The following is a 57,094-nucleotide window of genomic DNA, read 5'->3' on the forward strand; positions in this document are numbered from 1 at the left end:
CGAGCCCGATATCGCCGTCGAGCAAGCGCGCATCGAAGTGACGCCGACGGGGCCGGTGCGCCGCGAGGCCGATCTGCGCGGCGCCTTGCGCAACCCGCAAACGCCCGCCAACGGCCAAGCCCCCGCGGCACCAGCCGCCCCGCAAGCCGCCCCGGCGCCGCAAAGCGACGAACCGCCCGCCGAGGGCGCGCAAGACTACCAGCTCAGCCGTGCGCTCGATCTGCTGCGCGGCCTCGCGCTGTTCCAGCAGCGCGCGAACTGAGCGCGGGCGTTTAGGATCGGAATCAGGGCATGGCGGCGACAGACGAGTCCGATCCGCCGCCCTTGCCGCCCGCAAGCCCCAAGCCGGCCCCGGCGCGAACGCGCAAGCCGCCGCTGCTGGCACTCGCGTGGATTCTGCTGATCGGCGCCGTCGCCGGTTACGTGCTGTGGGCGCAAACGCAGACGCCGGAGAGCGAGCTCGATCTCGGCGATCCGGTCGTCGCGATGGTGCGCTTGCCGACACCGGCGGTGACCGCCCCCGTTCCGCCGCCGCCCGCTCCGGAGCCCGCACCGGCGCCGACACCCGAACCCGTTGCAGCACCCGAACCGCCGCCGGCACCGGTTCCTGCCCCGACGCCTGAGCCCGCCCCGCAAGCGACAGCGCCCGCTGCACCGGTCACACCCCCGGCCCCGCCGCCGGCGGCAACCCCGACGGCCCCGCGTCCGATCGCGCCCGCCCCGCCCGCACCAATTCAAACGGCACCGGCAGCACCGGTAGCGACACCTTCCCCTGCTCCGGCACCAACGCCTGCGCCAGCACCGCAGCAGCAAGCCGCGCGCCCGGCCGCCCCGCCGTCATTGGCGCCGTTGCCGCCGCGCGACGTGGAAGCACCGACTTGGGTGCGGTTCGCGCGTCCCTTCGATCCGGAAGAAAAGCGCCCGCGCATCGCGATCGTGCTGACGGATCTGGGCAAGAGCCAGGCGGCAAGCAACGCCGCGATCCAGAATCTTGGCGGCGCCATTACGCTCGCCTTCAGCCCTTACGCCGATAACCTGACGCAATGGGTGGCGCTGGCGCGCGCGGCCGGTCACGAAGTGCTGTTGAACGTGCCGATGGAGCCCGCCGATTTCCCCGCGACCGATCCCGGCCCGCAAACGCTGCTGACCACGTTGTCGGCGCGCCAGAATCTCGAACGGCTCGACGGCTTGCTCGGCCGCGCGCAAGGCTATGTCGGCATCGCGACGGCGGCGGGCTCGCGCTTCACCACGTCGGCCGACGCGATGCGCCCCGTCGTCGACCGGATGTTCCAGCGCGGTCTGCTGCTGCTCGATTCGCGCACCGCGCAGAACTCGCTCGCCGCGCGCGTGGCCGACGACGTGGGCGTACCGCGCGTCTATGCCGATCGCATCATCGATACCGAAGCCTCGCGCCCCGCGATCGACCGCGCGCTCAACGATCTGGAACGCATCGCGCGCCAGAACGGTGTCGCCGTGGGCATCGGCCAGCCTTTCCCGGTGACGTTCGAACGCCTGATCAATTGGCTGGCGCTGGTCGAGAATCGCGGCTTCGTACTCGCCCCCGTTTCGGCCGTGGTCAATCGGCAACCGGCCCCCGGGGCCGCCCCGGCGCCCGCGACCGCACCCGCCGCCCAGCAACGATGAAAACCGTCACATTGGCCGATTATCGTCCCGGCGTGGGACTGATGCTGTTCGACCGCAAAGGTCGCGTCTTCGTCGCGCGCCGCAACGACACGCCGGACGCCTGGCAAATGCCGCAAGGCGGCATCGACGACGGCGAGGACCCGCGCGCGGCGGCCTTGCGCGAGCTCGCCGAGGAGACGGGCGTGACCAACGCCGAAATCGTCGGCGAGAGCGAAGACTGGATCGCCTACGACCTGCCCGAAGAATTGCGCAAGAAAGTCTGGAAAGGCCGTTATCGCGGCCAGCGCCAGAAATGGTACGCGCTTCGCCACCTCGGCAAAGACTCCGACATCGACCTCAACGCGCATGAGGCGGAGTTCGACGCTTGGCGCTGGGCGGCCCTCGACGAACTCGAATCGCTGATCGTGCCGTTCAAGCGCGACCTCTATCGCCGCGTCGTCGCCGAACTCGGGCCCATCGTGCGCAAAGCCGTCGCGCCATGAGCGAACTGGTTTTGTCCGGTGTGGCGAAAAGCTTCGCCACCGCCCAAGGCGGAACTGTCCGTGCGTTGGAGCCGACCGACCTCAACATCGCGAACGGCGAGTTCGTCGCGTTGCTCGGCGCTTCGGGCTGCGGCAAATCCACGCTGCTGCGCCTCGTCGCCGGATTCGAAACGCCCGATCGCGGCACGATCGCGCTGGGGTCGCGCATCGTATCCGGCGGGGCATCGCATGTGCCGCCCGAAGAACGCCGCGTGGGCATCGTGTTTCAATCCTACGCGCTGTGGCCGCATATGAGCGTGGGCCGCAATGTCGGCTACGCGCTGGAAGTGGCGCATGTACCCGACGCGAAGCGCAAGGCGCGCATCGCCGAAGCGCTCGCCAGCGTCGACCTCGCCGGTTACGAGGACCGCAAACCCGCCGAATTGTCGGGCGGCCAGCGTCAACGCGTGGCGCTTGCGCGCTGCTTGGCGATGGACCCGGCGATCGTGCTGCTCGACGAGCCGCTCGCCAATCTCGACGTCCATCTGCGCGCCTCGATGCTCGAAACCTTCGCGGCGTTTCATGCCAAGACGAAGGCGACGATGCTCTACGTCACCCACGATCAGGCCGAAGCGATGGCGCTGGCCGATCGCATCGCCGTGATGGAAGCCGGCCGCATCGTTCAATTTGCGGACCCACGGACTCTCTATCGCGAGCCCGCGACCGCCACGATCGGCGCCTTCGTCGGGCGCGGCGCCATCGTCAAAACCGAAATGCTGGCGGCGGAAGGCGGCAAAGCGGGGATCGAACTTTACGGGCGGCGTTTCCGCGTGCGCTGTGCGGGCGATCGCGCCCCGGGCCCCGCGTCGCTCGTATTGCGGCCCGAAGACCTCGCCCTCGCTGCCGACGGTTTTCCCGCGACGATCAAACGCGCCGCGTATGTCGGCGGATCGTGGGATATCGACGCCGTGCCCGACGCCGATCCCGCCGCGTTGCTGCGTTTGTCGCTGCCCGACGACGGCCACCCGCATGCGGGCGACAAAATTGCGCTGGGCCTCGTCGACGGCTGGGTGACGGACTAGCCGTCCGTCAGGCGGCTTGTGGCGCGGCTGCCGCAAAAAGTATAGAATGCGCGCATGAATCCGATGTCCCGCATCACCATCCGCGCCGAACAATGCCACGGTCAGCCCTGCATCCGTGGCATGCGCATTCGCGTGACCGACATCCTTGAGATGCTGGCCGGCGGCATGACGCATGCCGAGATTTTGGCGGACTACCCCTATCTCGAAGCGGACGACATCACCGCCGCGCTGGCCTATGCCGCGCGCGAAATCGGGCACCCGGTCGTCACGTCGGCCGCCGAGTGATATTCCTCGTCGATGCCCAATTGCCGCCGCAGTTGGCCGTATGGTTGCGTAACGCCGGACACGACGCCCATCACGTTCAGGAAGTCGATCTACGCGATGCGGCGGATTCCGCCATCCGCGCCTACGCCGCCGGGATCGGCGCGATCGTCGTCACGAAGGATCGCGACTTCACACCGGCCGGCGAAACAGCGATCAAGGTGGTTTGGGTCCGCACCGGTAATCTTGGCACGCGCGCCTTGATCGACCGAATGGAATTGGCCTTGCCGCAAATCCTGGCGCACTTCGCCGAAGGCGCTAAGCTCGTCGAGCTTCGCTAGCGCTAATTCGCCCAGGGCAAGGTGCCCTTGGGCAAGCGATGCGCGATAAGGCCGAGGATCAGCATCAGCACGATCACGGCGGCGACGGCGAGCGTGGACACGGCGGCGGCCAGCGGCGAGTCGCCGCCTTCCTGCAACGAAAACACCATCACGCCCAGCGTTTCCGAGCCCGACGACCAGAGAAGCGCCGAAACGGTGAGTTCGTTGAGCGCGGTGAGGAACACCAGGATGGCGCCCGCCCCGGCGGCCGGCGCGACCATCGGCAAGGCGACGTCGCGCAAGCGCCGCCCGAACCCCGCCCCGGCGGCGGCGGCGGCTTCGTCCAACGCCGGATCGAGCTGCGCGAAGGCCGCACTCACGGGGCGCAACGCCAGCACCATGAAACGCGCGACATAGGCGAGACCGATGATCCACAGCGTGCCGTAGATCGACACGCCCAGAATCGGCAGCGGGCGAATGAAGGTGAGGATCGTCGCGATCGCCAGCACGATGCCGGGCAGCGCGTAGGGCAATTCGATCAACGTATCGAGCAGCTTGACCAGCCTTGTGCGCCGCCACGCGGCGAAGTAGGCGATCGGCATGGCGAGCATCACGCACAGCAGCGCCGCGATTCCCGCCAGCAGGAAGGAATTGCCGAAGGCGCGCGACACCGCGCTTTGGCGGAAGGCTTCGACATAGGCGCGCAACGTCATCGTGGTCGCGTCGAGCGTCACGCCGATCGCGGGTACGAGCGATTGCGCGATCAATGCGACGAACGGCACGATCGCGGCGAAGACCAGCGCCGTCCACAAAAATATCTCGACGCCCAAGCGCGCTTTGCCCAAATGCCACGGTTCCAACGGCATCGAAGCGCCGGACACGCGCGCGTCGAGCGCGCGGCGCGCATGGGCGTGCAGCCACAGCATGGCAAGCGCGAACACGCCGATCAGCGCCGACAACGTCGCGGCTTGCGCCAGCACCGACGGGCCGAATCCGGCCAGACGCTGATAGATGAGCGTGACGAGCGTCGTGTACGAGACCGGAATGCCGAGCAAAGCGGGCGTGCCGAAATTGCCGATGCTCGACACGAAGGCGAGCAAACCGCCCGCCATAATCGCCGGGAACATCAACGGCAGCACGACCGTGCGCGCCACCACGATTCTTGTGGCGCCACAACCGCGCGCGGCTTCGATCGCTTCGCGCGGCAAAGCGCGAAGCCCCGCGCGCACCGCCAAGAACACCAAGGGCGCATGTTCGAGGCCGAGCAGCCAGGAAATGCCGAAGCGGCCATAGAGCGGATTTTCCGAACCCGGCGGCGGCGCCAAGCCGAACGCGCCGAGCAACGCGCTTTGCGGACCCGCCATGTTGATCCAGGCCAGCGCCGCGATCTGCGAGGGCACGACCAGCGGCAACACGAACACGAAGATCAATGCCGCCTTGGCGCGAATATCGGTCAACGCCACGACCAGCGCGAAGCCCACGCCCAGGAACAGCGAGATCGCCGTCCCCATCACCGAGGTTTCGAGCGTATTCCACGCCGCGCGCCAGGTGGCGGTCGCAGTCAAGGCGCGCGTGGCGATGGAAAGATCGAAGCCGCCGCCCCGCGGGGCGACGGCTTCATAAAGCAATCTGGCGAGCGGCCAGAGCGAGACCAGCGCCACGATCCCGGCGAGGGCGAAGAGCCAGCGGCGCTCGTCCGCCCCCGTCCGGATCGCGGAAAAGCTCACTTGCCGAACAGATCGGCGAAGCGTTCCTTGTCGGCTTCGTCGCTGCGCAGAATGTCCGCGATCGGAATCGGCATCAGCTTGACGTTCGACAGGACCGGGAAACCTTCCGGCGCCTTCACTTCGTTGGAGACCGGCAGCATGCCCTGGCTCGCGGCCAAAGCCTGACCGTCGACCGACAGCACGAAATCGACGAAGGCGCGCGCGGCGGCCTGGTTCTTCGCCGTACGCAGGATCGCGACCGGCTCGGTCACGAAGGTCGATCCGTCGCGCGGGAACACGAACTCGACCGGCGAGCCCTTCTTGTTCGCGTTGATCGCCATGAAGTCGACGATCACGCCGTAGAGCTTCTGGCCGCCGGCGACGGCTTCGAGCACGGCGGGATTGCCGCGCGCGGCCTGGGCGCCGTTGGCCTTCAAGGTCTCGTACCATTTCCAGCCGAGATCGGGCTGGCGCACGACGGCCCCCATATGAATGGCGGCGGCACCCGAGAACAACGGCGAGGGCATCACGACCTGGCCGCGCGCTTCGGCCTTGGCGAGATCGGCCCAGCTCGTCGGCTTCATCGCCGCCGATTTGTTGTAGACGATGCCCGTGGTGATAAGCTTCGTGCCGAAATAGGTTTTGCCCGCGTCGAAGCTGCCGGCGGGCAAGCCATCCGTCTTCGCCTGGGTATAGGGCAGCAGCTTGTTTTCCGCCTTCAGCGATTCCATCGTCATCGCATCGGCGATCAGCAGCACGTCGGGCTGCGGATTGCCGGCGACGAATTCGGCTTGAAGCCGGTTCATCAACTGCGTGGTGCCGTCGCGGGTGAAGGTCACCTCGACGCCCGGATGCACCTTCCGGAACGCGTCGATCGTCGCTTGCGCGTCGGCCTGCGGCTGCGAAGTGTAGAGCACCAGCTTGCCCGAGGGCGCTTGCGCGGCGGCGGGAAGAATGGTCAGCGCCGCGAAGGCGGCAACGAGAACGGAACGACGGAACATGAGGGACGGGCTCCCGGTTTCGGGGTTAGGAACGTGCCCCGATTACCCGCCTTCGGTTACACGCTTGTGACAGATCGTTCAAGCGCCCGCGCGCGCCAAAGACGCCGCCCGGCGGGTCATGAAGGCCGTGGCCAGCGCCGCGATCGGGCGCTGCAACGCGCCGTTCGACGGCAGGCCCACCGCCTTCAGCACCATCGCGATGCCGCGATCGATATGCTTGCGGCGATAGACCGAATAGGCCCGGCGCGCATAGGCGCGCGCGGCGACCGCGCGGTCGTAAGGCTCGGGCCACATATTCGCGGCGTAATAGGCGTAGGACAATTCATCGTCTTCGGACTCCGCAATGCGTCCGAGACCGGTCCACACGCGCTTCATTCGGCCGATCTTGTCGCGTTCCAGGTAACGCTGCATGTGGTCGTAGAAAAGCTTGTAATGACGGAACTCGTCGGCCGCGATTTTGCGGCATATTTGCGCGAAGACCGGCTCGTCCGACGCCTCGGCGAGCGCGGTGTAATAGGAACTCGTGCCGGTTTCGACGATGCAGCGCGCGATCAACTCGCCCGCCCGGCTGCCGCGCACCGACGCCGTCGCATCCAAGGGCAGCTTGTAGCCGTCGGTGAATCGCTTGAACGACGCGTCGAAATCCCAGGCCGGGTCGGCCAGCGTCGCCCATTTGGCGAGCGCCTTGCCGTGCTGGATCTCCTCGACTGCCCAGGCATCGACCGCCGGGCGGATCGCCTCGTCGCCGGCGAACACGTTGTTGAGATAGACGGCGTAGTCGGCCCCGTTATGCTCGACCATCGCGGCGGCCTTGGCGACCGCGAGCAGATCGGGATCGACCCGATCCGCGCGGAATGCGGCCCAATCGATATCGTCGAGAGTCCAACCCGCCATGACCGTTCCTTTGCTAATGACGGTTATATGGCGCCGAATACCGCAGCGCGCAAGGCCCCGCGTTGTCGCTGAAGCCCTTGTGAAAATTGCGGTTTTCGGGCACGACTTAGCGAAATCCTTCGTTCCCCGGAGCCATATCCCATGAAATTCGTCCCGCTCGGCCGTTCGGGCCTGATGGTCAGCCGCGTATGCCTTGGCGGCAATTCCTGGGGGGCCGCCGGGCGGCGCGCCTGGGCGGCGTTCGGGCCGGAGGAGTCGGCGCCGTTCTTCAAACGCGCCCTCGATCGCGGGATCAATTTCTTCGACACGGCCGACGCCTATAACCTCGGCGTCTCCGAAACGATCATGGGCGAGAAGCTGATCGGCCTTGTGCCCCGCGACGAACTCGTGATCTCGACCAAGGTCGGTTTGAAAATGGGCCCCGCGCCGAACGCGGTGGGTTTGGGGCGCAAACATCTCGTCGCCTCGCTCGACGCGCAATTGAAGCGCCTGAAGACCGATCATATCGACGTTTATCAGGTCCATCGCTTGGATGGCGTGACGCCGCTCGAGGAAGTGATGGCCACGCTCGACGGTTTCGTGCGCGCGGGGAAAGTCCGCTATATCGGCGGCTCGACGATGCCCGCCTATAAATTCGCGCAGATGATCGCCATCGCCGACGCGAAGGGCTATGCGCGCCCGATCGCGATGCAGAATCTGCATAACGCGATCCAGCGCGAGGAAGAGCGCGAGATGAACGCGCTCTGCTTGGAGCAAGGCGTGGGCTTGATCCCCTATTCGCCGCTGGCGCGCGGCTTCCTGGCCGGCAACCGCGTCAAAGGCGGGGGCGGCGACACCGAGCGATCGAAGAACGACGCGGGTGCGAAGCCCGAAACCTATCGCGATTGCGATTGGGCGATCGCCGACGCGATCAAAGACATCGCCAAGATACGCGGCGCCAAGCCCACGCAAGTGGCGCTGCTGTGGCTATGGTCGAAACCCTATATGGCCGCCCCGATCATCGGATCGACCAAGCTCGAGCAGCTCGACGACGCGGCCGCCGCAGCCGATATGCCGCCGCTGACGGCCGACGAGGTTTCGCGCATCGAAACGCCGTATATTTGGCGGCCGCATCCGGGCTGGAACGGCTAGACAAGCTTCGTTAATCTCTCCCCCAACGATCCGATAATTCGGGGGGAGCCTATGTTGAAGAAAATCCTGGCCGGTGCGGCTTTGGCCGCCTTGGCGTTTCTGCCGATGGTGACATCTCAAGCTGGGGCGCAAGAGCAGCCCAAGCGCGGCGGCAATTTCATTTTCGCGGTCGGCGGCGAACCCGATACGACCGATTGCCACGCGGCGACGAATTTCGCGGTGATCCATCATCTGGCGCCGCATTACTCGACGCTGGTGAAGTTCGACGCCAAGAACTACCCCAAAATCATCGGCGACACGGCGCGCGATTGGACGATCTCGCCCGACGGCAAAACCTATACGTTCCGCCTGATCCAGCCGATCCGATTTCATGACGGCTCGGCGCTGACCTCGGCCGACGTGAAGGCGAGCTTCGATCGCATCAAGACGCCGGCACCGGGTGCGCGCTCCGCGCGCCGCGATCATTTCCAGGACGTCGCGTCGGTCGAAGCGCCGGCACCCGACACGGTCGTGTTCAAGCTGAACAATCCGAACCCGGCCTTCATGACCTATCTGGCGGCCCCGTTTAACTGCATCTATTCGGCCGCCAAGCTCGCGCAGGATCCGCGCTATCCCGAGAAGGAAGTGATGGGCTCGGGCGCGTTCCGCTTCGGCGAGCGCGTTCCCGGTTCGCATTGGACGGGCACGCGCTTCGACGGTTATTTCCGCCAGGGCCAGCCTTATCTCGACGGCTTCCGCGCGGTCGTGATGTCGGGCGCTTCGATGCTCAACGCCGTGCAAGGCGGCCAGGTGATGGCGGAGTTCCGCGGCATCAGCCCGGCCGAGAAGGCGCGCGTCGCCAACCCGAAGGTCACGTTCCAGGAAGCGAATTGGCTATCGGGCCTGATCTTGTCGTTCAACGTCGAACAGAAGCCCTTCGACGACGTGCGCGTGCGCCGCGCGTTGTCGATGGCGCTGGATCGCTTCGGCGCGGAAGCCGCCTTGTCGCGCGTCAGCCAAGTGAAGGCGACGGGCACGCTGCTGCGCCCGGGCTACGACTACGCGCCGCCGCGCGGCGAGCTGACGAAGTATCCGGGCATGACGCCGACCGCCGATATCGCGCGCGCGCGCGCCGAAGCGCGGCGCTTGCTGCAGGAAGCGGGCGTGCCCAACCTGAAATTCGAAATCATCTCGATGTCGCTGCCGCCCTTCCCCACCGTGGCGGTGTGGCTGATCGACCAATGGCGCCAGATCGGCGTCACGGTCGAACAGCGCCAGGCCGAACGCGCGACCTATTTCGCCGCGCGCACGTCCGGCGCCTTCCAGGTAATGTTGGATTTCACGACCGAGTTCGCGGACGAGCCGAATTTCCAGCTGCGCCGGTTTATCTCGTTCGATCGCGTGCCCGGTTTCAACGTGTCGCGCCATCTCGACCGCCGCCTGGACGAGATCTTCGACCAGCAGGAACGCGAAACCGACGTCGCCAAGCGCAAGGCGCTGGTCCGCGATTTCGAAATCCATCTGTTCGATATGGGCTACACGGTGCCGCTGTTCTGGTTCACCCGCATTGTGCCCCTCGCTTCCAACGTGCGCGGCTGGGACATCACGCCGTCGCATCTGCTGGGCCAGGATCTGGCGGGCGTGTGGCTCGCCAACTGATCCCGCCCGCCGATCGACAAGAGAAACGCCGGGGCGCAAGCCCCGGCGTTTTTTTGAGAGTCTGAGCCAGGGGAATTGTGCCGCCTGCGCCGCCGGGATTTTGTGACGCAGGCAGGAGAAGGGCGCCGCGCGTAGTGGTTCTACGCGCAAGCACTTCGACGAACCTGCGGCGCAAAAGAACGCGGCCCTACGGGTTGGGTTCCGGCGGGCGCCCGCTTTGTTGCGGCCCTCGCCGATAGGTACCGCTATCGGCTTCGGACCGCGCCGCGCGGTTCGCACACGCCGGAAGCCCAACGCAGGCGGCACAATTCCCCTGGATCAGACTCTAGCGCCAGCCGTTCTCGTGCAGGAACGCGGCGACCGCGTCGTTGAACGCGTCCGCGATTTCGAAATAGGCCGAGTGCCCGGCCTTGGCGAACAAAACGTCGCGCGCGTTCGGAATTTTGCGCGCCAAGGCGGGGGCGAGGAACGAGGGGAACACCACATCTTCCTCGCCCATCGCGAGCAGCACGGGGCATGCGATCCCCGCGGCGTCGGCCGGATCGCGCCAACGTTTGAGCTTCGCGCGCAACGCTTCCTTGTCGAGCCCGCCGGTGCCCGCCAGCGTATCGATCGATTTATAGAGATGATGCAAGGCGGGTTCGGCTTCGGCATAGCGCCGCCCGGTCGCCGGATGGATCGCGGCTTCACGCATGGCTTCGCGCGCGGCGCTGGCTTGCGCCGACCATGCGTCGAACGCGGCGGGGTCGAGTCGGCGCACATCCAACGTTCCCGATGTCGCGGCCAGCACCAAAGCGGCGACGCGGGCGGGCTTCGTCAGCGCCAACTCGACGGCCGCCCAGCCGCCCATCGATTGCGCGACCAGGGCGGTCTTCGCGATGCCGAGATGGTCAAGGACCGCTTCCACATCGCCCGCGAAATCGGCGGGATCGGGCGGCAGCGTCGCCGCAGTGGAAGGGGCGAAGCCGCGCGCGGCCAAGGTCACGACCTTGTGCCGCCGGGCGAATTCGGGAACCTGCTGCCACCACGACAGATGATTGCCGCCCAGCCCATGGAGGAACACGATCGGCGGGCCATCGCCCGCGACTTCGTAGTAAACGCGCGCACCGGGACGTTCGACATAGCCGGCGGTGATTTTCGGAGCCCAATCGGAATCGCTCATAAGCGCAGTCTGCCACCATTCGAAATCGAATACAGGGCATGAAACCGAAAACAGCGCGACAAAACGGCCCGGACCGTGCAAGGCTTTGTGCGGTTACGTTGCCGCCGCGTCCGTTCCCCTGCCGGAGTTGCGCCGATGTCGTCGAAGCGTCTCACCCGTCGTCATGCCCTTGCCACCGGCCTCGCCGCCGCGACGATTTGGCCCTCGCGCCGTGCCGCCGCGTCGGGCCCCGTCGATCTGCAGCTCGTCCTTGCCGCCGATATCTCCCGCTCGATCGACCCGGAGGAATTCGCGCTGCAACGCCAGGGCTACGCTTCGGCGATTGCCGATCCGCGCGTCGTGAAGGTGATGACCGGCGGACGTTTCCGCGCCGTCGCCGCCACCTATTACGAATGGTCGGGTATTCGCTCGCAACAGACGATCGTCGATTGGACGCGCATCGATTCCGCCGCGGCGGCCGAGGATTTCGGCGCCAAACTTTTGGCCGTGCCCCGCCCCTTCGGCGCGCAGACGGCTTTGGGCGAAGCGATCGCGTTTTCGCTGCGCGAGTTTCAGCGCTGCCCCTTCCCGGCCGAGCGGCGCACGCTCGACGTGTCGGGCGACGGCACCAATACGTCGGGCATGATGCCCGATGTCGCGCGCGATCAGGTTCTGGCGACCGGCGTCACGATCAACGCGCTGGTGATTTTGTCGACCGATCCGATGCCGTGGAATCCGTACCACACGCATCCGCCGGGCGGGCTGGACGAGTATTTCCGTACCAACGTGATCGGCGGCCAAGGCGCCTTCCTGATGGCGGTCCAAGGTTTCGAAACCTTCGGATTCGCAATGGTCAATAAATTGAGCCGCGAAACGGCCTGAGAAGAAGCGAGAGGAATTCCCCGATGAAATCGATCTCCCGCCGCACGGCGCTTTCCGTGGCCGGTGCCGCGCTGGCGTCGCCGGCGCTTGCGCAACATCCCCATCACGGCCAGATGTTCGAGCGGATGAACCAGCCCGGCCGCATCGATCTGCCGCCGCTGGCGCTGGAACACGCGGTCTATGACAGCCCGGCGCCGAAAGCGGCGCAGCAAGGCCGATGGGAAGCCAAGCCCCCGCTGCCGCTGCCGCGCACCGAAATGGCGTGGGCGGCGGCGTTGGACGGCAAGCTGCATCTGGTCGGCGGCTATGCCGAACAGCGTTTCGACATGCCCTATCACCATGTGTTCGATCCCGCGAAGAACGCGTGGAGCGAGGCGGCCAAGCTGCCGCGCGGCGCCAATCACGTGGGCATCACCACGCATGGCGGCAAGCTCTACGCCTTCGGCGGCTTCATCGAACAGAACCGCTTTCCGCACGAGGACGTGTTCGTGTGGACGCCGGGCGACGATCGCTGGGTGAAATTGCGTCCGCTGCCGACCGCGTCGGGCGCCATCGGCGCCGTCACCGTCGGCGACAATATCCATCTGGTCGGCGGTGCCGTCGGCAATACCCAAGAGACGCGCAAATCGATCGATTGGCATCTTGTCTACGACATCAAGGAAGACCGCTACCGCGAGGCGGCGCGATTCCCCACCGCGCGCGACCATGTCGGCATCGTGTTCAACAACGGGCTGATCCATCTGGTCGGCGGGCGTGTGGATACGTTCCACACGAATTCGAATTTGCACCACACCTACGATCCCAAGGAGGATCGCTGGCGCTTCCGCAACCCGATCCCCACCGCGCGATCGGGCCACGGCACGGTCGTCTATCGCGGCAAGATGTTCTGCATGGGCGGCGAAGGCACCAACAAGGTGTTCGGCCAGAACGAGGCCTATGATTTCCAGACCGACAAATGGGAGCAATACGCGCCGATGCTGACCCCGCGCCACGGCGTGGGCACGGCGTTGCTGGGCGACGCGATCCATATGGCCGGCGGCGGGCCGCAGATGGGCGGCGGCGTCAAATCCGCCGTCCACGAAGCCTTCACCTTGGGCTAGTTACAACCCAGGATTTGACCGCGCCCACAGGCCGGCGCACCCTTCTCCCCGGCGGCCGCACGCTCGAAGGCGGCCGGGGAGGAAATCATGAGCCTGTTGACCGACGCGGAATTGGCGGCGCTGAAACCCGCCGATACGGCCACGCCCGCCACGCCGATCCCCACGCAAGTCGTCGCCAGCGACGAATTTTTCCCGATCCCGCAGACCGAACGCCAAGCGAAGGTCGAAGCGCGGATGGGCGATCTCGCCGACGAGCTTGGCGCTAAGCACAAGCTCGATCGCCGGGGGTTTTTCAAGACGGCCGCCGGCATGGCCGCCGCCTTCGTGGCGATGAACGATATCTACGGGCCGCTTTACGAGGTGTCGCGCGCCGAAGCGGCGTCGATCGACAAGGCGGCGCAGCGCGCCCAGGCGCTGTCGGGCCAATTCGTGATGGACGTGCATACGCATTTCCTGCGCGACGATACGCGCCTGGAAGGTTTCGTGCGTGCGCGCGCCGCCGTGGGTCAGGCGGGCTGGAACCCCGGCCTTGCCGGCAAGGAACAGACGATCGCGGATTTGAAATATCCGAACTGGTTCAAGGAAATCTATCTCGACAGCGACACGAAGGTCGCTCTCGTCTCGGGCTCCGGCTCCGAAGACCCGCGCGACTGGTTCCTGACCAACAAAATGAAATTCGACGCGCGCGAACGCGTCAACACCGCGTCGGGTTCGCGCCGGTGTTTGAGCCACGCGATCTTCATGCCCGGCGTGCCCGGCTGGATGGATCAGGTGGACGAGGCGATCGCGCTCTACAAACCCGATAGCTGGAAGGGCTACACGGTCGGCGACAACACCAACAAGCAGTTGGCGCGCCATCCCTGGCGGCTCGACGACGAAAAGCTGCTTTATCCCTTCTACGAGAAAATCCTGAAGGCGGGGCAGAACATCGTCTGCGTGCATAAGGGCCTGTACCCGCCCTCGACCGAGCAGCAATTCCCGCACCTGGTGCAATACGCGAAGGTCGACGACGTCGGCAAAGCGGCGAAGGATTGGCCGCAAATCCGCTTCGTGATCTATCACTCGGCTTATCGTTGGGGTTCGGGCGGCAACGCGGCGGCGGGCATGGCGCAGTTCGAGCGCACGGGGCGCGTGGAATGGGTCAACGACCTTGCCGAAATTCCCGAGAAATTCGGCGTGTCGAACGTCTATGGCGATCTGGGTCAGATCTTCGCGCAAAGCACGGTGATCGAGCCGCGCCTGTGCGCCGCCATGATGGGCATTCTGGTGAAGGGCCTCGGCGCCGATCACGTCGTGTGGGGCACGGATGCGATCTGGACCGGCGCGCCGCAATGGCAGATCGAAGCCTTGCGCCGCCTGGAAATTCCCGAAGACATGCGCCGCCGTTACGGCTTCCCGGAGCTGGGGCCCGCCGATGGCGCGATCAAGCGCATGATCTTCGGAGAGACCTCGGCCAAGATGTACAATTACGACATCACCAAAGCCGGGCTCGACACCGACGGCGTCGCCGCCGTGAAGGCCGCCTATCTGCGCAACGGCGCCGACCCGTCGCATTTACGTTACGGTTATGTCCTAAACGGACAACAGCCCGGCTAAACGATTCGTGATGACGCCGTCGGGGGTGGCCACTTCATCGACGATGGTGAAGTGGTCGCGCCCGGCGATCACGTCGAGCGTGACGGGTGCGCCCGTTTTCGCGCGCGCGTCGGCATAGTCGCGCGATTGGCGGATCAGCTCGGGCAATTCATTGCCGCCGACCGCCAAGGCGATGGGTTTGCGCGAAGCACCGGGATCGGTCATCGGCGACAACGCGGCGGCTTCCGCTTCGCTCAAGCCCAGCTTGTCGTTGATGTAGTTGTGGCGCAGCGGCTCCAATTCGAAAATGCCGCTGATCGCCAGCGCCGATGTCAGTTTCGGATGGTCGAGGGCGCTGACCGCCAGATGCCCGCCCGCCGACCAGCCGGCCGCGCAAATCCGCGTGCGGTCGGATCCCGCTTTCGCGAGCAAGCCGTCGAACGTGTCGATCGATTTGCGGATCTGGCCGACGATGTCGCGCAACGTCGCTTCCGGCGCCAACACATAGCCCGCGAAGCCGACATCGATCCCGCGCGCCAGCGGGCCTTGCGCCAAAGCCGCGAAGGTCGCGCGGGTATGGACGGGGATCTGCCAATACCCGCCATGGATCAACAGCAAACCGGGCGCGCCCTTCTTGCCGCAAGGGTAGAAATCGACCGCTTGGCGTTCATGCGGGCCATAGGCGACGTCGAGCACGGCCCCCCGATGCCCGTCGCGGAACGCCGCACTGCGCGCGCGCCACTCGGCCAGCAATTCCTGCGAATTGGGGACGGCCGCGCCGTTGTTGTAGGCGGCGTCGAGCGCCGCGCGGGTCATTTCGCGCCAATTTTCCATACGGCCGAGTTTACTGGGGCGCTTTCAATTCCGCCACCGGGGGCAAATACGTGTCCACATAAAGGTCGCTCGCCGGCGGCGCGCTCGCATACTCGGCCGCTTCCGACAGAAAGGCGTTCAACTTCTCCAAGCGTTCCTTCGTCACCACGCTGAACCCGTTGGCGCGCACATAGGGCGTCATGATCGACGTGTCGATCATGAATTTGTAGCGCGCGGTTTCGATCTCCGGATTGATCGTCGCGTCGCGCCGCGCGACCGAGCGGATCGCCTCGGGAATATCCGTCAGCGAATCGCGCATCCCCGCCAGCGTCGCGCGGATGAATTTGCGGATCGTTTCGGGATTGCGGCGCGCATATTCCTGCGTGACCAGCAAACCATTGCCCATCAGTTCGAACCCGTGATCGCCCAGCGGGAACAGAACGACGTCCTCCGGCTTCACGTTCAGCGACAGAAGATTGAAATAGGTCGTCGCGGCGAAGGCCGTGACAGCATCCGCCCCGCCGCGCGCCAGCAGCGAATCGCGCAGATTGGGCTGCACGGTCAGCCATTCGATCTTCGACGAGTCGATGTTCTGCAACCGCGACAACACGCCCCAAAGCGGGCGGATGAAATCGCCCGGCGGGTGGGCGATTTTTTTTCCGGCGAGATCGGACATCGTTTTGATACCGGTCGATTTGAGCGTCACCAGCGCGTGCTGCCCCTTGTCCATGTAGAGGAACACGGTCGTCACCTTCGACGCGGGATTGGTGACGTTCCAGCGGACCAGCATATTCGGGTCGCCTAAACCGATGTCATAGGATCCGGCGGCGAGCTTGGCCATCGCATCGCCCGAGCCGAAGCCGCGATCGATTTGGACGTTCAAACCTTCGCGCGCGAAATAGCCGCGATCGGCGGCGATGAACCACGGGCTTTGATGGGGCTGCGGCGCCCAATCGAGGGTAAGGCGTATATTGACCGGCGCTTGCTGCGCCATCGCCGGCAGAAGCATGGCGAGAATCGCGGCGGTCGCGCACAAAGTTCGGGCAAGGAAACGCCTCAATTTCGGCATCGCTACCTCCATATCGCGGCGGACATCGCCGGCACGCAGATACGACGCAGAATGTATGCCAGCCGCGCGCGGCATAAGCGTTGCTTCTCTCTTTCGATTAAGGGAGGACCCGATGACCCGGCATAAAGACATACGGATACCCGAAGCCGGCGCCTATGTTCTGCGCCGCGCGCGCGTGCCCGCCGTGTTCTTCGACGCCACGATGCCGGGCTTGGCGGCGGATTCCGAAGGCTGCGCGCTGGTCGATCTAGCCATCGCCGACGGCAAGATCGCGCGCATCGCCACCGCCGGTTCGGCGGCGCAAGGCCCCGGCGATATCGACCTCGAGGGAAGGCTGGTCTGGGCGACGCTGATCGACATCCACACCCATCTCGACAAAGGCCAAGTGATCCCACGCGCGATGCCCGACGGCACGCTAGACGGCGGTGCGATCGGCACGTTCGAAGACCGCAAGCGCTGGACGCACGCGGATATGCGCGCGCGCATGTCGTTCGGCCTGCGCTGCGCCTATGCGCATGGCGTGGGCGCCATCCGCACCCATCTCGACAGCCAGGAAGAAAACGCGCCGACGAGCTGGGACGTGTTCCGGGAACTGCGCGACGAATGGGCCGGACGCGTCGATCTTCAGGCCGTCGGCCTCGTCCCCCTTACCTTCTTCCGTACACCTTGGGGCAAGGAATTGCCCGGCTTGGTCGCGCGATCGAAAGGCGTCTTGGGCGGCACGACCGACGCGATCGGCTATTACGATGGTGCCCGCAACGACGAGCTGGTGGCGTTGCTCGATTTGTTTTTCGAGGTCGCGGGCGCGCACGGCCTCGACGTCGACATGCATGTCGATCAATCGGACGATCCCGCCGCCTTCTCCCTGCCGCTGATCGCCGAAGCGGCGCTGCGCACCGGCTTCAAAGGCAAAGTGCTGGCCGGGCATTGCGTCAACCTCGCCTTGCAGGACGATGCGACGATCAAACGCACGGCCGAACTTTGCGCCAAGGCGGGCGTCGCGGTCTCGACCATGCCGACGCCGATGGTCTATTTGCAGGATCGCAAACCGGGCCGCACGCCGCGCTGGCGCGGGGTGACGGCGGTGAACGAATTATTGGCGGCGGGCGTGCCCATCGCGATCGGCGGCGACAATTGCCGCGACGCGTGGTTTCCCTATGGCGATCACGACATGATCGACACGTTCCAGCAATCGGTGCGCGTGCTGCAACTCGACCATCCGCTGACGCCGGCCATCGCCGGGGTCGGTCCGGTCGCGGCCAAGATCGCGGGCTTCGCCGGCACCGGACGCATCGTCGCAGGCGGACCCGCCGGCTTGATCCTGTTCGCCGCGCGCACGCTGAACGAATTCATGTGCCGGCCGCAAAGCGACCGTATCGTGATCAACGCGGGCGCGCGCGTGCGCGATCCTTTGCCGGATTACGCCGAACTCGACGCGACGCTCGCGGTCTGACTATTCCGCCTTCATCGGCAGATCGAGATCGAGGCGCTCGGCCAGCGCTTCGAAATCCGGCGTATGGCCGGTGGCGGCGGCGAATTGGCGCTTTTCTTCGGCATCGAGGCCGAGCCCGGTTTTGACCCAGGCGCGCAGTATCGCCAGCGCTTCGCTTTCGGTCGCGAGGTCGATCGTCTGCGCATGATGCGTGTGGACATAGGCGTTGCCCGACAACGCCACATCGCCCGCGCGCGTATTCAACACCAGCACCATCCGGCCGAGGCGCGATTCGAATTGCCGGAAGGCGGCGGGGAGCGTCACCAGAATGCGCCACCAAATCGCGCGCATGTCCGGATGCGCGTAGAACTGCTTCCAGGTGACGTCCGGATTGTCGATCTGCATCTGCTTCCAAGTCGCCTGTGCGGCCATCGACAGGGCGAATTCCTGTTCCTTGCCGATCAGCATGCGGATGAACGCGCGGATCCCGTGGACGAGTTCGCGGCTGACCGAGCCGTCTTCGAACAACGGCGCGATCGGTTTGCACACCAGCCGCCCGAACGCATCGCGGCGCAGTTTGCGCAACAGCGCCTGGCGGCGCTGATTTTCGAACGCGTTGGCGGCGAGCCCGGCGATTTTGGTGAGGTTCCCGCCGGTGACGATCTCGCGCGCTTCGCGGCGCAAGCCCAGCGTGTCTTGCCCGTCATGCTTGGCGATCACGCGCTCGACGAAAGACAGCAGAATTTCCGCGCCAAAGCCTTCGAGTTTGCGCCGTTCGCCATCGGGATCGGCAACATCCGACGGTGTCGGTTCGGGCGGGGGCTGGGTCATGGCGATCGCGACTCCAATTCGAAACATGATCGCATGAATTCCTGAAGTGAGCCTAAATTGTCCAATGTTGCGCCGCAAAATATCGCGAACAGGACTGGGAAAAACGAAGGATTAACGCTAGTTTAGCGCCACGATGAGCCAAGACACTTCCGTCCCCCGGGAAGACGCCGCTCCGGCCGGCGCGGCGGAAGCGACGCCGCCGGGCGAAATCGCTGCGCCCAAGGAAGGCGGCAAGTCGACCCATTTCATCTTCGACCATAAGATCTTCACCTTACCGAATTGCAAATTCGTGCGCGAGCCGGACAAGCTCGAGCAAGGGTTATCGATCGAGTTGGGCGAGCACCGCGCGTTCCTGTCGATCACGATTCTGCAGAAGATGTTCCCGGACATGTCCGAGGACGACAAGCGGCTGATCGCACTGGCCGCGCGCAGCCTCGCTTTCGTCAGCGAGATCGTGCCGGGCGATTCCATCCCCAACGAAATCCTGAACGGCACCGCGTCGTGGAAGGTCGATCCGATCCATAAGGACCGCGCGCGCGGGCGCATCGTCGCGGCGTTGCTGGCGCAGGATGGCGGCGATCTCGACCAAGCTTTGGTGCAAGGCGGCTTGAGCCCGCGTTTGAGCGAGCCCGGCTTCAAGGAGAAGCTCGATTCCGAACATGCGCGGCTTCTCGCCGCACTTGGCGTGTCGGCGGACCAGAAGGAACAATACAAAGCGCGGTTCGAGCGCGTGTCGCGCGAATTCGCCTATATCGAGGGCCTGCGCGACCGCTATGCGCAGGTCAGCTCGATCGTCGAGAAACTCGCCAAGGCCGCGAAGGCCTATCGCAACGCGGGCGCCCTGGGCGAGGAGATCTACCGGGTGCGCATCCTGATCCGCAAACCGGTCGAGGAATATCGCGGGCTGTTCTACAACGTCGACGGTCAAGCGGCGGAGATCAAATCCGTCGCGCGCAAGACCGACCAGATCGTCGATTTCATCCGCCAGACGCGCGACCAGCTGCATGTGCGCTTACTGCTCTGGGACCCGATCGTCGCCGCGTGGAAGAACGAGCACGGCGATATCCGCAGCCGGTCGCTCGAAGTCCTGCTGAAAAGCACCTATCGCTTCGTCGCGCATTACTTCCCGGCCGACGAGGAATGGTCGCTCAGCCGTTGAGCTTGGCGATCTGCCGGTCCTGCGCGCGATAGAGCAGCGTCGCGGCCAGCGCCCCCAGCAGCGCCATCGCCATATCCGATTGGGTGTCCCATTCGTCGCCTTGCGTGCCGAGGAATTCATGCGCGCCCTGACCCAAGGCGATTGCGGCCGCCCATTCGATCAATTCGTACGCCGCGCTGATCGCCAAACAGATCGACACGGTCAAAAACAGCACGAGCCTGGGCTGCACGATCCGGAACACGCGGATCAGCAATTCGCGCGCGATCAAGGCGGGCACGAAGCCTTGCGCGAAATGGCCGATCTTGTCGTAAGGATTGCGGCCGAGGTCGAAGACATCCTGCAACCAAAACCCGAACGGCACGCGCGCATAGGTATAGGCACCGCCGAGCATCAGGATCAGGCCGTGCGCCGCGATCAAGGCGAGCGTCAGCTCGGTGAAGCGGAAGCGGTCGCGCGCGGCGTAAAGGATCGGCCACGCGACGATCGCAGGCAGCACTTCCATCACCCATGTCGCGCGGTCGTAAGGTGCTAAACCGCTCGCGACGAGGCCCACGGCCCATAGCGCCGTCAGAATCCGGAACATATCCGAAGTGTAGGACGTCAGCGCCGTTCGAGAAAGCCGAGGATCGCGCGCTGGCTTTGATTGGCGATGCCCACGGAATTGATCGCGAGCTCCAGCTTCGCGCGCGCGGCCAAGGCCTGCGCTTGCGACTTGCCGATATCCGCGTCGACCAGCGCGCCAAGCCCGGTGATCGTCGCGTCCATCGTGGTGCGCGCGCGTTCGGCGACGCTGTCCAGCGTGCGCGTGCGTTCGGCGAAGTAGCCCAGATGCGCCGCGACGCGCTCGCGCGCCGTGCGCACCGCCAGCAGCGCGGTTTGCGCGGGCGTGATCGACCACGGGTCGAGGCCGATGCCGGTGCTGGTCGCATCGACCGTACGGATCGAGGTTTGACCGCCTTGGATATCGGCGATGACCTTGAAACTGCCTTCGGGCTGATCGGTCGGCGCGCTCGTCATCGTCGGCGTGACGAATTCCAGCGTGAAGGTCCAGGCCGTGCCGACCGAGCCGCCGTTCATTTCGACGTCGATACTGGCCGGCGCGCCGCCGGCGAAGTCGAAGGTCAGCACGCCTTGACCGGAAACGAGGCCGCCGGTCGTCGCCACCGTGCCGCCGTTATAGACCAGTGCCGCGCCGTCGGGTGCGCCGTACATGTCGTAGCGCAGCACGACCGTGCCCGGCGTGCCCAGGGGCAGGGCGAAGGTTTGCGTGCTGATCCCGAAGCCGCCCATCGAGCTTTGCGGCGCGCCGAGGGACACGCTGCTCGTGTTCGGATCGGAGGACGAGCCGATATCGGCCTGGGTTAGAAGATTGGCGCCGTCGAACGTAGCGCCGTTCGCCATGGCGTCGATCTGGCGCAGGATCGCGTCGGCGTCGTTGGCGTAGATCGCCTGCTGCTGGGGCCCCGCCCCGGCATGGGCGACGACCACCCCTTCAAGCCGGTTGAGCAGATCCGAGATATTGGTGAGGCCTTCGATCGCCGTGGTCACGGCGCCGCGCGCGCGGCCCTGGGCGCGCATCACCTCGTCCCAGGCTTTGACGTCGAATCGCGCTTGCTGGGCGACGGCGAAAACGGCCGCGTCGTCCGCCGCGTCGGAAACGCGGTAGCCGGTCTGCAGGCGTTTTTCGGCGCCGTCGATCTGCGCGCGGGCGGTGTTCATCGCGCCCAGCGCACCGAGGAGCGCCACGTTCGTATTGACCGAGTTGCCCATCGATCAACGAGTATATCACCAATTTGTTAACCATAAATTGATGATCGCAAATCGTAATTCACACTACTTTTTCGAGGAATTCGGCGACGGACCGCCGCAACGCCTCGGCATGGGCGTCGAGCTCGACCGCCTTGTCGAGCACCGATTTGGCCGCCCCGTGGACCGTTTCGGCCGACTGGGAGACCGTACCCATATTCTCGCGCACCACGGCCGTACCGGTCGACGCTTCGGCGACCGAGCGCGCGATTTCCTGCGTCGCGGCGTTTTGCTGCTCGACCGCACCCGCGATCGCCGTGGTGGCGCCGTTGACGCGTTCGACCGTCGCGGCGATGCCCTTTATCGCCGCCACCGCTTCGGCGGTCGCGCGTTGGATTTCGGCGACCTCGCCCGCGATCTCGCCCGTCGCGTGCGCGGTTTGGTTGGCGAGGTTCTTCACCTCCGACGCCACCACCGCGAAGCCCTTGCCCGCCTCGCCCGCGCGCGCGGCTTCGATCGTGGCGTTGAGGGCGAGAAGATTCGTCTGCCCCGCGATGCCGTTGATGAGGCCCGCGACCGCTTCGATCTTCTGCGCCGCCGCCGCCAGCGAGGCGACGGTCGCATCGACCGCGCGCGCTTGCGCCGCCGCTTCGGCCGCCACGCCGGCCGCTTCGCCCACGCGGGTCGAAATTTCGCGGATCGAGGCCGAAAGCTCCTCGGCCGCCGACGCGACGGTCTGCACGTTGCCCGACGCTTGTTCGGCCGCGGCGCTGACCGCCACCGCGCGGCTTTGCGTATCCTGCGCGGCGCCGACCATCCGGTCCGCGCCGTCGCGCAAATCGCGCGCCGCACCGCCGACCGTGTCGACGATGCCGCCGGTCGCGGCGCGGAACTGGGTCGCGATCTCGCGCGTGTTTTCAAGGCGCAGGCGCATCGCCGCATTGGCGGCATTGATCGTTTCCGCCCCGCGCGCGAAACCGCCCTTCATGCCGCGCACGATCACGCGGCGATAGAACTTGCCCTGACGCGCGTGATCCATCGCCGCCCCCGCTTCGCGCACGAAGGCGTCGGTCGAATCGAGCAACGCGTTCAACGAATGCGCGATATGGCCCAGCGAACCTTTTTCGTCGATCCGCACCAAGCGCGGTTCGAGATTGCCATCGGCGCCGGCGGTGGCGATCGCCGCCAGCCGATCGACGAAGCGCCAGCCTTTGGCGGCGAAGTGGATGCCGATCAAAGCGGTGACCGTCGCCACGCCGGTCAGGCCTGCGATCACGTTTTCGCCGTCCCAAAACGCGACGCCGGTCGCGGCGGCGCACAGCACCGCCGACACGCCCGAGGCGAGGCCCGCCTTAGACAGAGAAGATGAATTCGTCATAGCTCAGCCCCGCACCCTTCAAGATTTCGCCCAGACGCGCGGCCGCCTTGGCCATGCCGTCCTTGCTGCCGCCATTCGCCGCTTCGATCGCGAGCAATTCCTTGTAGATCGGCTCGACCTTCGCGACTTGTTCGGGATCCGGGCAGCGCCGATTGGAATGGTAGGACACGATTTTATTCGACGCGTCGTAGGTCGGCGTGACATGCGCGAAGACCCAATAATGGTCGCCGCCCTTCGCCATGTTCTTCACATAGGCGAAGACTTCGTCGCCCGCCGCGATGCGATCCCATAACAGCTTGAATACGCAGCGCGGCATGTCGGGATGGCGCAAAATCGAATGCGGCGCGCCGAGATATTCGGCCTCGCTATAGCCCGCCATCCGTTCGAAGACGTCGTTGCCGTAAGTGATCTTTCCCTTGGGATCGGTCTTGGAGACGATCACCTCGTCCTTGCCGAAATGCCGTTCCCGGCCGGTCGGCGTATAGGCGTATTTGGTCACCCGTCGGACTCCTTAAGGTGGAACACCGTTCGTTTGTAACCAGTAAACTAAGTGCAATTTACGAGACGATAATTGACATGCATCAATTCAACCTCGTTAAATTCTGGGCATAAGACACCTTCATTTCGATTAACGGGATCGAACCCCGGCATGCCTTCCGCCTTGCTCGATCGATCGCGCGTCCGACCCGATCACGCCACCATTCCAGGACTGGTGGTGGCGTTGTCGGCCGCGATGGATCTGATCGATCCGGGCCTCGCTTATCATCACAAGCGTGTCGGCATGATGGCGGGCAATCTGGCCGCCGCAATGGGATTGCCGCCGGCGGAAATCGCCCGCGCCACGCTGGCGGGAATGCTGCACGATATCGGTTATCTGGGCCGCGACGAGGGCGCTTGGACGCCGGAGGAGCGGCCGACCGACCGTTCCGCGCGGATTGGCGGGCGCATTCTGTCGATCGCCGGATTCACGCGCGATCTCGCGATTCCGGTGGCGCACCATCATTTGCCGTGGGATCGGGTGAAGGCGGTCGGGGGCCTGACCTGCGACGACGCGATCCTCGCCCAGATCCTCCACCTCGCCGATTTGACCGACCGGATGCTCGATCGCGTCAACCCGTTGCATCCGCAGGCGCGGGCGGCGCGCGCGCGGATCGACGCGCTCGACGCGAATGCGCTCGCACCGTCGGTGAAGGCCGCCTTCACCCGCGCCAGTGCTGCCGACGCGTTCTGGCTTGAAGCCGCGGCGATCGATCTCGATCGGCGCTTGGAGCGTTTGGCGGCACCCGCCGCGAGCGAAGCGTTGGTCGCCGACGATCTGACCGAATTCGGCCGGCTTTATTCGATCGTCGTCGATGCGCGTTCGGTCTTCACCGCTACGCATTCCTGGGGTGTGGCGGCCGTGTCCGAGGCGATGGGAAGGCAAGCGGGATTTTCGTCCGACACGGTGGTGGCGCTGGAACTCGCCGGGCAGTTGCACGATGTCGGCAAGCTCGCCATCGACGTCGCCATTCTGGAAAAGCCGGGGCCGTTGACGCCGGACGAATTCGCGGCGATGCGCGCGCACGCCTATTACAGCGAAGTGCTGCTGCGCCGTGTGCCCGGTTTCGACGATCTGGCGAAATGGGCGGGCGACCATCACGAACAGCTCGACGGCAACGGCTATCCCCATCGCCATACGCAAGACGCGCTGCCGCCCGAAGGAAGGCTGCTGACCGTCGCCGATCGCTATGTCGCGATGACCGAGGACCGTCCCTATCGCAGCGCCTTCACGCCGGCGCAGGCGATCGAGCGGATCGAAGCCGATGCGACGAAAGGCTTGATCGATCTGCGTTTCACGGCCTTGCTGCACGACCATCTCGACGAAATCGACGGCATAAGGCGCGAAGCCCAGCTCGAAGAGCGGCGTTTCGTCGCCGAGATCCTGGCCGACGAATAGGCACGGCAATTGCTGCGTTCCGCCCGCCTATCCGGAGGAACGCCATGCCCACCCTGCAAGCCGATCCCTATCCCTGGCCGTTCGACGGCGCGTGGACGCCCAAGAACACCGCGCTGATCGTCATCGACATGCAGACCGATTTCTGCGGCAAGGGCGGCTATGTCGATGCGATGGGCTACGACCTGTCGCTGACCCGCGCCCCCATCGAGCCGATCAAGCGCGTGCTGGCCGCGATGCGCGCCAAAGGCTACTGGATCATCCATACCCGCGAAGGGCACCGGCCCGATCTATCCGATCTGCCCGTCAATAAACGCTGGCGCTCGCAACGCATCGGGGCGGGGATCGGCGATCCGGGCCCGTGCGGGAAGATTTTGGTGCGCGGCGAGAAGGGCTGGGAAATCATCGACGAGTTGGCGCCGCTGGCGGGCGAAACGATCATCGACAAGCCGGGCAAGGGATCGTTTTGCGCGACCGACCTCGAACTCATCCTGCACCAACGCGGCATCCGCAACATCGTACTGTCGGGCATCACGACGGATGTGTGCGTCCACACCACGATGCGCGAAGCCAATGATCGCGGCTTCGAATGCCTGTTGCTGGAGGATTGCTGCGGCGCCACCGATCGCGGCAATCACGACGCCGCGATCAAGATGGTGAAGATGCAAGGCGGCGTGTTCGGCGCGGTTTCGAATTCGAAGGATTTCGTTTCCGCCTTGCCGTGACGGGGATCACTTGCGCGGGGAAAATCGGCGCGTAATCTCCTGCGCATGATTCGCCGTCGCACGTTCCTCGCCGCAGCACTCGCCGCCCTTGCCGCACCCGCCGCCGCGCAAAACGCCAAGCCCGGCGTCCTGCTGATGCACGGCAAAGGCAGCGGGCCGCAATTTCCGGCGCTGCGCAAACTCGCCGACGCGCTCGGTGCGGCGGGCTTCGCGGTCGAAACGCCCGCGATGGCCTGGTCGCGCGATCGCTACTTGCAAGGCAATGTCGAGGCGACGTTGGACGAGATCGGCGGCCATCTCGACAAGCTGGCGCGCGGCGGCGCGACGAAGCTGTTCCTCGCCGGGCATTCGCTGGGCGCCACCGCCGCGATGGCCTTCGCCGCCAAGCGCGGCCGCGTCGCCGGCGTGGCGATGATCGCGACCGGCCATGTGCCGCGCGGCTATTTCCTGGGCCAGGGGGCGAGCGCCCCGGTGCGCGAGTCGATTCTGGCCGCGCGCGCGATGGCGGCCGCCGGCAAGGGGGCGGAGATCGCGAGCTTCGCCGACAACAACCAAGGCCGAACGATGACTGCGCGGATGACGGCCGACGATTATCTTTCGTGGTTCGATCCCGATCTGGGCTTCGACCCGCGCGACACGATGGCCCAAGCCCCCTGCCCGGTTCTGTTCGCCATCGGGCGCGACGACATTCTATTTCCTATCGCGCGCGCGCAATTCTTCGACAAGCTGCCGCCCGATCCGCGCCATATGTTCCTGGAAATGGCGGGCGGACATATCGACGGCCCAGCGACGGCTTCCGACGCTACAGCCGGCTTTTTGCGGAGCTTGCTATGAGGCCGCATATCACCGTTCTGACGCTGGCCGTCGGCGATCTCGAGCGCGCTTTCGCCTTCTATCGCGACGGGCTGGGTCTGCCGAGCGAGGGCATCGTCGGGCGCGAATTCGAACACGGCGCCGTCGCGTTCTTCAAGCTCGCGGGCGGCGTTTCGCTCGCCCTGTGGGCGCAGAAGGATCTCGCGCACGATACCGGCCTGCCGGTCGCGCCGCTCTGCCCGACCGGCTTCTCGATCGGCCACAACGTGACGACGCGCGGCGAAGTCGACGCAACGATGGCGCAAGCCGAACGCGCGGGCGCGTCGATCGTCAAACGCCCGCAAGACACATTCTATGGCGGCTATGCGGGTTACTTCCGCGATCCCGACGGGCATCTCTGGGAGATCGTGTGGAACCCGGCGCTGATGCCGCCGGACGACGAAGCCTAGACCTCGATATTGTCGATCAGCCGCACGTCGCCCAGCCACGCGGCGACGAGCAGGCGCGCGGACACATCGGCGCGCACGAGCGGCTTCAGATCGGCTTCCGCGCGCAGTTCGAGATATTCGACCCGCGCGAAGCCCGCCGCCTCGATCGCCTTCGTCGCATCGCGCAACACCGGCTCCGCCGCTTCGCCCGCGCGCAGGCGCGTCGCCGCCGCGCGCAAGGCTTGCACGAGTTTCGGCGCGGTCGCGCGATCCGCCGACGAAAGCCGGACATTGCGCGACGACATGGCAAGCCCGTCCGTTTCGCGCACGGTGGCGCAAGGCACGATGGCGATGGGAATATCGAGATCTTTCGCCATGCGCTTCACGACATGGACTTGCTGGAAATCTTTCTCGCCGAAGAAGGCGAGATCGGCCTGGGTTTGCAGGAACAATTTCGCGACGACGGTGGCGACGCCATCGAAATGGCCGGGGCGGAACGCACCGCACAGACCTTCACTCACGCCGCTCACCGACACATTGGTCGCGAAACCGTCGGGATAGATCTCCTCGGCATTCGGCGCGTAGAGCATATGCGCGCCCAGCGGCGAGAGTTTCGCCGCGTCGGATTCCTCCGTGCGCGGATAGGCGGCGAGATCGGCGGCCGAATTGAACTGCTTGGGATTCACGAAAAGCGTGACGATCACGCGATCGGCCTGCGCCAATGCCGCGCGCACGAGGCTGAGATGCCCTTCATGCAGCGCGCCCATGGTCGGTACGACGGCGATCTTCGCGCCCTGCTTGCGCCACGCCGCGACGGTCGCGCGCAATTCGGCCAGCGTGCGGATGATCGGCACGCTCATGCCGCGTTCCCTTTCGGCGCGTCGCCGAACACATGTTCGGCGGCCGGGAATTTGCGCGCGCGCACGTCGGCGGCATAAGCGGCGATCGCTTGATCCGCCGTCTCGCCCAGCGCCGCATAGCGTTTGACGAATTTCGGGCGGAAATCCGCGAACGCGCCGAGCATATCGTCGACGACCAGGATCTGGCCGTCGCACGCGGCCGAGGCGCCGATCCCGATGGTCGGGATCGAAATCTCCTTCGTGATGCGCGCGGCGAGACTGTCGGGGATTTTTTCGAGCACGACGGAGAATGCGCCCGCGTCGGTGACGGCATGCGCGTCGCGCAAGATGCGCTCGCCATCGGCCCCGCGCCCTTGCACGCCGTAGCCGCCGAACGCGTTGACCGATTGCGGCGTCAGGCCGATATGCGCCATCACCGGAATGCCGCGCGCCACCAGGAAGGCGATCGTTTCGGCCATCGCGACACCGCCTTCGAGCTTCACGGCCGCACAGCCCGTTTCCGCCATCACGCGCGCGGCGTTGCGGAAGGCTTGATCGGGGCCTTCCTCGTAGCTGGCGAAAGGCATGTCGACGACCAGCAACGCGCGCGACACGCCGCGGCGCACCGCCTTGCCGTGCAGGATCATCATGTCGAGCGTGACGCCCAGCGTGGATTGCAGACCGTGCAGCACCATGCCCACGCTGTCGCCGACGAGCACGACATCGCAATGCGCATCGACCAGCTTGGCGACCGGCGTGGTGTAGGCGGTGAGACACACGATCGGCGTGCCGCCTTTGGCTTTGGCGATCGCGGGGGGCGTGAGGGCCGTGCTCTTCGTGGAAGCGCTCACGTGCGTACTCCTGTCGTCAGTCCTCGGCGCTATGTGCCATAAATTTGTGCGCCTGCGAAGAAAACAGGCGCGAACGCACGACAGCGCTGCGTGCGGCGCACGGGTTCGCGGAAAAATTGTTTCGAAACGCGGCCTTGGCGGCTTGAAGAATGGCGGGCGCGACGTCATTTCCTGGGGCAATTCTTCGAAACGGCCGCGTAGACTGCGCCGGAATTCGCCAACGGAGACGCGCATGACCGAATACACGCCCCCGAAAGTGTGGACCTGGAACAAGAAGCCCGGCGCCAATGTCGCCGCCCTCAACCGGCCGATCGCGGGCGCGACGCACGACAAGGAATTGCCGGTCGGCAAGCATCCGCTCCAGCTTTATTCGCTGGGCACGCCCAATGGCGTGAAGGTCACGATCATGCTGGAGGAATTGCTCGCCGCCGGCCACAAGGGGGCCGAATACGACGCGTGGCTGATCAAGATCGGCGAGGGCGATCAATTCGGCAGCGGATTCGTGGGCGTGAATCCGAATTCGAAGATCCCGGCTTTGCTCGACCGCAGCGGGCGCAAGCCGATCCGCGTGTTCGAATCGGGTTCGATCCTTTTCTATCTCGCCGAAAAGTTCGGCGCGTTTCTGCCCAAGGATGGCGCGGGCCGGACCGAGGCGATGAACTGGCTGTTCTGGCAGATGGGGAGTGCCCCGTATCTCGGCGGCGGGTTCGGCCATTTCTATATGTACGCGCCGACGAAGATCGAATACGCGATCGATCGCTTCTCGATGGAAACCAAGCGCCAGCTCGACGTGCTCGACCGGCGCTTGGCGGAGACGCCCTATCTGGCGGGCGACGAATACACGATCGCCGATATCGCGACCTTCCCGTGGTATGGCGGCCTCGCCAAGGGTTGGCAGTACGGCGACGCGGCGACGTTCCTGTCGACGCACGAATACAAGAACGTGCTGCGCTGGGCCGAGGCGATCTGGGCGCGCCCGCCGGTGAAACGCGGGCGCATGGTCAACCGCATGAGCGGCGACCCGGCCGAACAGCTGCGCGAACGCCACGACGCGAGCGACTTCGACACGAAGACGCAGGACAAGATCGGGACGTGACGGATTTGGCGGCGGGGCGGGTGTGACGCCCTACACTCAGCGGAATAACGGTGGTGCTAGTCTCTCCGAGGGCAACAAAAATCGTTCCCCTCGGAGTCCGCACTCGAAGGTATGAGCTCGTTCGGATATTCGTGGCGACAGGGGGTATGGGGACGCTGATTGAGTGGGCGTTACTGGCCAAACGATTTTTTGATGGCATCATTTATCTGATCGAGCATGTTTTGTGGAAACTCCGCCGAGTTCGCAAGGTCCAACAGGGTCTTCTTGACGTTGCCCTCTACAACGAGAATCTCCCCAGCAAAAGCAGCCGCGAATCCGTTGGGAAGTGGATCGCTCTTAGAAAGAATATTTTCTATTTTCTCCCTTTTATGTGCCAGCCCTTTGTAGCATTGCACGACCTGCCAAGCGTCGAATGGCCGTAAAAGTCCAACCTCCGAACGATTCGCATCGTAAATCTCTGTTGGCAGAGACATTAACGGCAATAGGTTCGTTGAACGCGCGTTGGTGGAGTTGAGATCCCGCGCCATACAAAGTATTCGAACACGGCAATCATTCAACTCAGCCCAAATCGCCGCGGCGACGGCGCGACGTCGATTGGCGTAATCCAATTGGGAGACATCGACGGTCGCCTTTGCTTGTTCCCTAGCGGCATCAGCCTGCGCCATCGCACCATTGAAAGCTATCCGAGCTGCGATGATTGCGATGGTCGCCGCCAGCAGCGTGAAAAAACCTTGCCCCCAAGTCGCTAGCCCCTGATGACTGTCGAGCCATTTCATCGCGGCGAGAACAGATTCCATGGCGATAGCTCCACCTCGTTCAACCACTGGATGATGCCGCCGGGGTCGATGTTCCGCAAGGGCTCGCAGCTATAGCACGCGCGCTATCGATCTGATCGTCGACGACATACCGGTTAATCACCACATGTCGGCTCCAATAGCCAATTACATGTTGGGATACGAGGCGCTTATGGCTCTCTGGATATAGAAGAATAACAACTTGAAGAGTATCTGCTTGCACGCCGTTCGGAACCGACACTATACGTGCCAGGTAGTAGTCACACTGCGCGAACGCCATGATGCCGGCGACTTCGACACGAAGGCACAGGATAAGATTGGGAAGTAGAAAATTCGGGGGCACAAGATGCCCCCGAGGCTTTAAATGGGCAAGAAAATCAAGCTATCCGGCGCCACTGCGCAGCGAAATACCGCATTTATTGATTTTAGTATGACATAGTAACCTTTATTAAGAGTTGCTGAGGGTGATGTGGATGTTTGAAACGGTAACGTCGTGGCAGATCGGGTACATCGTCTTTGCCGGAGTCTTCGCGCTCATTCTTTTGCGCGCCGCCCTCGACCTTTTGGTGAAGATACTTGAGGTCTCGTTTATACTTATATTTGTGTGCGTCGTTGTTGGCGCCGTAACCGGTATTTACGATCGCATCTACGGTCCAATTCCGGCACTCGAGGGCATCGGGACCAAATGGATGGCCTTCATGATCGCGGCCATCATCTTGGTGACTTGCGTCATTACAATTCCGGCCGACGAGAATACGGCCAAGCGCGCCGCCGCCGCAAAAGAGCCGTTGCGTGACGTAAGTGCCAACACCAAAGCAGGCGATCCGCCGAAGACGGAATTTAAATAAATGAGCGCCACGCGCGAAAGCGCATGGCGTGCCGGAGATGAAGAAAATGAGAACTCTTGGCGGATCGTGGCCCCGGTTCACAGTGCGTGTAAATGCAAATAACCTTATTGAAACATCTGTATTTAGCCGTGACGCCATGCTTCTGGCGTAAGTTGCGACGCCTCACGTATGTGGGAAAGCGCTAATGGGAAATTTGATCTTCAATCTTTCTCTCACACATGCGCCTAGCAACGAGGCTGACGGGGAAATCCAATACGCCCCCACAATAATGTTTCGTGACTCCAGAAACTAAGCGACTTTAGCGATGAACATGGAAAATTGTTTCTAATTCACATGCTCCCGCTTTGGAGCCTCAGCATCCAGGTTGGCTACCGTCGCAGCCGTCGCCGAATGCCGGCGTCAGCATCTTCCCGTTCCGCTTCCTTTTCATAGGTTTTTGCGATGGCCATAAGAAGAGACGACGACAAGTGCGGATGGGTATAACGCAGAGCCTCTCCCCATCCGCGATACTTCGCAGCAAGTTCGCGTTCTTGTGCACCTCCCTCGCCGCGCACAACTACCCCCCGCAAATTGTAGATACCGGTATGCGCGCCGTCGAAGACCTCGCGTGAGTTTAGCTCCTCCATTTCGTCACGAACTGTCTCGCATGGCCAAACGCCATCTGCGCCAACGGGTGCATGCGCGAAAAGTCCGCCGAGATTTATATCGCAAATTTCAAGTCGATCGATTTCGGCACTGGCCGTTCGAACAGCTTGTACCCACGCAGCTAGACTCGCTTTCGCTTTAGCGCCTTCTTCGCGGAGCCCAGGAATGCGCCGCATGCCCTCCAGCAGCCGATAGCCACGTTCCGCCAAATCTGACCGGCCGTCCGGAGTTCGGAATGATGGCGGATCCTCACCACCGCTCTTGCGTTTGTACGCCCATGCCAGGGCTTCAACCCATAGCAAAGGGTTCATCTCGATATAACGCTCGAGATTTCCGATGTGGCTCTCGTTGTTCCCCAGAACGTCCGCGAGCACGTCGATATAAGCGAACTCTAGCTTGGCCTTGTCCTCCAGGCTTACGCCGGGATCGTTACTCAGCCGCTCGAATACTTCTTTGACATCATGCGAGTCCAGCCTGACATCTTGATCGTTATCGTCGCCGACTTGTGCGAGCTCGTTGAGTAGATCGACGATCAAATCATGACGCAGGTTCTTGATCGCGAGCCGCACAGTCGTGAAGGCGGCTTTCGGGCGCTTTGCCTTCAGAAATCGCTCTACGGTCTCATCAACCAATTCCCGGGGTTCGATCACGTAGCTTGGTTGGACGTCCATCCAGTACAATTTTTGCGATTCCGGCTTCAAACGATCAACCATTCGCCAGGTCGATTGATCGAAAGGCGCGAGCAGTAAGAGGCGCGCTTTCTCCGAATCGTCGAGTGCCGCAAGCGGGCCGTCAAGCAAAGCCTCACGATCTTCCAGCTTCAACGCGACCAGCGCCCCCCTCAGGATAGCCGTGCGTTCCGGCGAGATGTGGCTCGAACCCAGTCGCATTGCTTCAATAATGAAGGAGGCGATATCGCCGTTGGCGAGTACATCGCGAACCATATGCCATCCAATCTGGCCCTGGGCGTTTCCCTGGCTCGCCAGATTGAAGACGCCCGTAAAACCTTGCGTGCGATAGACTTCGCTGAGGGCATCCGCTCGCATGCGATCTATGCGTTTTTGCCGTTCCTGATAGTCTGTCGCTTCGCCCCAAATTTCGTCTGCTGACTCTTCGATCCATGACGCCTTGAAGAGCCATGCATGCTTCTGGACAAGGTCGGCGGGCTCAAGCTCCGCGTAGACCTTGCGGGCTGAGTCGGTGAGTGTCGCTCGATGAATCCCTGGATTCTGACGTTCTGCTCGTCGCGAGAGTACGGTGACGCGTATCTTCTCGCGTACTTGCGCGACATCAGCATCCGATTTGCCGCTCTTACGCCATGTGTCGATGAGATTCCATACGCGCTGCTGAAGTTCGTTGTCCAACGCATGCAACCGCTCAACAAGATCGCAAACCATGTCGACAGAATAGGTGGCCCGCGAAAGTGCCAACTCCACCATCGCGACCTGAAACTTCAAACTAGGGCCCCTCAACTTAAAGGGCTCCCCGTATCCATAACCATCGGGGCGCCATTTGGGCTTGTGCGTGTAGTGCCCAACACTATGACCGCCACCATCGAACTGATCGACACAGATTGTCCAAGCGACGGCCGGGTGCTTCTCGAATAGCTTCTTGATTGCCAAGACCCTTCTGTCGTGTTCGACGGCGGTTTGTGGCATCCACGAGCGGAAGATCGACTTCAGGGACGAGATGGGTTTGTTGGCAAGATTGTCGTTGAGCTCGATTTCCGCAAGGCGTGCAAGGATCAGGACCGAGCGGAGAAAGGTCTGAGGGCTCCATGCAAGCCCTTCGAGCGCCCAGAGCAGGCCGGGCCGTGACGAGTTAGCGCCAAAGAATGTCGTGTCGGCCGGACGAATGAGCCCGAGAACGGCAGGCGTGTCGCCACGAAGATCGTCCTCGAGAATCTGAAGGAAGGTTTCAGGTGCCGCTTCGGCGTAAGTGCGTAGATCGTGGCTATTGGCTTCGAGTTTGTGCGTGGTGAGCGGCAGCAGCAGTTCCTTGACAAGTCGTGAGACCTCCATTTCTCCATCGAAGCCGATTCTGCGGAAAAGTTCTTTTCCATGAATCGCCAGAAGAACCAGCGTTTCTGCGACGCCATTTCGAACCGCGGTTGAGAAGGCACGTCGTTTTCCCCTCATGCCGGCCAACCATCGTTCCTTTTCGGGCAGTTCGAGCGACGGATCATCTTCGCCGAGGATCGTCCGCGCGAACCCGAGAAACCGCCGAAGGTCGGGAAGTGTGACGGCTTGAGCGATGGCAAACAGCGAATCGAGTTTGGAAACTACGCCTCTGTAGTCACCGATTGACCACAAAGGCGCATCTTCTAGTTGTACTAATTTTCCGATCCGAATCTCCATCTCGTCGTACGCTATTTCGTCACCCGCGATTCCGGTTACCGCCGTCTTATCGGCTTCGTTCTCCGCATTCCACGCGCCGAGCAAAACGAATGGGACAAGCCATCGAGCTTTGTCGGAATCCGCAGCCCAATTAGGCGTGCGAATGGTGGGCACGTTCGAGAGTCGGCGACGGAGTACAGTCAAGGAATGCCCCGATTCCTCGCCAAGGCGTTCAATCTGGTCACGGTCGAGGCTCATAGCTTCGAGACCTTTTCGAAAGGCCTCGTGGGTCAAGGTTTCAAGTGTGACGTCGGGGGCGTCGTTCAGCGCATTCTTCGGATAGACCACGATCGCTCGGAGCTTCGAAGCGAACGGCCCGAGTTCTCGCTCGACCTCGCGCGTATGCACAATCGCGATGAAATCTTGGTTGCCGTGCGCAAGTTTTGTCAGACTGCCCGGCCTGTCGAAGACGAGTACGCGATCCCGCTTGCCCACCAAGTCCGGCTCGGAGAATGTTTGGGCGATCGCCGCAAGAGCTTCGTCTTTCGAGTCCGCAGATACAATGAGCGGCTTCTCAGCGGGTACCGCCAGCATGCTCACGATCTTCGGTTTGACGACGCTCTTGGCCGTGTCGAACAGCTCTGCTGCGAGATGGGGGTTTGCGGCATTAGTCCAATCGGACCAACAGCGATCGAGCGACCGAACCCCTTCCGAGGGGCGCTGTGTTTCGCCGGCGAACCAAGCCTGCGCGGCCGGCGATTGTTCGAGCCATTGTTCCAGATCGCTTGCGTCATAGGCTCGGACGTCCCTCCATTGTTTGGTCGCTCGCATCGCCACTACCCAGTCGATCTTTCCCGCCCATCGCCGTGGGGTCACGAAGATGAAGGTGGTCTCGGCACGCTCGGCGACGTTCGGAGTTCCTTTGACGCTTTTCCCGAAGTCATCGTCGGCTTTCTTTTTGATCTTCTCTGTGACGCCAAACTCCCAGCCGGTCTTGCCTTCCGGAATCCAAGGTGTCCCGGCTGACGTCTCTGTGAAGCCGTCCCAGCCGGGCCGCTCGGCGTCGTCGTTGCCGGGAAAATCAACGCGTTTGAGTGCCAAGCCCGTCGAATTCACCAGTGTTCGCAAAAAGACCGAGAGACGAATGCGTGCGGAGATGTTATCTGCGGCCCAATCCTGGATTTCATTCGCTTTAATATCCAGGAAGGGTGGGACATAGGCCTTCGTTTCCGCGGAAGCCTTGGTGGGCGAACTCGAGGCCGCGTCATACTCGGCTTGCATTCGCAACAGTCCAGCAGCCGGATAGCCAAACACAAGCTCGATCCGCGTGGCGATGTTTTCTGTCGCGGATACGCGGCCATTCAAGAAGTTAGAGACGCCAGGACGGCTGATACCTAATAGCTCTGCCGCCTTCTTGACCGAGATGCGTTGCGGTCGGAGATAGGTTTCACGGACATATTGGCCAGGATGCTTCGGTTTTTTCGGCATATTCAGCGATCTTTGTTGTTGCAAGGTAAAATTATAGTGTGTTAGGCTACGCCTTACAATATGAGTTTGCGGTGAATGCGGCGCCTAATCAACGCAATTTCTGCGTCGATTACTATTGAGCTATGCGTAGAATGTCGCAATTATCGACGCGAAAGGTGCGTCGATTATGCCTTACATCCATGAACTCCAAGAGTGGCCCCACTTCCGCTGGGATGTGGCAGGCATTGCTGCGCGTCTGGGCGACGTTCGTCATGCGCAGGGGAAATTGTCGGGGCGCATGGAGAATCTCGGCTTCACACTGCGCGACGAGGCCGTACTCCGAACCCTGACCGACGACGTGGTGAAGTCGAGCGAGATTGAAGGGGAGAAGCTCGACACGGATCAAGTTCGTTCGTCCATCGCGCATCGTCTTGGCATGGACATCGGCGGTCTTCCTGCAGCCGATCGAGATATCGAAGGTGTCGTCGAGATGATGCTCGACGCAACGCAGAACTACGGGGCGCCCCTGACCACCGAGCGGCTCTTCGATTGGCATGCGGCATTGTTCCCGACCGGCCGGAGCGGGATGAGAAAGATCATTGTCGGCGCTTGGCGCAACGACAAAGAAGGGCCGATGCAAGTGGTCTCGGGCCCGATTGGCCGCGAGCGTATCCATTTCGAGGGGCCTCCCGCGGAGACGCTGCGTTCCGCAATGGATGTGTTTCTCGCTTGGTTCAATGCGCCACCCGACGTCGATCCGGTCGTTAAGGCCGGCCTCGCTCATCTGTGGTTCGTGACGATCCATCCCTTCGAGGATGGGAATGGTCGTATCGCGCGTGCGATCGCCGACATGGCGTTGGCGCGCTCCGAGAACAGCCCTCGACGCTTCTACAGTATGTCTAGCCGGATCAGAATTGAACGAACGGCCTACTACGATATCCTCGAGCAGACGCAAAAAGGCGACCTTGATTGTACCGAGTGGCTGACATGGTTCTTAACTTGCCTGGACCATGCGATCGCCGGTGCGGAGGGAACGCTCGCGGGCATCTTCGAACGACACGCGTTTTGGGAGCGGCACAAAACTTCGAGCTTGAACGAGCGCCAACGCATTCTGGTGGATCGTTTGCTACAGGGGTACGAAGGCAAACTCACGACAAAAAAGGCCGCGATCCATACGAAGACATCACACGATACGGCACTCCGTGACATCGACGATCTGGTCAAGCGCGGAATCTTGCAAAAAAATCCAGGCGGCGGCCGCAGCGTTAGTTACTCGCTAGTTAGTACGTAACTCCAAAAATTTTAAGTGAAAGCAGACGCGGCTAAATTGCGCCCCATAATCCGAATGAGGCCAGTCTCAGTGGATATGAAATCAGGAATAGTTTAGTGATAATTATTAATGGCCTTTGATTGCTGAGACTTAAAATTGAATCCGAGGATGACTGCTTGATGCTCAAACTCGCGCTCGAACAAGTTCAAGCCGCGTTACTTCCCCACGATTTGTAACACGGGGGGCTCAAAATACACGAACGCCAGATGCCAGTTCCAGCCACAACCCGCAAAGGCCAAGTCACGGTGCGGGGCCTTCGGCCCACACCTAGCCGCGGAGCGCATGGCGAGCCCTTCGGTCTTGAGCCGAGGCGGGGTCAAGGCTGGCGAAGCCACCGCGCGAAGCGCGGCTCGGTCTTGACGCCGACTCGGCCAAGACCGCCCTTCGAGCCATGCCGCTTCGCGGCGATATCGGAAAAATAGGTCAGTAAGCGCGTCTATTTATCTCGTTGAGATTCAAAGATTCCCGAAAAAATCTACATGTCGCGAATTTTCCTGGAATCGCCAACGTAACGTTACGTATACGCACCGCGCCGGTTTTCGAGTCCGGGCTATGCCGTCTCAGCGATTCGCATGGATCGCGGAAAGGAACGGCTCGGCATGGAAATTCCCCGGCTTTTGGCCCAAGGCCTCGATAGCCTGTACGTCTCGTTTTGGCTCGACGTGGCTTGCGGCGATCTCGACTTCGACGATCTCGCTTTCCGCAAGGAACAGCTCCGGCAATCACGGAATGTCGGTTTCGCGGAAGTACGGCTCGGGCGGGAACACTTCGCGCTCAAGCCTTTCGGCCGTCACCCCTATCCGTTCGTTCTCGCGAACGATGCTTTCGAATTGCGGCTTGGCGAACATCTGCGCCCAGCCTGCTATGTGCAGTTCGCCAGCAAGGGGCTTTGGCTTTCAGGTCTCGAGGGGACGATATCCCGGTTTCGTGAGTGGGCCGCATCGTGCCGTCTGCTTGAAACCCGACCCGAGCAAGTCTCGCGCGCCGATTGGGCGTTCGACTATCATTTGCCTGTGGCGGACTTTACGGCTGGGAATTTCGTCACACGTGCGACCAAGAGCGCCGTTTGGGCCGAACACGGCGCCAATCAGTCTTTCCAAATCGGCAAAGGCGACACGGTTATCCGCGTTTACGATAAAATCGCGGAGATCGAGCAACAAAGTGCAAAGGCATGGCTCTTCGAAATCTGGGGACGGCAAACCGAAGTTTGGCGCGTCGAATTCCAGGTACGCCGGGAGCGCTTAGCCCTTGGAGGGATCGGTACGCTGGCTTCGCTGCATGACGAGGGCGGAGACCTGCTGCGGGAGCTCGCAACCAAGCACACTTCCCTACGACAGCCTTCAACGGATGCCAATCGATCCCGCTGGCCCCTCCACCCGCTTTGGCTAGCCGTACTACGGGACATCGATCGGCTGCCCCAGACCGGCTTGATCCGCGCGATCGATCCGGGGGGATCGATCGAGTGGCGGCTCTTCCAGCAGGCGAAGTCGCTCTACGGCTCGCTGAAGGGCCTCGGGGCGCTTTTGAGCATCCGGGGCGGGAAACCCGCTCCAAAGAGTCTGGCGGGCATCCTAGGCGATTTGCCGGGCATTTTAGCGCGGCACCATAGTGAGCCCGAATGGCACGCCGACCTTGAGCGGCGCATGACCGGATACCGGCTCGGCCAATGGTGAACCGTCATGTCATCGAGTTGGTGAATCTCCGGCTCACGCGATTGTTGACGGTCGCGGAAGCCGCGATGGCTCCCGAACAATTCCGCGCTTTCCGGAAGATCGCGCTAGATGAATTCGGATGGGCGGGATTGCGCAAGGACCTGGACGATGCGGGAAGGGCTGGATCGGGACGAAATTGAGCGCTCGAACGCGAGGCCGCACACGTAACGTTAACGTTACGTAGGCCAAGGCGCTCGCCAACGTAACGTTACGTTGGCTGACGGTTCGGGGCGCGACACGGAAAGGCAAGGGCCGGAAAACTTCGGCAAAGAAAGGAGGTTCATATGCTTTGCGATCAAATCGATCCAGCGGCACGGCCGTGCCCAAGGGAATTTCCCAGCCTGCCAAGCCGTTTGCTTCACGCGGAAAACGGGCTGCCGTTCCGACGCTGAAGATACTGGATGACCTACCGGCATTTCTGCCAATCTGCGATGCCGAGGCCGCGCTCTTGGAAGCGAATTGCCATGACCTGCTTGCCGCGATACTCGACGCGTCGGACAGCCGATAGGCGGGGCCAATGACACTACGTGCCGCGCTCTATCTTCGCGTTTCGACAGCCCGACAGGCCGAGCAAGATTTATCAATACCGGATCAGCGGCGGCAGGCAGAAGCGTTCTGCAGCCGCCAAGGCTGGTCCGTCGCGGCGGAGTACGAAGAACCAGGCGCCAGTGCCACGGACGACAAGCGGCCAGAGTTTCAGCGCATGATCGAGGACGCGAAGAAGTCGCCGCGCCCGTTCGATGTCGTGGTTGTGCATAGTTTCTCGCGGTTCTTTCGAGATGCGTTCCAGTCGGAACTCTACATCCGGACGCTTCGCAAATTCGGCGTAACGCTTCGGTCAATCACTCAGGAAATCGGTGACGATCCCTCGGGCAACATGGTGCGCCAGGTCGTAGCCATGTTTGACGAACACTCGAGCCGGGAGAATGCGAAGCACACGCTGCGAGGCATGCAAGAGAACGCGCGCCAAGGATTTTGGAATGGCTCGATGCCGCCTTTCGGCTATCGCACCTACGAAGCCGAGCGGCGCGGCGAAAAGATCAAAAAACGGCTGGAAATAGAACCGCGCGAGGCTGAGCTAGTCCGGCGGATATTCGCCCTGTATCTCGACGGCGAAGCGGGAAGCCCGCACGGGATCATCGCAATCGCGCATCGGCTTAATCGGTCGGGCGTTCGCTATCGCCAAGGCCGCGCGTTTTCGGCGGGGCTCATTCACAAAATCCTGACCCGAACGGCTTACAAGGGTGATCACTACTTCAACCGGACCGACTCCAAGACATTCGAACGCAAGCCCGAGTCGGCTTGGATACATTTTCCCGTTCCTGCGATCTTGGATGCGGCGCGCTTCGAAGCAGCACAGCACAAGCTAAGAGAAAGCAATCCGCGCGTTACGCCGCCGCGCGTGGTGAACGGCCCTACGCTGCTGACCGGCATTTTGCATTGCGCGGCGTGCGGCGGCGGAATGACCATGCGCACCGGGAAATCCGGCCAGTATCGTTACTACGCTTGTTCGGCAGCGATGCGTATGGGCAAAACCAAATGCGCCGGGCGCTCGGTGCCAATGGAACGTCTGGATAAGCTTGTCATCGATCACTTGTCGGAAAAGCTCTTTGCGCCGGATCGTTTGAATGCATTGCTTTCGGATCAGATCGCACGCGCCAAACGGAGCCGAACGACAAGCGAAGACAGAACGAAAGCACTACGCGCGGAAATAAGAGAAATCGAACGCGCGCAGTCTCGCCTCTACGAAGCTATTGAACGCGGGATCACATCGCTTGATGACGAAGCGCTCCGGAAGCGGCTCGGTGAGTTGAAAGCACGGCGCGAAGAGTGCCTACGGTTGGTCGCCGTAGCGTCGCATCGGGCAGGAGCGCCTGCGGCCGTGCTTTCGTCGGCCAGCATCGAAGCCTTCGGCCGCGCAATCCGCGAGCGCCTCGCGAGCCCAAATGCGGCTTTTCGGAAAGCCTATATCCGGCTCTTTGTCGCTCGGATCGAACTCGACGAAACCGAAGTTCGGATGTTCGGCCCGAAAGACCGCTTACTCGAGGGGATCGAAAACCCGCCGAGCGACGAAAAACCGGCGGTGCCCGGCTTTATACGCGCGTGGCGTCCCCGAGAGGAATCGAACCTCCGACCTACAGTTTAGGAAACTGCCGCTCTATCCTGCTGAGCTACGGGGACCAAGGCCACGCGGATGAGGCTTATAGCATAGGCCCCAAAACGCCGCCTAGTTGGCGGCGGGAACCGCCGCTTCGCGGGCGGCGCGATTGGCCGCCGCCTGCTGCATCGCCAAGCGATAAGCCACGTAATATTTATAGATATTGCCGACGTAATGGACCGTTTCGGCGCCCACGATGCGCGCCGCCGCGACCTCGACATTGTCGAACCAGACATTGGGATCGAGGCCCATTTGCGCCGCGCGACGGCGGAATTTGCGCAGATTCCCCGGCCCCGCGTTATAGGCGGCGAAGGTCAGCAGCGTGCGGTCGACGTCGTCGAGTTCGGGATCGTTGACGTAGCGCTTGCGCAACAGCGCCATCACCTCCGCCCCCGCCTTGATGTTGAGATCGGCGTCGTGCGCCACGCCCTTGATGGCGATGGGCGGGGCTTCGGCCGTGCTGGGCAGCAATTGCATGATGCCGACGGCGCCGCGCGGGCTGACTTGCGTCTGATCGAGGCGCGATTCCTGATAGCCCTGGGCGGCCAGCAGCAGGAAATCGATATTGGCGGCACCGGCATGGCGGCGGAAGCTTTCGACCATCGCTTCAAAACGCGCGGCATCGGCCGCGGCGGCGGCGTTGCGCACCGTCGCGCGCCCGCCGTAATAGCGGCGCAGGATCGTCGCGCCGAAAGCGGTCTTTTCCTTGCGCGCGGCGAAGAATTCGTCGAGCTCGGCCTTCAGCAACGGCGAATCGGGGCGGATCGCCCAGGCGATTTCTCCGCCGCTGTTGAACACGATATCGGGCCGCTGGGTCAGCTTCTTGTCCGCGCGCGCCCAAAACCCGGCGACATGCGAATCCGCGATCGCCCAGGGCAGCAAGCCGGCGGCGACCATCTGCAACACGTCTTCGGTCTGCAAGCGCGGCGAAAGCTTCACGATCTCGATCGGCGCCAGACCGCGCTTGGCGAAATCGGCGTTGATCGCGCCGATATGCTCGATATAGCTCGTACCCTCGCGCACCGGCATTTCGCGGCCCGCGAGATCGTCGAGCCCGGCGGGCTTGATGGGCGAAGCCGGGCCGGTCACGAGAATCTCGTCCACGCCGGTCAACCACGGCCGCGCGAAATCGACGATTTCCTCGCGCTTCGCGGTGATCGTGAGATTGGCGGCGACCGCATCGCCCCGCCCGTTCAGCAACGCCGCGAACATCTTGTCGCGCGGCGTGGGCACGAACACGACGCGGATCGGCAGGCCCTTTTTGGCGCGGCGCTTGTTGAGCCAGGTTTCGAATTCGCGGCCGAACTCGGCCGCCACGCCCATCTCGCGGCCCTTGTCGATGAAGAAATGGGTCTTGCTATAGGGCACGATCAGCCGGAACGCGCGCTCCGTCAGAATCGTGTCGAGATCGCCGGTGCGCACGCTGACCGTGGGAAGTGCAACCGGTTTGGCTTGAGCCGCGACCGGTGCCGGTGCGGCAAGCGCCGACAGCAACAGAATCGCGGCGGCGAGGCGCTTCATTGCGCCGCCGCGCCCGCTTTCGCCGCTTGATTGGCGCGGCCGAACCCGTCCACCGCGCGGATCACCGCCAGCGTCAGCACATAGATCAGCGCCACCATCACCGGCACCAGATCGACGCGGCCCATATCGATCAACACGCCCGCGACGAAGGGCCCGATCAGGAAACCGATGTCGAAGCCCGAATAGACCAGGCCGAAAGTGCGGCCCGTGGCGCCGGGCGGCGACACCTTCTTCACCAGCAAATCGCGCGACGCGGACGTGACGCCAATCGCGAAACCGGCCAGCACGAAGCAAAGCTCGGCGAAGCCGTAGCCTTGGCCGGGCAGCAGAATGGCGGCGATCGCGGCACCCGCGACCAGCAGCCCCACGCCCGCGACGAGCTCGTGGCGCTGGGTCGCGTCGGCCATGAAGCCGCCGATCAGAATGCCCACCGCCTGCGCCGCCAGGAAGAACGTCACCGCCAGCGTCGCGGTCTGGTAGTCGACCGAATGGATCAGCGACAGCGTGGCCGCCCCGAAGGATTGCACGGCGCCGCCCGCCATCGACGTCAGCGCCAGATAGGCGAAGGCGGTCAGCAAGGCCGGCATCGCCATCAGCTTGGCGAAGCCGCGCGCGATCTCGCGCGGGCTTTCCTTGCGGATCGCCGAGCCCGGGGCGGGCCCCGCCCCCAGCAGATCCTTCGCCTGCCAGACGATCAGCGCCTGGGAGAGACCATAGGCCAAAGCGAGGATCAACGCCGTGCGCCAGCCGAAGGTGAACGCCAGCGCCGAAAGCAGAACGGGCGCCGCCGCGTAGCCGATCGTGCCGCCGAAGGCGTGGATCGCGAAAGCGCGGCCGATCAAATGCGGCGACACGCGGCTCGACAGGATCGAAAAATCGGCCGGATGGAACACCGAATTGCCCGCGCCCGCCAGGAAGGCGAGCGGGAACAGCATCCAGAACTCGGTCGCGAAAGCCATGCCGCCCATGCCGATCGACAAGGCGGTCGTGCCCCAGGCCAGCGTCTGCCGTCCGCCATGGCGATCGACGATGATGCCCACGAAAGCCTGACCGAAACCGGACGCCGCGTAGAAGGTCGAGATCACCAGCGCCAACGCCGCGTAGCTCACGCCGAACTCCGCCTGCAACAGCGGGAACATCGGCGGCAGCGCGAATTGGAACAAATGGCTGGTCGAGTGGACGAGGCCCACGGTGCCGATCACCGCGACGTCGCGGGTGGGGATGGGCGAAGGGGCGGCTGCGGTCGCGGTCATATGGGGGTTACTCTGTCGGGATCGCGGCCGAAATTACGCCGCACATAATCGATACCGTCGGTTTCGGCGATATCGAGCGAAGCATGGGGCCGCGAAAGGGCGGAACGCTTGCCGTCCTCCCACACGCTCCACAGGTAATGGGGTTTGACGCCGGGCACGCGCCACGTCTCGATCATCAATTCGATCATCGCGGGCCCGCTCACAAGCGCTTGGCCCGTTCCATCGCGGCGACGAGCTGGGCGCGAATGCCCGGCTCCATCGCCGAATGGCCGGCATCGGCGACGACGTGATAGCGCGCTTCGGGCCAGGCCTTGGCCAGCAGATCGGCGCTGACGATCGGGCACACCATGTCGTAGCGGCCTTGCACGATCGTACCGGGGATGTGGCGCATGCGCGGCACATTGTCGATCAACGCGTTCTCCGCCATGAACAACCCGTTGCGGAAATAATGCGCCTCGATCCGCGCGAGCCCCAGCGCCATGCGATCTTCGGAGAAAGCCTGCACGGTTTCGGGGCTGGGCAGCAGCGTCGAGCACGAACCTTCGTAAGCGCTCCACGCCCGCGCGGCGGCGAGATGGATGGCGGGATCGGGGTCGATCAAGCGGCGCCAGTAATTGCCGAGCAGATCGGAACGCTCGTTTTCCGGCAGATGTTCGGCGAAGGCGCGCCACGCCTCGGGGAAGACGTTGCCGATGCCGTAGAGGAACCATTCGAGTTCCAACTTCCGGCCCAGGAAAATGCCGCGCAACGTCAGCGAGCGCACGCGTTCGGGATGGGTTTGCGCATAAGCCAGCGCCAGCGTCGAACCCCACGATCCGCCGAACACGTGCCAGCGATCGATGCCCAGATGCAGGCGCAAGCGCTCCATATCCGCAACCAAAAGCGGCGTCGTGTTGTCGTCGATCGCGCCATGCGGCGTGGATCGCCCCGCCCCGCGCTGGTCGAACACCACGATGCGATAGTGGTAGGGATCGAAGAACCGGCGATGCGCGGGTGTCGCACCCGCCCCCGGCCCGCCATGCAGGAAAATCACCGGCACGCCGCGGGGATTTCCGCTTTGCTCCCAATACATCGAATGCCGGTCGTCCAGGCGCAAAAAGCCCGTGCCGTAGGGATCGATGGGCGGAAAAAGATCGGTGCGCGAAGTCGCGTCGGGGGCGGGCATGACGGGGCACTTTGCGCCCGCGTTCCGGGCGGGGTCAAGCAGCAGGCAAGGCGTTGACGCGCATGCCTGGAACGCCGCAGAGTCGGGGCCGCATGAACCGCATGAACCGCTTTTACCGCCTTCGCGGCGCGCTGGTCGCGTCCGCCCTTGCCCTTTCGGCTTTGACGCTGGGCGCTTGCGCGCAAAACCAAGCGACCGGCCGCTCGCAATTCGTCACCATGTCGGCGGCCGACGAAGCCAAGATCGGCGCCGACGAGCATCCCAAGGTGCTCGAAGCGTTCGGCGGCGCCTATAACAATCCGCGCCTCGCCGCCTATGTGCAGCGCGTGGGCGAGCAGCTGGCGCGCCGCTCGGAGCTGCCCGATCTCAAATTCACCTTCACGGTGTTGAATTCGGACATCTACAACGCTTTCGCGCTGCCGGGCGGCTATGTCTACATCACACGCGGCTTGCTGGCGCTGATGGGCAGCGAGGCGGAACTCGCCTCCGTCCTCGGTCACGAGATCGGCCACGTCACCGCGCGCCACACGGCCGAGCGCATGGCGCAGACGACCGCCGCGAATATCGGCGCCACGATCTTCTCGATCGGCGTGGCGATCCTCACCGGCTCTGGCGACGCGGGCAATCTCGCGGGCCAAGCCTCGGGCGCCATTGCGGGCACGGTGCTCGCCTCCTATTCGCGCGAGCAGGAATTCGAGGCCGACAAGCTCGGCGTGCGCTACATGTCGGTCGTCGGCTACAACCCCGAGGAAGCGGCCGATATGCTCGCCAAGCTCGGCGAAGGCGCGCGCCTGGAAATGCAGATCGCCGGGCGCTCGCCCGATGAAGCCGATCAATTCTCGATCATGCAAACCCATCCGCGCACCGCCGATCGCGTGCGCGAAGCTTTGGCCGCCGCGCGCGCGCAAGGTTTGGTCGTGAACGCCAATCCGCGCGAGAACGTCGAGGAATATTACGCCGCGATCGACGGCATGGCGGTGGGCGGCGATGCCGATGCGGGCTTCGTGAAAGGCCGCATTTTCACCCATCCCAAGCTGCGCTTCCGCTTCGAAGCGCCCGAGAAATACCGGCTGAGCGACAGCCAGGACGCGGTGCGCGCCACCGGGCCCGACGGCGCGCAGATCACCTTCGACATGCGCCGCGGCCGCGCCACCGATCCCGCGACGTTCCTGACCGGCGAATGGGCGCGCGGCGCGCAGCTTTCGGGCGTGGAGCGCATCACGGTCAACGGCATGCAAGCCGCGACCGCCGCGACGCGGCTGCAAGGACAGAACGGGGCCGTCGATGCGCGGCTGGTCGCGATCCGCATGCCGGACGGCACGTATTTCCGCATCCTGTTCCTCGCCCCGCCGCAGGTGATGGCGCGCGAACAAGAAGGGTTCCGGCGCACGACCTATTCGGTGCGTTCGCTGACCGCGCAGGAAGCGCAAGCGGCCGAGCCATTGCGCATCCGCCTGGTGCGCGCCGCCGCCGGCGATAATTTCGACTCGCTCGCGCGCCGCATGACGGCGAATGACGGATTCGAGCGCGAGCGTTTCCGCATCATCAACGGGATGCGCGAAGGCGAAGCGCCGGTCGCCGGGCGGCTCTACAAAATCGTCGCGGAGCGCTGAGCCCCGTTCGGCCGCCAATCGTCGAACACCTCATGGTGAGCTTGTCGAACCATAAGGCGTTCGACGCCTCTGGTTGTTTTTCTCTGAATTTCATCGTTGACTTTACGTTCTCCGTGGACTAGTTTTGTACTCATGCGATCTGCCCGGCCTATTCGGGGGCATTTCGCCACGTGGTTTCATCCTGCTGGGTCTCTCATGTCGTCGTAAACCTTGTGCCGGCGCATCCGCGTTGGCCGCAATCGCGGAGTTTTGCCCGATGTCTGCCCTGCCCCGCCCGTTCGAAATGTCCGACGACGATTACGGCGTCCCGTTCCAGATGCCGGGGAATTCGTCGTCGTTCTTCGATTTGGATAGCGATGTCGGGTTGGGCTTTCCCACCCGCCGCGCCGACAACATCAAGGTCCAGACGATTCTCGGCAATGCCGGGGATCTCGACCTCGCCAAGACCGACGGCCCCACCGGCTGGGGGCTCTATACGCTCGACGACGCGATCCGCGGTTATCAGAAGCGCAACGATCTGAAGGTCGATGGCTGGCTGCGGCCGAGCGGGCCGACGATTTCCAAAATGCGCGACCAGTTTGGTACGACATTGGGCAAGTATCCGGCCCCCAGCCCGCGCGAGGTCGACGCGCATCACGACCGCCTCGCCCAAGGCGAGCCCGGCTTGCTGAACGGGACTTACGGCGAATTGAAACTCGCGCCGATCCCCGGCCTGCCGGCGCCGGACGCGGACATGACCGGGTCGAACCGCTCGATGGCCGACTATCTCCAGCGCCATCGCAGCGGTTTGGCAGACGCGCCCGAGACGCTCGCGGCTTATGTCCGCAATCAGGGCCTACCCGGCATCGTCCAGGCGCGCGACTTCGTGAACCAATGGGACCAGACCAAGCCCGGCCAGGGCGGCGACGCGATCCGCGCGATCCTGTCGGCGCTGGGCGACGCGCCCGACCTGCAACGCCAATTCTTTGGCGGCCCGATCGCCAATAACCAACCGATCGGGATTCGCATTGGCGATATGCGCGGCGAAATCAGCGATCTGGTGCATCGCCCCGGCGAAGATAAAGGCGTCGCAACACCGCTACCCCATCGCCCCGGCGAAGAAGGCCCGGCAGTCCGCCAGCCTTACGCGCCCTTGCCGCCGCTGTCGCGCGACGGGCTGCTCGATCCCGAGTACATCAAGGCGTTCAGCGAGCGCTTGGACGCCAAGCGCGCGTTCGAGGAACAAGAGCGCGCCAACGCCGTCTACGACGACGGCTTGCTCGACGCCAACAACTGGCCATCGCATTTGCGCGCCCGCTTGCTCGGCGATGCGCCGGTCAACGACGATACGAACCGGAACTTCAGTGGGAACGACCGGCTGCAGCTCGCCGATGCGCCGGAAGCGACAGACGAGAACGACGCCACGCCGGTTCAGATCGCGCAGGCACCGGATACCGAGGATGGACAACTCGCTCAAGCAAGCGATGCCCCGCCGGAGAGGAATCGCGCGGCGGCCGTCCCCGATCTCGACGATCTCGTGCGACAGGCGCAATCGTCAAAACGCTGGTTTGGCGAAAGCAAGGAATGCGTCGGCTTGGTGAAGAAGGCGGCGAATCTTGGCCATACATCGACCTGGCGCGCGGGCGACGCGATCAAGGCGACCGACGATCCCCCGCTGAAACCCGGCACCGCGATCGCTACGTTCCGCCCCGATAAGAACGGCGACATCCGCTATCCGCAGGATCGCGACAAGCCCGGAGAACCGCGCACCCGCCGTCACGCGGGGGTCTTCATGGGGTATGGCGAGCAAGGCGATCGGAAAGGTATTTTTGTTCTCGATCAGTTTAACGGAAGCGCCAGAGATCCGGCGCGAGATCAAGGACAAGCCCGGGTTCGCTTCTATCCCTTCGAGCGTCGGCAAGGCGAAGGTGGTTATAGCGCAGGTGAATTTTCGGCAATCCGCGCTAAACACCCATAGAGGACGATACGATGTTTAAATTAGCGACGATCGTTCTAGGTGGCTTATTGGCGGCAACTTTACAGCCATCGATTTGCGAGGCGGCTGAAGTCGTGACGCGTTGCCCACCAGCTTCACCGATAGATGGAAAATCGCCGTTGCACGACGTCACCTTGCTGCACTTTGGCGACGTGCCGCTCGGTGGTGGTATCGAGACAGCGTTGGCGATCGAGGATTCGCGCCACAGTTACGATCTTGTCGAAATGGAAGCATCTGATTTCCGTCATGCAGCTCTGGAGTGCACGTATGGCGAGATCGAAGCGGAAATAACACAAATCGTTAAAGTGCCGATCCCTGGCCTTCTGCTTCGCTGCGAAAGTATCAGTCGGCGTGTCTCGGCACATGACCGGGAATGGGATTTGGAGCGCTACTGGTGCACATCGCGGGTCGAATGATGCGTGGCGAGCGATCGAGACGCGACTGAGGGAGTTCGGCAATGTCCGCTATCGCTAGAATCTTGTTCTGCGCCATCACGCTCGTTCTTGCCGGCGCGGCGATGGCGGAGGAGAAGATCGAGCCCCCGCCGTATCCGAGAGAGAAGCCGGATATCCTCGATCCTCTTATCCCGCAACCCGACATTGATGAGTTGCGTCTTCGCCCGGCCGGCAATACGCCCGACGGGAAGATCGTGCGGACGTATCTTGTGACCGCAGAGGGCAAGCGGTTTTGGCAAGGCTCGGTGATCGGTGATCTCGGATTGAAGGGCATTTCGATTCTCATCGGTCGCCACCGCATCACCGGCGCCAAGCAGCCCGATCTCGTGTTCATGCTCGTGCCAACGAACGAGCCGGAGTATGGGGTCTACGGGCCGCTCGGTTGGGACGCAGCCGCGCTAGTAAAGCGCGACGGTAAATGGCGCATAGCCGTTTCAATGAGCGGCTATGGCGACAGGAAATCGGGGGTGATTTTGGTCCCGACCGAACCGATCTGGGGCACGTTCCCGGACCCGGATGATAAGGTGACCGGATTCGGACCGATCTTCCAAGTGCCGCCGTCGCGCGACGGGCGTCCGACAATGATCAATAACGAGAACGGCGTTTTTTGGGATGGCCAGGAATGGCAGTTTTTCTGTTGGCGCCATTGCACCGAGGGGACGGGATAACCGGCCCTAATACGCGTTTTCCTTGCCGAGCACGGCGATCGGCGTCAGCGCCAGGATCTTCAGATCGAAGATCAGCGACCAATTATCGATGTAGTAAAGGTCGAACTGCACGCGCCGGCGCATCTTCTCGGGCGTGTCGGTTTCGCCGCGCAAGCCGTTGACCTGCGCCCAGCCGGTGATGCCCGGCTTCACGCGGTGACGAGCGAGATAATCGTCGATGATCTTGGCGTATTGCTCGTTGTGTGCCACCGCGTGCGGGCGCGGGCCGACCAGCGACATGTCGCCCTTCAGCACGTTCAAAAGCTGCGGCAATTCGTCGAGCGAGGTCTTGCGCAGGAAACGGCCCACGCGCGTCACGCGCGGATCGTCGCGCGTCGCCTGAGGCACGTGCGGCGCCTCGACGCGGCCGTGATACATCGAGCGGAATTTGTAGACAACGATCGGGTTGTTCGCGAAGCCGTAGCGCGGCTGGCGGAACAGGATCGGCCCCGGGCTGTTGAGCTTGATGGCGAGCGCCACCAGCGCGAGCACCGGCGACAGCAGCACGAGAAGGATGGCGCCCAGCACGCGATCTTCGAGCGCCTTCAGCACCAGGCTCCAGCCCGAGAGCGGGCGCTCGAGCACCGACAACATCGGAATGCCGGCGATGGCGTGGAAACCGCGCGCGGGCAGATAGGTGCCGATGTAATCGGGGCAGAGCTTCACGTCGACCGGCACGGTCTTAAGCTTCTTGATGAGTTCCTGCAGATCCGACGACGCCTGCCACGGCATCGCGACGATGATCGCGTCGACCGCCCCGGTCTTCGAATGCGCGATCAGATCGTCGACCGTGCCCGCGACCTTGTGGCCTTCGAGTTCCGGCGGCAGCCGGTCCTTGCGATCGTCGAACACGCCGATGATCCGGTATTCATGCGTATCGACATCGGCGAGATGTTTGAGGAACGCGCGGCCCATCTCGCCCGCGCCGATCACCGCGACGTTCTGCGCAAGGCGCCCGTCGACGCGCCATTTGTCGAGCTGGAGCAGCAGCAGCAGGCGCACCAGGATCAGCGCGCCGAAGCCGAGCGCGAACCAGCCGATCATGAAGGCGCGACTGAAAGCGACCGAGGTCTGGGTGAAATAGGCGAGCGCGATCAGGCTCGCCATCACCGCCGTCCACGCCATCGCGATTTTGCCGAACTGGCTGGCGAGGCGCGACAGATTGGCGAAGACGTAAAGCCGCGCGAGCTGGAAAAAATTCGCGGCCAGAATCACCGCCGCCAGCACGGCGATCAGATAGAGATCGGGCAGCGACCAGGAATCGTGACGCGCCCAATACGCGACGATTGCGGCCAAAGCGACCGCACCCAGATCGGCCGCCCGCAACGCCCCCAGCACGAGGGTTTGCAGATCGGCCGCAACGACGGCGTTTTTACGTTTCATACCAATGTGTTGCCCGAGTATCGGGGAGTGCGAAGCGGGCGCGAGCATAGGGCAAATCTCCGTGCCACGAAAGCGTCGTCTCGGGACAGAACGGTTGAGAGGGGTGTAGGCTTCCACGGCGATGTTTCCGGAAGGCGATGATCCGCTCCTGCTTTGGGGGCTCTTGATCGTGCTGGGCTTGGCCGTGGGCCAGGCGCTGCGCTTGCGGTTGATGGCGCGCGCCGAGGCCAAGGCCGCCGCCGAAAGCGAAACCGAGGAAATCCGCATCGTTCGCCGCCAGCCGCTGCGTCCCGCCGTCGCCGGGCCCCGGACGACCGGATCGGTGCCCTTCGCCGCCAACGCCTCGGGGGCCGCCCCCGATCCCGAGGAAACCGTCCGGCGCCTCGCCCGCACGCTGATGAACTTGGCCGCCAAGCGCGATCCGCGCTCGGCCGCGATGGCGCGCCGCGCCTCGGCCCGCGTCACGGCTTTGGCCGCCGCCCACGGGATCGGCGGGCCGGATGTCGAACGCGCGGCGATGGCCGCGATGCTGGTGAAGCTCGGCCCCGCCGCGTTGCCGCCGTCCTTGCAGGTCGACGGGCCCGTCGGCGCCTTTCCGAGCGAGATCATGGATCACGCGCGCCTGGACGGGCCGATCCCCGAACTGGTACGTGCCGTGCGCGACGGCGCTTCGGTGCCGCCGCATTTGGAAAAACATGTCGCCCTTATCCGCGCGGCGATCGAGAACTGAGATGCTCCCCGACGATACCGTCATCTACGCCGTCGGCGACGTGCATGGCTATGCCGATATCCTCGACACGCTGCATGATCGCATCCGCGAGGATGCGGCCAAACGCGATGCCACGCGCCGCGTGCTGATCCATCTGGGCGACTATGTCGATCGCGGCCCGGACTCGAAGGGCGTGCTGGAACGCTTGACGCGCGATTGGCCGGGCTTCGAGCGCGCCGATCTGATGGGCAATCACGAAGCCCTGATGCTCGATTTCATCGACGACACGCGCGAGCCCGATTTGTGGTTCCGCAACGGCGGGCTGGAGACGATGGAAAGCTACGGCGTCGCCCGGAACCTTTCCCCGGCCGAGCAGCGCGCCGGCCTGACCGCCGCCTTGGGCGAAGCGGGCCTTGCCCAGCTGCGCGCCCTCAAAAGCCATCACCGGGTCGGCGGCTATTTCTTCGCCCATGCCGGGGTGCGCCCCGGCGTGCCGCTGGACGCCCAATCGCCGCTGGACCTGATGTGGATCCGCGAGGCCTTTTGGGGCGAAGAATTCGACCCCGGGGCGGTGGTCGTCCACGGCCACACGATTCGTCCGGAACCCCAGGATTTCCGGCATCGGATCGGCATCGATCTGGGCGTTTACCGCAACTTCCGGCTAGGGGCGGCCGTACTGCACGGCAGCCGCCGGGAATTCCTGATCGTCGAAGACGTTGTACGTCAAGCCCGGTCCTGATATCCGGGCACGGCATTAAACCCGAAGGGTTTCCGAACATGGCCTTGCGCAAGCGTATCCTGATCACCGGCGGCGCCGGTTTCCTCGGCTCGCATCTGTCCGAACGGCTGGTCGCCGCCGGGCACGACGTGCTGTGCGTGGACAACTACTTCACCGGCACGAAGGACAACATCGCGCATCTGTTCGGCAACCCGCATTTCGAGGTGCTGCGCCACGACGTGACCTTCCCGCTCTATCTGGAGGTCGACGAGATCTACAACCTCGCCTGCCCGGCCTCGCCCATCCACTATCAATTCGATCCGGTGCAAACGACCAAGACCTCGGTCCACGGCGCCATCAACATGCTGGGCCTCGCCAAGCGCGTGAAGGCGAAGATCTTCCAGGCCTCGACGTCGGAAGTCTACGGCGATCCGGAAGTGCATCCGCAGCCGGAGGAATATCGCGGCAACGTCAACCCGATCGGCCCGCGCGCCTGCTACGACGAAGGCAAGCGCTGCGCCGAGACGTTGTTCTTCGACTATCACCGCCAGCACGGCGTGAAGATCAAGGTCGCGCGCATCTTCAACACCTACGGCCCGCGCATGCACCCCAACGACGGGCGCGTGGTGTCGAACTTCATCGTCCAGGCGCTGAAGGGCCAGGACATCACGATCTATGGCGACGGCGCGCAGACGCGCAGCTTCTGCTATGTCGACGATCTGATCGAAGGCTTCGTGCGCCTGATGGACAGCCCCGATACCGTCACGGGCCCGATCAATCTCGGCAACCCCGTCGAATTCACGATCAAGCAGCTCGCCGAACGTGTGATCGACCTCACGGGGGCGAAATCGAAGCTCGTGCAGCGCCCGCTGCCGGCGGATGATCCCATGCAGCGCAAGCCGATCATCGACAAGGCGCAGAAGATCCTGGGCTGGCAGCCCAAGATCCAGCTCGACGAAGGCCTCAAAAAGACGATCGGCTATTTCGACGCGCTGCTGAAGACCAACCGCGCGATCGCGTCGGTCGGCGCGAAGGCGTGATCTAGAATTCGACGACCTTGCCGTCGTCGGCGGTTTCGCAAGCGGTCTCGCCCAAGCGCGCGAGCAACTCCGCGCTCATATGCGTGAGGATCGTGCGCTTGGCGCCGATCTCGGCCAGACGCGCTTCCAGCGTGCGCCAGTCGAGATGGTATTTGACCTTCTTGTCGAAGAAATACGCCTCGCACACGAATAGATCGGCGTTCTTCGCCGCCGGGATCAGCGTATCGACCCATTCGGTATCGCCCGAATAGCAGAACACCTTGCCGTCGGCTTCGATGCGATAGGCGTAAGGCGGCCCGCCCGACCAATGCACCACCTCGAACGGCGTCGCCGTGAACCCCGCCACGTCGTGCGGCGTTTCGGGCGACAGCTCGGCGATCGAGAGTTCGTAAGGGCGCTTGGCTTGGGTCGAGCCCGGAAAGAAATTCTCGCACGCCTCCAGCAGGCGCTTCTCGAATCCCGGCGGACCGTAGAGCTTCAACGGCCGCGCGCGCTTGGTGACGAGCTGCGCGTCGAGCAGGAAGAACGGCAAGCCGCCGAAATGATCGCCGTGCAGATGCGTGACGAGCACGGCGTCGATCGTCGCCGGATCGATTCCGAATTTTCGGATCGCGATCATCGACGATGCACCACAATCGACCAGGATGCGTTTGGCGCCGCTTTCCAGCAGGATACAGGTGTTGAACCGGCCGCCGGAGCCGAACGCGTCACCCGATCCCAGAAACGTCAGCTTCATTCCTTGACCCGCTGATAGAGCCGGAAATCCCCGCGCGAGGCGACCAGATGCCAGCCGACCTTCTCGGGCTCGGGCCCGAGATAGGTTTCGACATACCAGGTCGAATCCGCGAACCATTCGATGCCGAGCTTGTCGAGATAGTCCCACATGTTGCGTCGCCAGGCGAGCGCGTCCGGGTTCACCTTGCCGTCGATATTGACGACCTGATCGCGCAGGAAGCCGAGCGTGCCCGATTGGCCGCCCGCGACCAATTCGCCAGGTGCCACGAATTCCTCGACCAGTTCGACTTGGGTGTGATGTGCCGACGCGCCGAACGGCGTCCAATTCTTCCACGCGAGCAGCAGCAGCACCGCCATGACCGCCGCCGCGCTCCCGCCCAGCACGGGCACGGCTTTGGGCGCCGTGCGCATCAGGATCACCGGTACGAAGACGAAGGCGAGTAGCGACAAGGGTGCGAAGTAGCGGATGTAGAACCAATCCGCGAAGAAGGTGAGCCAGTAATAGAAGACGAGCGCCGCATAGGAAGCGAGCAACACGCCGGGAAAGCCGAGATCGCCCGCGGGGCGCCATTTCTTGCGCCAGATCAGCAGGCCGAGCGCCGCCAAGGCCACGACGCGCGCGATTTCCGCCCAGCGATCCTCGTAGGCGCCGGCGAAGATCCACGGCATCGCCACGCTGGCAAGCGCCCAGAAGGCGCTGAGCGTCCGGTCGAGCGAGACCAGCGTTTCCTGCTGCGCGAAGCCCGATGTCGGCATCGGATGGCCGAAGACCAACGCGTTGTAGAGCCACCAGGGCAAGGACACGATCACCGCCGTCCCGCCGACCACGAAGCAGCGGCGGATCGCATCGGGTAGGCCGGTGCGCAAACCCCGGCGCAGCTCGTCCGCACACAGAACGGCGACGAACACCGCCGCATCGATCCGTGTCAGCACGACCAAGCCGAGTGCGAGGCCCAGCAGCGCTTCGCGCGGCCAATGCCCACGCCAGTCGCGCCGGTGCAAGGCCCAGATTGCGGCGTAAAGCGTGAGCTGCAATCCGGTTTCGAGCCCGGTGTAGAAATCGTTATAGGCCTTGATCGCCGCGAGATAGCCGAGTGCGGCGAGCGGGCCGGCGATGCGATCGTCCTTGCCCGCATAGCTTTTTGCCAGATGCGCCACCAGCAACGCGCCCGCGACATGCACCAAGGTCGCCAGCGCGAAGAACACGCGCAAGCCGCCGATCGTATCGCCGCCCGCGAGCGCAAACCCCGCCGCTTCGATAAAGGTGAACAGCGGCTGGAAGCCGTTCGTCCAGGTCAGGCCGTCGATCGTAATTCCACGGTGCGTCGCCACGTTGCGCGCGACGGTCAGCGCGTACCAGCCATCCTCCGCGATCGGCGTGCCGATCAGGGCGGCTTCGGGGCGCATGGCCAGCGCCATATACAAAACCGCGAGCGTCAGCGCGGCGAAGGTCGCAAAACGGGACATGGCGGAGATTTGGCGCGCGTCAAGCCCGGGACAAGGCGACGCTGCCGATTCCCGCCCCGATCAGCGCGCATGCACCCGTGCGGTTGACGATCGTCATCGTGCGGGGACCTGCGAAGGCCTTCCGCGCGCGCGACGCGGCCAGCGCGTAGCCCAGCACATTGGCGAAGGCCATCACGATGAAGGTCGCGCAGAAAATGGAAAGCTGCAGCGTCACGTCGCCCATTGGATCGAGGAATTGCGGCAAGAAAGCGACGAAAAAAGTTATGCCTTTCGGGTTGAGCGCCGTGACGAGCCAAGCGTGGCCGAGCATCTTTGCGGCCGAGGCCGTGTCTTGCGCAGGCGCGGCCGCCAGCGTGCCGCCCGCCCGCCACAGCTTGACGCCGAGATAGACGAGATAGATTGCCCCGGCCCATTTGAGGATCGCGAACGCCGTGGCCGATGCGGCGAGCAACGCGCCCACGCCGATCATCGACAACGTCATCGCGGTGAAGTCGCCCAGCGCCACGCCGATCGCCATGGGCAGTGCCGCGCGCCAGCCTTGGCCCAGCGCGTAGGACACGACCAACAGAATCGTCGGTCCGGGGATGAGGAGCAGCACGGCCGAAGCCGCGACGAAAGCCAGCCAGATTTCGATCGCCATGGCGGCGATCTAACGCAGGGTTCCCGTTCCCAGGCAAGAAGCCGTTATTCGCCGTTACGCGGTTTCGCGCGGGGCGTGCTTGGCCAGGATGCGCTGGAGCGTGCGGCGATGCATGTTCAAGCGCCGCGCGGTTTCCGACACGTTGCGCTCGCATTGCTCGAACACGCGCTGGATATGCTCCCAGCGCACGCGATCGGCCGACATCGGATGTTCGGGCGGCTGGGGCAGTGCACGGTCGCCCGCGTTCAACGCCGCGTCGATCACATCGGCATCGGCGGGTTTGGGAATGTAATCGACGGCCCCGGCTTTGATCGCGGCGACGGAAGTCGCGATGTTGCCGTAGCCGGTGAGGATCACGACGCGCGAATCGGGGGCGGCGGCGCGGATACGCGGCACGAGATCGAGGCCCGAGCCGTCGCCCAATTTCAAATCGACGACCGCGCATTCGGGCGAATAACCGCCCGCCAAGGCGGC

53 protein-coding genes and 1 tRNA gene (2 of these 54 only partly in view) are annotated in these 57,094 nt (G+C 63.6%); 29 read left to right on the plus strand and 25 right to left on the minus strand.

The genetic code is table 11. The features are described 5' to 3' along the window. The 6 genes in view from J0H39_00495 to J0H39_00520 are tightly spaced (at most 54 nt apart) and all read left to right on the plus strand, a layout consistent with a single transcriptional unit that may run on beyond the window. Positions 1-262, plus strand: the final stretch of a protein-coding gene (locus tag J0H39_00495) for a S41 family peptidase (GenBank protein MBN9495203.1). It extends 1,058 nt beyond the left edge of the window; only the last 262 of its 1,320 coding nucleotides appear in the window; its start codon lies off the left edge, out of view; the stop codon is at positions 260-262. A gap of 29 nt (positions 263-291) precedes the next feature. Then, complete coding sequence (locus tag J0H39_00500; GenBank protein ID MBN9495204.1) at positions 292-1,644, plus strand: divergent polysaccharide deacetylase family protein; 1,353 nt, start codon at positions 292-294, stop codon at positions 1,642-1,644. Further along, positions 1,641-2,126, plus strand: coding sequence for an RNA pyrophosphohydrolase (locus J0H39_00505; protein ID MBN9495205.1), 486 nt, complete (start codon positions 1,641-1,643; stop codon positions 2,124-2,126). The genes J0H39_00500 and J0H39_00505 overlap by 4 nt, the downstream gene beginning before the upstream one ends. After that, on the plus strand, positions 2,123-3,187 hold the full coding sequence (locus J0H39_00510; GenBank protein MBN9495206.1) for an ABC transporter ATP-binding protein: 1,065 nt from the start codon (positions 2,123-2,125) through the stop codon (positions 3,185-3,187). The genes J0H39_00505 and J0H39_00510 overlap by 4 nt, the downstream gene beginning before the upstream one ends. Before the next feature lie 54 nt (positions 3,188-3,241). Beyond that, a complete protein-coding gene (locus tag J0H39_00515) occupies positions 3,242-3,472 on the plus strand; it encodes a DUF433 domain-containing protein (GenBank protein MBN9495207.1) in 231 nt (76 codons plus the stop codon). A gap of 20 nt (positions 3,473-3,492) precedes the next feature. After that, on the plus strand, positions 3,493-3,789 hold the full coding sequence (locus tag J0H39_00520) for a DUF5615 family PIN-like protein (GenBank protein ID MBN9495208.1): 297 nt from the start codon (positions 3,493-3,495) through the stop codon (positions 3,787-3,789). Positions 3,790-3,791: 2 nt separating this feature from the next. Here J0H39_00520 and J0H39_00525 read toward each other — a convergent pair whose 3' ends face one another. The 3 genes from J0H39_00525 to J0H39_00535 all read right to left on the minus strand — a co-directional run bounded on the left by J0H39_00525 (position 3,792) and on the right by J0H39_00535 (position 7,369). Beyond that, positions 3,792-5,480 (minus strand): iron ABC transporter permease, encoded by a 1,689-nt coding sequence (locus tag J0H39_00525; GenBank protein MBN9495209.1) that lies wholly within the window; start codon positions 5,478-5,480, stop codon positions 3,792-3,794. An 11-nt stretch (positions 5,481-5,491) separates the two neighbouring features. Next, positions 5,492-6,475, minus strand: a complete 984-nt coding sequence (locus tag J0H39_00530; protein MBN9495210.1) for an ABC transporter substrate-binding protein — start codon at positions 6,473-6,475, stop codon at positions 5,492-5,494. Positions 6,476-6,553: 78 nt separating this feature from the next. Beyond that, a complete protein-coding gene (locus J0H39_00535; protein MBN9495211.1) occupies positions 6,554-7,369 on the minus strand; it encodes an acyl-ACP desaturase in 816 nt (271 codons plus the stop codon). Between the two features lie 141 nt (positions 7,370-7,510). Between J0H39_00535 and J0H39_00540 the strand changes: the two genes are divergently transcribed. Next, complete coding sequence (locus tag J0H39_00540; protein MBN9495212.1) at positions 7,511-8,500, plus strand: aldo/keto reductase; 990 nt, start codon at positions 7,511-7,513, stop codon at positions 8,498-8,500. Positions 8,501-8,605: 105 nt separating this feature from the next. Further along, complete coding sequence (locus tag J0H39_00545; protein MBN9495213.1) at positions 8,606-10,138, plus strand: ABC transporter substrate-binding protein; 1,533 nt, start codon at positions 8,606-8,608, stop codon at positions 10,136-10,138. A 325-nt stretch (positions 10,139-10,463) separates the two neighbouring features. Here the strand turns inward: J0H39_00545 and J0H39_00550 are convergent, their stop codons facing one another. Next, positions 10,464-11,300: an alpha/beta hydrolase gene (locus tag J0H39_00550; protein MBN9495214.1), complete on the minus strand. Its 837-nt coding sequence runs from the start codon at positions 11,298-11,300 to the stop codon at positions 10,464-10,466. A gap of 135 nt (positions 11,301-11,435) precedes the next feature. Between J0H39_00550 and J0H39_00555 the strand changes: the two genes are divergently transcribed. The 3 genes from J0H39_00555 to J0H39_00565 all read left to right on the plus strand — a co-directional run bounded on the left by J0H39_00555 (position 11,436) and on the right by J0H39_00565 (position 14,857). Beyond that, a complete protein-coding gene (locus tag J0H39_00555) occupies positions 11,436-12,161 on the plus strand; it encodes a DUF1194 domain-containing protein (GenBank protein MBN9495215.1) in 726 nt (241 codons plus the stop codon). A gap of 23 nt (positions 12,162-12,184) precedes the next feature. After that, on the plus strand, positions 12,185-13,261 hold the full coding sequence (locus J0H39_00560) for a galactose oxidase (GenBank protein ID MBN9495216.1): 1,077 nt from the start codon (positions 12,185-12,187) through the stop codon (positions 13,259-13,261). 84 nt (positions 13,262-13,345) lie between these two features. Further along, positions 13,346-14,857: an amidohydrolase family protein gene (locus tag J0H39_00565; protein MBN9495217.1), complete on the plus strand. Its 1,512-nt coding sequence runs from the start codon at positions 13,346-13,348 to the stop codon at positions 14,855-14,857. Here J0H39_00565 and J0H39_00570 read toward each other — a convergent pair. Next, positions 14,834-15,652 carry an alpha/beta hydrolase gene (locus J0H39_00570; protein ID MBN9495218.1) on the minus strand — a complete coding sequence of 273 codons (819 nt, stop codon included), beginning with the start codon at positions 15,650-15,652 and terminating at the stop codon, positions 14,834-14,836. The genes J0H39_00565 and J0H39_00570 overlap by 24 nt on opposite strands. Before the next feature lie 28 nt (positions 15,653-15,680). After that, a complete protein-coding gene (locus J0H39_00575; protein ID MBN9495219.1) occupies positions 15,681-16,718 on the minus strand; it encodes an ABC transporter substrate-binding protein in 1,038 nt (345 codons plus the stop codon). Between the two features lie 112 nt (positions 16,719-16,830). Here J0H39_00575 and J0H39_00580 point away from each other — a divergent pair, with 112 nt between their 5' ends. Then, complete coding sequence (locus J0H39_00580; protein MBN9495220.1) at positions 16,831-18,171, plus strand: cytosine deaminase; 1,341 nt, start codon at positions 16,831-16,833, stop codon at positions 18,169-18,171. Here the strand turns inward: J0H39_00580 and J0H39_00585 are convergent, their stop codons facing one another. After that, complete coding sequence (locus J0H39_00585) at positions 18,172-18,981, minus strand: hypothetical protein (protein MBN9495221.1); 810 nt, start codon at positions 18,979-18,981, stop codon at positions 18,172-18,174. Positions 18,982-19,114: 133 nt separating this feature from the next. Here J0H39_00585 and J0H39_00590 point away from each other — a divergent pair, with 133 nt between their 5' ends. Continuing rightward, positions 19,115-20,140 (plus strand): hypothetical protein, encoded by a 1,026-nt coding sequence (locus J0H39_00590; GenBank protein ID MBN9495222.1) that lies wholly within the window; start codon positions 19,115-19,117, stop codon positions 20,138-20,140. Here the strand turns inward: J0H39_00590 and J0H39_00595 are convergent. From J0H39_00595 to J0H39_00610, 4 genes are all read right to left on the minus strand, one after another. Beyond that, positions 20,130-20,723, minus strand: coding sequence for a DUF2238 domain-containing protein (locus tag J0H39_00595; protein ID MBN9495223.1), 594 nt, complete (start codon positions 20,721-20,723; stop codon positions 20,130-20,132). The genes J0H39_00590 and J0H39_00595 overlap by 11 nt on opposite strands. Before the next feature lie 17 nt (positions 20,724-20,740). Then, on the minus strand, positions 20,741-21,886 hold the full coding sequence (locus J0H39_00600; protein ID MBN9495224.1) for a hypothetical protein: 1,146 nt from the start codon (positions 21,884-21,886) through the stop codon (positions 20,741-20,743). Between the two features lie 82 nt (positions 21,887-21,968). Next, positions 21,969-23,264 carry a hypothetical protein gene (locus J0H39_00605; protein MBN9495225.1) on the minus strand — a complete coding sequence of 432 codons (1,296 nt, stop codon included), beginning with the start codon at positions 23,262-23,264 and terminating at the stop codon, positions 21,969-21,971. Then, positions 23,239-23,763 (minus strand): PAS domain-containing protein, encoded by a 525-nt coding sequence (locus J0H39_00610; protein MBN9495226.1) that lies wholly within the window; start codon positions 23,761-23,763, stop codon positions 23,239-23,241. Before J0H39_00610 ends, J0H39_00605 begins: the two co-directional genes overlap by 26 nt. Before the next feature lie 150 nt (positions 23,764-23,913). Here J0H39_00610 and J0H39_00615 point away from each other — a divergent pair, with 150 nt between their 5' ends. Genes J0H39_00615 through J0H39_00630 form a run of 4 tightly spaced genes read left to right on the plus strand, consistent with a single transcriptional unit; the run spans position 23,914 to position 27,184 of the window. Then, a complete protein-coding gene (locus J0H39_00615; GenBank protein ID MBN9495227.1) occupies positions 23,914-25,200 on the plus strand; it encodes an HD domain-containing protein in 1,287 nt (428 codons plus the stop codon). A gap of 44 nt (positions 25,201-25,244) precedes the next feature. Further along, positions 25,245-25,922, plus strand: a complete 678-nt coding sequence (locus tag J0H39_00620) for a cysteine hydrolase (protein ID MBN9495228.1) — start codon at positions 25,245-25,247, stop codon at positions 25,920-25,922. Between the two features lie 45 nt (positions 25,923-25,967). Further along, positions 25,968-26,756, plus strand: a complete 789-nt coding sequence (locus J0H39_00625) for an alpha/beta hydrolase (GenBank protein MBN9495229.1) — start codon at positions 25,968-25,970, stop codon at positions 26,754-26,756. After that, positions 26,753-27,184 carry a VOC family protein gene (locus tag J0H39_00630; protein MBN9495230.1) on the plus strand — a complete coding sequence of 144 codons (432 nt, stop codon included), beginning with the start codon at positions 26,753-26,755 and terminating at the stop codon, positions 27,182-27,184. The genes J0H39_00625 and J0H39_00630 overlap by 4 nt, the downstream gene beginning before the upstream one ends. Here the strand turns inward: J0H39_00630 and J0H39_00635 are convergent. Next, a complete protein-coding gene (locus J0H39_00635; protein ID MBN9495231.1) occupies positions 27,181-28,023 on the minus strand; it encodes a pantoate--beta-alanine ligase in 843 nt (280 codons plus the stop codon). The genes J0H39_00630 and J0H39_00635 overlap by 4 nt on opposite strands. Next, positions 28,020-28,853, minus strand: a complete 834-nt coding sequence (gene panB / locus J0H39_00640; GenBank protein MBN9495232.1) for a 3-methyl-2-oxobutanoate hydroxymethyltransferase — start codon at positions 28,851-28,853, stop codon at positions 28,020-28,022. The genes J0H39_00635 and panB overlap by 4 nt, the downstream gene beginning before the upstream one ends. 232 nt (positions 28,854-29,085) lie before the next feature. Here panB and yghU point away from each other — a divergent pair, with 232 nt between their 5' ends. Continuing rightward, on the plus strand, positions 29,086-29,949 hold the full coding sequence (gene yghU / locus J0H39_00645; protein MBN9495233.1) for a glutathione-dependent disulfide-bond oxidoreductase: 864 nt from the start codon (positions 29,086-29,088) through the stop codon (positions 29,947-29,949). Between the two features lie 170 nt (positions 29,950-30,119). On the opposite strand, the gene J0H39_00650 is transcribed toward yghU, so the two are convergent. After that, positions 30,120-30,746: a hypothetical protein gene (locus J0H39_00650; protein MBN9495234.1), complete on the minus strand. Its 627-nt coding sequence runs from the start codon at positions 30,744-30,746 to the stop codon at positions 30,120-30,122. Between the two features lie 470 nt (positions 30,747-31,216). Here J0H39_00650 and J0H39_00655 point away from each other — a divergent pair, with 470 nt between their 5' ends. Then, a complete protein-coding gene (locus tag J0H39_00655) occupies positions 31,217-31,591 on the plus strand; it encodes a hypothetical protein (protein ID MBN9495235.1) in 375 nt (124 codons plus the stop codon). 368 nt (positions 31,592-31,959) lie between these two features. On the opposite strand, the gene J0H39_00660 is transcribed toward J0H39_00655, so the two are convergent. Then, positions 31,960-36,060, minus strand: a complete 4,101-nt coding sequence (locus J0H39_00660; protein MBN9495236.1) for a HigA family addiction module antidote protein — start codon at positions 36,058-36,060, stop codon at positions 31,960-31,962. 166 nt (positions 36,061-36,226) lie between these two features. Between J0H39_00660 and J0H39_00665 the strand changes: the two genes are divergently transcribed. From J0H39_00665 to J0H39_00675, 3 genes are all read left to right on the plus strand, one after another. Further along, positions 36,227-37,330 (plus strand): Fic family protein, encoded by a 1,104-nt coding sequence (locus J0H39_00665; GenBank protein MBN9495237.1) that lies wholly within the window; start codon positions 36,227-36,229, stop codon positions 37,328-37,330. Positions 37,331-37,941: 611 nt separating this feature from the next. Next, positions 37,942-39,042 (plus strand): hypothetical protein, encoded by a 1,101-nt coding sequence (locus J0H39_00670; GenBank protein ID MBN9495238.1) that lies wholly within the window; start codon positions 37,942-37,944, stop codon positions 39,040-39,042. A gap of 556 nt (positions 39,043-39,598) precedes the next feature. Then, the gene (locus J0H39_00675) at positions 39,599-41,227 is read left to right on the plus strand and encodes a recombinase family protein (GenBank protein ID MBN9495239.1); all 1,629 of its coding nucleotides are present in this window, start codon (positions 39,599-39,601) and stop codon (positions 41,225-41,227) included. On the opposite strand, the gene J0H39_00680 is transcribed toward J0H39_00675, so the two are convergent. From J0H39_00680 to pip, 5 genes are all read right to left on the minus strand, one after another. Then, positions 41,186-41,262: transfer RNA gene (locus J0H39_00680), tRNA-Arg, on the minus strand. The two genes, J0H39_00675 and J0H39_00680, sit on opposite strands and share 42 nt — an antisense overlap. Positions 41,263-41,308: 46 nt before the next feature. After that, positions 41,309-42,760: a lytic transglycosylase F gene (locus J0H39_00685; GenBank protein ID MBN9495240.1), complete on the minus strand. Its 1,452-nt coding sequence runs from the start codon at positions 42,758-42,760 to the stop codon at positions 41,309-41,311. Further along, positions 42,757-44,013 carry an MFS transporter gene (locus tag J0H39_00690; protein MBN9495241.1) on the minus strand — a complete coding sequence of 419 codons (1,257 nt, stop codon included), beginning with the start codon at positions 44,011-44,013 and terminating at the stop codon, positions 42,757-42,759. The genes J0H39_00685 and J0H39_00690 overlap by 4 nt, the downstream gene beginning before the upstream one ends. Further along, positions 44,010-44,201 carry a hypothetical protein gene (locus tag J0H39_00695; GenBank protein MBN9495242.1) on the minus strand — a complete coding sequence of 64 codons (192 nt, stop codon included), beginning with the start codon at positions 44,199-44,201 and terminating at the stop codon, positions 44,010-44,012. Before J0H39_00695 ends, J0H39_00690 begins: the two co-directional genes overlap by 4 nt. Before the next feature lie 11 nt (positions 44,202-44,212). Then, entirely contained in the window at positions 44,213-45,178 is a 966-nt protein-coding gene (gene pip / locus J0H39_00700) for a prolyl aminopeptidase (GenBank protein MBN9495243.1), read from the minus strand. 101 nt (positions 45,179-45,279) lie between these two features. Between pip and J0H39_00705 the strand changes: the two genes are divergently transcribed. The 4 genes from J0H39_00705 to J0H39_00720 all read left to right on the plus strand — a co-directional run bounded on the left by J0H39_00705 (position 45,280) and on the right by J0H39_00720 (position 49,889). Continuing rightward, a complete protein-coding gene (locus J0H39_00705; GenBank protein MBN9495244.1) occupies positions 45,280-46,791 on the plus strand; it encodes a M48 family metalloprotease in 1,512 nt (503 codons plus the stop codon). A gap of 256 nt (positions 46,792-47,047) precedes the next feature. Then, positions 47,048-48,748, plus strand: coding sequence for a BPSL0067 family protein (locus J0H39_00710; protein ID MBN9495245.1), 1,701 nt, complete (start codon positions 47,048-47,050; stop codon positions 48,746-48,748). An 11-nt stretch (positions 48,749-48,759) separates the two neighbouring features. After that, positions 48,760-49,182, plus strand: coding sequence for a hypothetical protein (locus J0H39_00715; protein MBN9495246.1), 423 nt, complete (start codon positions 48,760-48,762; stop codon positions 49,180-49,182). A gap of 41 nt (positions 49,183-49,223) precedes the next feature. Beyond that, on the plus strand, positions 49,224-49,889 hold the full coding sequence (locus tag J0H39_00720; protein ID MBN9495247.1) for a hypothetical protein: 666 nt from the start codon (positions 49,224-49,226) through the stop codon (positions 49,887-49,889). A gap of 6 nt (positions 49,890-49,895) precedes the next feature. Here the strand turns inward: J0H39_00720 and J0H39_00725 are convergent, their stop codons facing one another. Beyond that, positions 49,896-51,311, minus strand: a complete 1,416-nt coding sequence (locus tag J0H39_00725) for an undecaprenyl-phosphate glucose phosphotransferase (GenBank protein MBN9495248.1) — start codon at positions 51,309-51,311, stop codon at positions 49,896-49,898. Between the two features lie 121 nt (positions 51,312-51,432). Between J0H39_00725 and J0H39_00730 the strand changes: the two genes are divergently transcribed. From J0H39_00730 to J0H39_00740, 3 genes are read left to right on the plus strand one after another with little or no spacing between them, the layout of a single operon-like run. Further along, positions 51,433-52,041 (plus strand): hypothetical protein, encoded by a 609-nt coding sequence (locus tag J0H39_00730; GenBank protein ID MBN9495249.1) that lies wholly within the window; start codon positions 51,433-51,435, stop codon positions 52,039-52,041. A 1-nt stretch (position 52,042) separates the two neighbouring features. Beyond that, on the plus strand, positions 52,043-52,759 hold the full coding sequence (locus J0H39_00735) for a serine/threonine protein phosphatase (GenBank protein ID MBN9495250.1): 717 nt from the start codon (positions 52,043-52,045) through the stop codon (positions 52,757-52,759). Positions 52,760-52,797: 38 nt separating this feature from the next. Beyond that, positions 52,798-53,778 carry an SDR family oxidoreductase gene (locus J0H39_00740; protein ID MBN9495251.1) on the plus strand — a complete coding sequence of 327 codons (981 nt, stop codon included), beginning with the start codon at positions 52,798-52,800 and terminating at the stop codon, positions 53,776-53,778. Position 53,779: 1 nt separating this feature from the next. On the opposite strand, the gene J0H39_00745 is transcribed toward J0H39_00740, so the two are convergent. The 4 genes in view from J0H39_00745 to J0H39_00760 are tightly spaced (at most 54 nt apart) and all read right to left on the minus strand, a layout consistent with a single transcriptional unit that may run on beyond the window. Next, a complete protein-coding gene (locus tag J0H39_00745) occupies positions 53,780-54,514 on the minus strand; it encodes an MBL fold metallo-hydrolase (protein MBN9495252.1) in 735 nt (244 codons plus the stop codon). Beyond that, positions 54,511-55,980, minus strand: a complete 1,470-nt coding sequence (locus J0H39_00750) for a hypothetical protein (GenBank protein ID MBN9495253.1) — start codon at positions 55,978-55,980, stop codon at positions 54,511-54,513. Before J0H39_00750 ends, J0H39_00745 begins: the two co-directional genes overlap by 4 nt. 19 nt (positions 55,981-55,999) lie before the next feature. Next, positions 56,000-56,620 carry a LysE family translocator gene (locus J0H39_00755; protein MBN9495254.1) on the minus strand — a complete coding sequence of 207 codons (621 nt, stop codon included), beginning with the start codon at positions 56,618-56,620 and terminating at the stop codon, positions 56,000-56,002. A 54-nt stretch (positions 56,621-56,674) separates the two neighbouring features. Beyond that, positions 56,675-57,094: the 3' portion of an ActR/PrrA/RegA family redox response regulator transcription factor gene (locus J0H39_00760; protein ID MBN9495255.1), read on the minus strand. The gene runs 147 nt beyond the window's last position; the window shows 420 of its 567 coding nt (coding positions 148-567); its start codon lies off the right edge, out of view; it ends in the stop codon at positions 56,675-56,677.

It is taken from the genome of Alphaproteobacteria bacterium (assembly GCA_017308135.1).
GTDB lineage: Bacteria > Pseudomonadota > Alphaproteobacteria > CACIAM-22H2 > CACIAM-22H2 > Tagaea.

Coding starts and splice junctions, on each gene's coding strand:
- J0H39_00500 (MBN9495204.1), top strand. CDS start 292: ATGGCGGCGACAGACGAGTCCGATCCGCCGCCCTTGCCGCCCGCAAGC.
- J0H39_00505 (MBN9495205.1), top strand. CDS start 1,641: ATGAAAACCGTCACATTGGCCGATTATCGTCCCGGCGTGGGACTGATG.
- J0H39_00510 (MBN9495206.1), top strand. CDS start 2,123: ATGAGCGAACTGGTTTTGTCCGGTGTGGCGAAAAGCTTCGCCACCGCC.
- J0H39_00515 (MBN9495207.1), top strand. CDS start 3,242: ATGAATCCGATGTCCCGCATCACCATCCGCGCCGAACAATGCCACGGT.
- J0H39_00530 (MBN9495210.1), bottom strand. CDS start 6,475: ATGTTCCGTCGTTCCGTTCTCGTTGCCGCCTTCGCGGCGCTGACCATT.
- J0H39_00535 (MBN9495211.1), bottom strand. CDS start 7,369: ATGGCGGGTTGGACTCTCGACGATATCGATTGGGCCGCATTCCGCGCG.
- J0H39_00540 (MBN9495212.1), top strand. CDS start 7,511: ATGAAATTCGTCCCGCTCGGCCGTTCGGGCCTGATGGTCAGCCGCGTA.
- J0H39_00545 (MBN9495213.1), top strand. CDS start 8,606: ATGGTGACATCTCAAGCTGGGGCGCAAGAGCAGCCCAAGCGCGGCGGC.
- J0H39_00550 (MBN9495214.1), bottom strand. CDS start 11,300: ATGAGCGATTCCGATTGGGCTCCGAAAATCACCGCCGGCTATGTCGAA.
- J0H39_00555 (MBN9495215.1), top strand. CDS start 11,436: ATGTCGTCGAAGCGTCTCACCCGTCGTCATGCCCTTGCCACCGGCCTC.
- J0H39_00560 (MBN9495216.1), top strand. CDS start 12,185: ATGAAATCGATCTCCCGCCGCACGGCGCTTTCCGTGGCCGGTGCCGCG.
- J0H39_00570 (MBN9495218.1), bottom strand. CDS start 15,652: ATGACCCGCGCGGCGCTCGACGCCGCCTACAACAACGGCGCGGCCGTC.
- J0H39_00575 (MBN9495219.1), bottom strand. CDS start 16,718: ATGCCGAAATTGAGGCGTTTCCTTGCCCGAACTTTGTGCGCGACCGCC.
- J0H39_00580 (MBN9495220.1), top strand. CDS start 16,831: ATGACCCGGCATAAAGACATACGGATACCCGAAGCCGGCGCCTATGTT.
- J0H39_00585 (MBN9495221.1), bottom strand. CDS start 18,981: ATGACCCAGCCCCCGCCCGAACCGACACCGTCGGATGTTGCCGATCCC.
- J0H39_00590 (MBN9495222.1), top strand. CDS start 19,115: ATGAGCCAAGACACTTCCGTCCCCCGGGAAGACGCCGCTCCGGCCGGC.
- J0H39_00595 (MBN9495223.1), bottom strand. CDS start 20,723: ATGTTCCGGATTCTGACGGCGCTATGGGCCGTGGGCCTCGTCGCGAGC.
- J0H39_00605 (MBN9495225.1), bottom strand. CDS start 23,264: ATGACGAATTCATCTTCTCTGTCTAAGGCGGGCCTCGCCTCGGGCGTG.
- J0H39_00615 (MBN9495227.1), top strand. CDS start 23,914: ATGCCTTCCGCCTTGCTCGATCGATCGCGCGTCCGACCCGATCACGCC.
- J0H39_00620 (MBN9495228.1), top strand. CDS start 25,245: ATGCCCACCCTGCAAGCCGATCCCTATCCCTGGCCGTTCGACGGCGCG.
- J0H39_00625 (MBN9495229.1), top strand. CDS start 25,968: ATGATTCGCCGTCGCACGTTCCTCGCCGCAGCACTCGCCGCCCTTGCC.
- J0H39_00630 (MBN9495230.1), top strand. CDS start 26,753: ATGAGGCCGCATATCACCGTTCTGACGCTGGCCGTCGGCGATCTCGAG.
- J0H39_00635 (MBN9495231.1), bottom strand. CDS start 28,023: ATGAGCGTGCCGATCATCCGCACGCTGGCCGAATTGCGCGCGACCGTC.
- yghU (MBN9495233.1), top strand. CDS start 29,086: ATGACCGAATACACGCCCCCGAAAGTGTGGACCTGGAACAAGAAGCCC.
- J0H39_00650 (MBN9495234.1), bottom strand. CDS start 30,746: ATGGAATCTGTTCTCGCCGCGATGAAATGGCTCGACAGTCATCAGGGG.
- J0H39_00655 (MBN9495235.1), top strand. CDS start 31,217: ATGTTTGAAACGGTAACGTCGTGGCAGATCGGGTACATCGTCTTTGCC.
- J0H39_00660 (MBN9495236.1), bottom strand. CDS start 36,060: ATGCCGAAAAAACCGAAGCATCCTGGCCAATATGTCCGTGAAACCTAT.
- J0H39_00665 (MBN9495237.1), top strand. CDS start 36,227: ATGCCTTACATCCATGAACTCCAAGAGTGGCCCCACTTCCGCTGGGAT.
- J0H39_00670 (MBN9495238.1), top strand. CDS start 37,942: ATGGATCGCGGAAAGGAACGGCTCGGCATGGAAATTCCCCGGCTTTTG.
- J0H39_00675 (MBN9495239.1), top strand. CDS start 39,599: ATGACACTACGTGCCGCGCTCTATCTTCGCGTTTCGACAGCCCGACAG.
- J0H39_00685 (MBN9495240.1), bottom strand. CDS start 42,760: ATGAAGCGCCTCGCCGCCGCGATTCTGTTGCTGTCGGCGCTTGCCGCA.
- J0H39_00690 (MBN9495241.1), bottom strand. CDS start 44,013: ATGACCGCGACCGCAGCCGCCCCTTCGCCCATCCCCACCCGCGACGTC.
- J0H39_00695 (MBN9495242.1), bottom strand. CDS start 44,201: ATGATCGAATTGATGATCGAGACGTGGCGCGTGCCCGGCGTCAAACCC.
- pip (MBN9495243.1), bottom strand. CDS start 45,178: ATGCCCGCCCCCGACGCGACTTCGCGCACCGATCTTTTTCCGCCCATC.
- J0H39_00705 (MBN9495244.1), top strand. CDS start 45,280: ATGAACCGCTTTTACCGCCTTCGCGGCGCGCTGGTCGCGTCCGCCCTT.
- J0H39_00710 (MBN9495245.1), top strand. CDS start 47,048: ATGTCTGCCCTGCCCCGCCCGTTCGAAATGTCCGACGACGATTACGGC.
- J0H39_00715 (MBN9495246.1), top strand. CDS start 48,760: ATGTTTAAATTAGCGACGATCGTTCTAGGTGGCTTATTGGCGGCAACT.
- J0H39_00720 (MBN9495247.1), top strand. CDS start 49,224: ATGTCCGCTATCGCTAGAATCTTGTTCTGCGCCATCACGCTCGTTCTT.
- J0H39_00725 (MBN9495248.1), bottom strand. CDS start 51,311: ATGAAACGTAAAAACGCCGTCGTTGCGGCCGATCTGCAAACCCTCGTG.
- J0H39_00730 (MBN9495249.1), top strand. CDS start 51,433: ATGTTTCCGGAAGGCGATGATCCGCTCCTGCTTTGGGGGCTCTTGATC.
- J0H39_00735 (MBN9495250.1), top strand. CDS start 52,043: ATGCTCCCCGACGATACCGTCATCTACGCCGTCGGCGACGTGCATGGC.
- J0H39_00740 (MBN9495251.1), top strand. CDS start 52,798: ATGGCCTTGCGCAAGCGTATCCTGATCACCGGCGGCGCCGGTTTCCTC.
- J0H39_00745 (MBN9495252.1), bottom strand. CDS start 54,514: ATGAAGCTGACGTTTCTGGGATCGGGTGACGCGTTCGGCTCCGGCGGC.
- J0H39_00750 (MBN9495253.1), bottom strand. CDS start 55,980: ATGTCCCGTTTTGCGACCTTCGCCGCGCTGACGCTCGCGGTTTTGTAT.
- J0H39_00755 (MBN9495254.1), bottom strand. CDS start 56,620: ATGGCGATCGAAATCTGGCTGGCTTTCGTCGCGGCTTCGGCCGTGCTG.